Origin of the sequence: Bartonella sp. CL266QHHD (genome assembly GCF_042195355.1) — a bacterium.
In the GTDB taxonomy this organism is placed as follows: Bacteria; Pseudomonadota; Alphaproteobacteria; order Rhizobiales; family Rhizobiaceae; genus Bartonella.
The window spans coordinates 1-57,671 of record NZ_JBHIOD010000040.1; the positions used below are offsets into that span (position 1 = coordinate 1).

Genomic DNA, 57,671 nt, shown 5'->3' on the forward strand with positions numbered 1-57,671 from the left:
AGGTGGTCTGAAAATAGCTATTTAAAGAAAAAATCTATATATTTCAATATGTTAAAAACAAAAAGTGGTGCCCAGACGCGGATTCGAACCACGGACACGCGGATTTTCAGTCCGCTGCTCTACCAACTGAGCTATCTGGGCATGCTTCATAAAAAACATAAAGCGTTTGCGGTTATAACATTAAAATTTTCTCTGTCCAGTCATCAAAAGAAAAATAATTGATTTTTTAATAAGTTTATCTCCCTATTCTAGAGCGTTATCAATGAATCTTTATCATAAAATAAATTTGATAGGTATATTGGACACTTTAGTGTATTGTTATTAGAATGCTGTCTTATCGTGGTGGTGATACGAAAAAAATTAAAAGAATCAATCGAGAAGCATGATTAAGAAAGATTTTTTTATAAAGTTTCCGTGAATTTTAAGCATACGAAATAATAGACAACATTTTTGACTTTTTCTAAAAAGATTGTTGATTAGTCTTTATAATAATTTGTTTTTCTTTATAAAGAAAAAAACATCTAAAAGGGGAGAAATAATGATAATGTTACAAAAACCAAGTAGTCGTCCCAATAATACTAATTTTTCTTCAGGCCCTTGTAGTAAACGGCCTGGTTGGACTCTTGATGTTCTTAAAAATGCAGTAGTTGGGCGTTCACATAGATCTAGAGAAGCAGAATTAAAACTTGCTGAAGTTGTTAATTTAACCCGTGAGATTCTTGAGGTTCCTTCTGATCATCGTATAGGAATTATGCCCGGTTCAGATACCGGTGCTGTTGAGGCTGCTCTATGGTCTCTATTAGGTGAGCGTGGCATTGATATGGCGGCGTGGGAAAGTTTTGGATTTGGGTGGAATAAAGATGTTGTCGAGCAATTAAAGCTTTCTGATGTGCGTCGTTTTGAAGCTCCTTATGGTGAAATACCAGATTTAACACAACTTGACTTTGATCGGGATGTTGTTTTTACATGGAATGGGACAACTTCTGGTGTGCGTATTCCTAATGCGGATTTCATTCCGCATAAACGGGCTGGATTGACCATTTGTGATGCAACATCGGCAGCTTTTGCGCAATATCTTGATTTTTCAAAATTAGATGTTGTTACTTTTTCATGGCAGAAAGTTTTGGGAGGTGAGGCTGCACATGGTATGGTGATTTTAAGTCCTCGTGCTGTTGAGAGGCTTGAGAATCATGTTCCAGCTTGGCCTATGCCTCAACTTTTCTATATGACAAAAAATGGAAAATTGAACGAAGATATTTTTAAAGGAAAGATAATCAATACACCTTCTATGCTTTGTGTTGAGGATTTTCTTGATGGGTTGAAGTGGGCAAAGTCTCTAGGAGGTGCAGCGGCATTAAGAGCACGGGTTGAGAAAAACTTTTCTGTACTTGATGCTTTTGTTCGCAAAACGCCATGGTTAGAATATTTGGCAAAAGATCCTGAAGTGCGTTCTAACACCGCTATTTGTTTAGATATTGTGGATCCAGTGATTACTGCTTTGGATACGGAAAAGCGAGTATCTTTTATAAAAGCGGTTGTGAAACGTCTTGATGAAGAAGGGGTTGCTTATGATATCGGTTCGTATCGCGATGCTCCTCCTGGGCTTCGAATTTGGGCGGGTATAACAATTGAGGCTTCCGATCTTGAAATTTTGACACAATGGCTTGAGTGGGCGTTCCAAGTTGAAAAAGCACAGCTTTAAATAATTACTGGTGATTTTCACAACGTATTTTTAAACAAAAAAGGATACGAGAGATTATGATGATCTTTCGTATTCTTGTATCAGACAGACAGCATCTAAATATTACGTGAATTGTAAAAGATTAAGAGAGAGAATGAATGCTCTGTCAGGTGTTGGATACGCACAAATTAAAATCTCTATTTTTTTTACTTTGTTGTAGCAAAAATAACAGATTTAAAATATTTTGGTATTTGCTTATCTTTATTATCATAAATTTGAAAATTGAATCACTTGAAGATTGAGAAAAATCTGAAATGAGGAGTCGCACTTGCTCTAAGGTTTCGTTATAAAGAAGTGTTTGTTTTTGAATGCTGGTTTTTTTAACCAAACACGACGGAGAAAGTTATGGCCAATGTAGTTGTTGTCGGTACACAATGGGGTGATGAAGGCAAAGGTAAAATTGTAGATTGGTTATCTGAGCGAGCAGATATAGTGGTGAGGTATCAGGGGGGGCATAATGCTGGCCACACATTGGTTGTTGATGGAGTTAGTTATAAATTATCACTTTTACCGTCTGGTTTAGTGCGTGGCAAGTTATCAATTATAGGCAATGGTGTTGTTGTTGACCCTCATCATTTTGTTGCAGAAGTAAAAAAACTATGTGATCAGGGTGTAAAAATCACACCAGAAATTTTGCGTATTGCTGAAAATGCTCCTTTGATTCTTTCTTTGCATCGTGATCTTGATGCAATTCGAGAAAGCGGTTTATCTGGTTTAAAAATTGGTACAACAAAGCGTGGTATTGGACCGGCTTATGAAGATAAGGTGGGACGTCGTGCTATCCGAGTGATGGATTTAGCAGAAAAAGATACACTTATGGCTAAGATTGAGCGGCTTTTGAGGCATCATAATGCTTTGCGTCGTGGGATGGGTGTTGCAGAGATTGATTCTCGAGCACTTTATGATGAATTGATGCAAGTTGCGGATAAAATTTTGCCCTTTATGGATTGTACGTGGCGTCTTTTAGATGAAGGTTATCGAGGAGGGAAACACATTCTTTTTGAAGGTGCGCAAGGTGCTTTATTAGATAATGATTTTGGAACTTATCCTTATGTAACGTCATCTAATACAGTTGCTGGGCAAGCATGTACAGGTTCGGGGATGGGACCTGATGCAATTCATTATGTTTTGGGTATTGCAAAAGCTTATACTACACGCGTTGGAGAAGGGCCGTTCCCGACAGAGCAGATAAATGATATTGGTGAATTTCTGGGAGTGCGTGGACATGAATTTGGTGTTGTAACGGGTCGAAAGCGTCGATGTGGTTGGTTTGATGCTGTCTTAGTACGTCAGATGGTAACAATTTGCGGTGTTCAAGGTATAGCATTGACAAAACTTGATGTTTTAGATGGTTTGGATGAAATAAAAATTTGTATTGGTTATGAGCTTGATGGTAAAAGAATTGATTATTTACCTTCTTCCATGGGAGCTCAGGATCGGGTGAAGCCTGTTTATGCAACATTAGAAGGTTGGAAGGAAGAAACAGCACATGCATTGAGGTGGGAAGATTTACCAGTGCAGGCTATTAAATATATACGCTATATTGAAGAACTGATTAATACAAAAGTGGCTTTATTATCCACAAGTCCAGAGCGTGAAGATACTATTCTTATTACGGATCCCTTTGTTAATTGATTATTATTTTTAGATTTCTATATATGTTCTCTGTGCGTTTTTGTCTCTTTTTACAAAAAAAGTTTTTAAGAGCACGTGAGAGAAAGGTGCAAAATAGCATTGTTTATTTTTCATATTCATTTTACATTATTGCGATAGTTGTACCAATATTAAATGGCAATCAATTTAGAAGGCTAAAATAAAGTTTTTTGGCTTTACTATTGATTTTTTCTCAGTTTAAGAGAGATTATAGAGGAAATGGTAGATTTCGTTGGAATCTTAAAAAAGACAATTAATGCACAAAATAATATTACACCACAAGTGCGTAAGCGGATTTATAAGCGTGCTACCGAAACACTAGAACATCAATTTTTAACAGCAAAAATACCACAAGCAATAGCGGATGAACAGAGAAAGATTCTTCAAAGTTCTATTGCAACTGTTGAAGGAGAATATTTAGCAGTTGAAAAGAAGCGGCTTTCTTCAGTTATTGGGTGGAATCCCACAAATATAAATGAAGATAAGAAATATACAAAAAAAACTATATTACCAAAGAATAATGAATTTTCAGAGGTAAATATAAAAAGAAAACAGGATTTTGTTACGCGTTCAAAGGATAACAAGGTATTTGATGAGCTTTGTGTATCCGATATACCAGATGCAGAGCCTGTTAATATGGAGGCTGATGTGCCTTCTCAGCATGTTAATAGCAGTGTGTTAAAGATTTCTCCTTCGCAGGAAGATAATTCGCATATTGTTTCGCACATTTTTTCTCAGGCTTTACGTCGTGCTAATAAATCGTTAGTGCAAAGGCGTATTGTAATAAGTGCTGTTTCTGTTGTTAGTTTTGTTGTTTTAATTGTTGGTATTTTTTTTGTTGGTGAGCGTGTATTTGTATCAAATGATCATCAGTTTTTAGAAGAAAATCTTCAAGCTTCTCACAGAGTACCAAAGGCATTTCCAATTAAGAGAAAGTTAACACAACGCTTATTAGAGGATGGAAGTGAAATTGATGTTGGTTTAAAACAAGCGATAGATTCTTCGGATGAAGAAGTACTCTCAACAGTTGTTGATAGCAATTTGCAATCGCTTGAAAAATCAGGTGAAGCTGTTTTCTATCAAGCACGTACAAATTATGATGCAGAAAAGATAGCAACGGGAAGTGCTCGCTGGACGCTTATAAAAGAATCTCAAGTGAAGGGGGCTCCAGAAGAAACAACTATACAAGGTGATATAACAATTCCTGATGAAGGGGTATCATTACGGTTAATTTTACGTCGTAATACCGATCAGTCATTTCCTGCTGCATATATTATGGACCTTGTTTTTATTCTTTCTGATAAATTTTCAGGTAAAGCTATAAGCAATGTTCAAGCATTAACCTTTAAAGCAAGTGAACAATCCATTGGACAGGCTTTAACAAGAACCATTGCTGCAAAGATTAACGATGACTTTTTTCTTGTCGCATTGAGTGGTAATCATCCATTTCTTGATCGAAATTTACAATTGATGCGAGAATTAGATTGGATGCGTTTGGTGTTAACGGATAAAAACGGGCGTATAAGTGAATTAACCTTTGCAAAAGGACCAACAGGTAAGTCTATTTTTAATGAAGTTATTGGACAATGGCTTGCACAACAAGATAAGTTAACAGTTCTTGGTCAAAAAAATAAAACATAGATGCAAAAAAATAAACGGCTGTGAAGAATTTTCTACGACCGTCTTTATCAATTATATACCAAATATATTCAATAAAGCTTTACATATCAATAACTTAAAGAATTCGATAGGCTAATTTACAAGTATAAAGCCAAGGCATGCTTTTTTTCATTTTCACATTTAAAGAATGTGCAAACCATTGGCTTTATACTTAACTCTAGGTTTTATACTTGACTTTGAGATAAAGTAGAATCTTTGATAGAGTTTTGCACTTTTTCAAATGCACGCATTTCAATTTGTCTTACTCGTTCTCGACTAATATTAAATTCACCAGAGAGTTCTTCTAGGGTTAGTGGTACATCGTTTAAACGACGCGCTTTAAATATACGCTTTTCGCGTTCATTGAGATTGTCCATGGCATTTATGAGCATGGAACGGCGATTTTCTAATTCACTTTTTTCAATTAAAATTTGTTCTTGATCGTTAGATTCATCCACCAACCAATCTTGCAACTCACTGTTTTCCCCTTCTTTTGTTCGAATTGGTGCGTTGAGTGAAGTATCACCACCAAGCCTACGATTCATTGATACAACTTCATCTTCTGTGACATTCAACTGGATTGCAATTTTTTTCACTTGTTCTGCATTGAGATCGCCACTATCAAGTGCTTGAAGTTTACTTTTTAACTTACGAAGGTTGAAAAACAAACGCTTTTGATTAGCTGTTGTCCCCATTTTCACCAAACTCCAAGAGCGCAATACATATTCTTGGATTGATGCTTTAATCCACCATATTGCATAGGTTGCAAGACGAAAACCCCGCTCTGGTTCGAAACGTTTAACAGCTTGCATGAGTCCAACATTGCCTTCTGAAATGACTTCCCCAATGGGAAGTCCGTAGCCCCGATATCCCATCGCGATTTTAGCTACGAGACGCAAATGGCTGGTTACTAGCCTATGCGCAGCCTTTAGATCATTATGCTCACGGTAACGCTGAGCTAACATATATTCTTCTTTTGGCTCAAGCATTGGAAAACGACGCACTTCTTCCAAGTAACGGTTTAAACCACCATCACCTGTCATTACTGATAATAAATTCATATGGGCCATATAGCACCCTCCTTTTGTTTGAATTCCCTGATAAGGCAAATTCTATGTTTTAGATAGCTAACTATCCTCATAACCTCACTCTAGCATATTTTTCAATTTTGTTCAAAAAAAGATATTTTATTGTGAAATCTTGAGAAGGGGAAAAGTTTCAATTCATTTTTTTAAAAAGTTTAATAAGTTTAGCCATATCTTGAGGCAGTGGTGCGGAAAACGACATAACTTTACCGGTAGAAGGATGTTCAAAAGTAAGACTTGCAGCATGGAGTGCATGTCGGTTGAATTGATCGATTGCATTTCTAATAGTGGGGTTGAATGTGTTTGATTTTGTTTTAAAAGCGTTTCCATAAACTGTATCGCCTATGAGTGGATGCCCAATATGAGTCATATGAACACGGATTTGATGGGTGCGTCCAGTTTCCAAGCGACATTCCAGAAGGCTAGCAAAAGATGTTGAGTCTGCATGAGAGCCATATTTTTCAAGCAGAGAAACATGTGTAACAGCATGACGAGCATAAGGGTTTTGGTTATGGATGACAGCTTGCTTTGTCCGGTTATGGGGCGAACGGCCAAGTGATGCATCAATTGTCCAGACATTGCGCTGAGGTGTTCCCCAAATCAAGGCATGGTAGCGTCGATCTAATGCGCAGGTACGTCCATGATCAGAAAATTGAGCACTGAGACTTTTATGAGCTAGATCATTTTTTGCAACAACCATAACACCGCTTGTATTTTTATCAAGACGATGGACAATGCCAGGGCGTTTAACACCACCTATACCAGATAAACTATTCCCACAGTGGTAAATAAGGGCATTAACCAATGTACCGGTCCAATTGCCATTCCCAGGATGAACAACAAGACCAGCTGGTTTGTTAATAACAATGACATGATCATCTTCAAAAAGAATGTCCAATGCAATGGCTTCAGCGCTAGGTTCTGCATCACGAAGGTCAGGCATTTCCAATTCAATTATTTGGTTAGGTTTTAATTTTGTTTTTGGTTCCTTTATGAATTGACCATCAATTTTAAGACAGCCTTCACGGATGAGGGTTTGCAAACGCGAACGCGAGAGCACATCATGATATTGTTTTGCGAGCCACTGATCAAGACGTTGCCCAAGAGCACCTTCATCCGTTATTTTCTGTATTACCATACGATTCCTATTAAGTTTTTAATAAGATTTTACCAGTACGAAATTGCTTTACTATCGAGAAATTCTTTAATTCCCCAATGTCCTCCTTCACGAGCGCGCCCAGAAAATTTTACACCTCCAAAGTAGCTTCCACTGGGTAATCCATGTCCATTAACTTCTACCATACCAGAGCGTACTTGTGCCGCAATACGACGACATTTGTTGCGATCTTGCGATTGAATATAGTTTGTAAGACCATACTCAGTCTCATTCGCTAAAGCGACGGCTTCTTCTTCTGTACTAAAAGAAAGAATCGAGAGAACTGGACCAAAGATTTCTTCTTTAAAAATACGCATATGAGGTTTTACATCAGCAAAGACTGTTGGACGGACATAATAACCGCGTTCCATTCCTTTTGGTAAACCAGTCCCGCCTGCAACAAGAGTTGCACCTTCATCAATTCCCGATTGGATAAGATCTTGAATTTTATCATATTGTTTTTTTGAAACGACAGGTCCAATATGATTTCCTTCTTGGCAGTTTGGTCCTACTTTTGTTGTTTCTGCAATATCTTTGGCTATTTTTATGGCTTTGTCATAGATGCTCTGTTCCACAAGCATACGAGTCGGTGCATTACAACTTTGTCCACTATTATAAAAGCAATGTCGTGCACCACGTTGAATAGCATCTGAGTCGGCATCAGCAAAGATAATATTCGCTCCTTTTCCACCAAGTTCCAGACAGACTCTTTTTAAAGTAGCGCTGGCATTTTTAGAAATATCTTTTCCTGCTCTAGTTGAACCAGTAAAGCTGATCATTTCTAAATCTGGATGTGCAGAGAGGTAAGAGCCGACAGTCGCACCATCACCATTGATTAAATTAAAAACACCGGCTGGAAGTGCGGCTTCATCTAAAAATTCAGCAAAAAGCATAGCAGAAAGAGGCGCAATTTCAGAGGGCTTTAACACCATGGTACAGCCAGCCAAGAGAGCAGGAATAACTTTAAGAGTTACTTGATTCATGGGCCAATTCCATGGCGTAATTAATCCTACGACGCCGATAGGATCGTAGTGAAGGATTGCTTGCTCATTTCCCTTTATTAAAGTTTCTTGGAACGAAAACTCTTTATAAGCTTCGATAAAATTGCGAATATGGGAACTTCCGGTTGCAGTTTGCGCATTAAGCGCCATATCAATTGGTGCTCCCATTTCCATTGAAATGGTTTTTGCCATGTCTTTGGAACGTTTTTCGTAGATCTCTAGAATTTTTTCAACAAATCCAAGACGCTCATTTGGTGACGTTGTTTTCCATTTTTGAAACGCTTCTTTAGCCGCATTAATTGCTTTATCGGCATCTTTTGTACTTCCAAGGCTAATGACAGCACAAGCCTCCTCTGTTGATGGATTAATGACGTCAAAATCGTGAGGAATGCTTGGCTCATCCCATAGACCATTGATATAAAATTTCCGTTTATTAAACATAATTCACTCCCTTTTTTCTATTTGTATTTATGTAATTATGATTGTCTTAGTCTAAGCCTTTTTAAACGAGGATAACAAGGGTAATCTTATAAAAACGCGAGAAATTAGATTATATCGTGATAATTGAGCATGGAGAATTCAATAGAGCAATGCTCATTGTATTATTGAGACTAGGTATTATTGAGACTAGTTTCTCTTATGCAAAGGGAGAGAATAGAGAGGCATAGACAATTTTCTTGAAGATTTTTTATCATGAAGTTTTCTTCAAAACAAATGAAATACGAGTTCTATGACACCATAAACTGAGCAATTTATATCGTAAATATGCAAAAGGCAGATTATGAATATGCATTATGGCATTATTTTTTTCATTAAAAAGTAACCATCAGCAAAAGGTTATTAACCTTCGTATGATAGTTTCTACGAATTCTTTTTGAAAAGGTTATTTTTCTCATTGCTATAAATTTGTTGGGTGCCATGCATAATTCGAAAACAAAATCTATTTCTACGTCTTCTTTTTCTGATGATAGTACGGAAGGTGCATCAAGAGAAGATTTATCTGTTAAGATTACTGAGATATTTCCTTATCCGGAAGTGTGGAAAAAGGCATTTGCCCTCGGAAAAAACGTCCGTTTCACGAGAACCCCAGAAGTTGAGATTTTGCGTCGTCGTATAGAAACAGATCCAGTTTTTGCAAAACAGTTTAAAATTTTTACGAAGCAAGATCAAAAAAAAATTACAGATACAAATATTGTACGTTGTAACAAGAAAACAACCAATATTCTTTCGACAAAAAAAGTCATTAATCCTCAATCAATAGAGAATAAAACATCAGTTTGTCATTCAACGGTTCTGAAGCAGTTGTCACGACAAGCTATTCATATGCCGTCAGCAAATATTCCACTTGAGGAGGATGAACAAGAACGTAAATTACAAGTGGAAAATGTGCTACAAAAAATAAAACCTGCTTTGCATCTTTCCGATGATGCATTTTTTGAGTGTGAATCTTTGATATTTGAACATGTGGAGACTCAAACTTCAAAAGAGGATGGAATATCAATTGATACGACAAATGAAATTACACCGGATATTCCCACAGCCTTTGATGAGTCAATAACGGCTCTTTACCGTGTTCTTGAATACCGCTTTCCACAACTCTATGATTCAATTACATCAGAATCTCCAGCGGAAAGGATGCGAGGCGTTGAGAAAATTTCTGATTTAATGCATACAAATAATGATACTACTAAAGAGAGTCATTCTAAGCTTTCTGTTGAAGATTTTGCTCATACGTTAAGTAATACAGGGGCGTTAAGCGATGCAGGGGCGAGTATAGAGACTGAAAATAGCAATAATACTGTCGCCAATAATACTGTTGATTGTATAAACAAAGCCGTCACAAAGAATTCAAAAGATTTTTCTGTGATGCAAGCAAACAGTAAAACTAAAACATTACAATCTACTCGTATGCCATTAGGTAATTATGATTCTGCTTTTATGCAAAATATTCAATCTATTGACTGTGATGTTTATGAATTTCCTCCGATCAACTTATTACAGGAACCTGTTTTTCATGAAGGTACGATGATTCCTCAAGAAACATTAGAACGTGGTGCTGGACTTTTGGAAAGTGTTTTGGAAGATTTTGGCATTAAGGGTGAAGTTATCCATGTTCATCCAGGGCCAGTGGTAACAATGTATGAATTTGAACCCGCCGCGGGCGTAAAGTCATCGCGCGTTATTAATCTTTCTGATGATATTGCGCGTTCTATGTCTGCTATTTCTACACGCGTTGCTGTAATTCCTGGACGTAATGTTATCGGGATTGAGTTACCCAATGCGGTTCGTGAAACCGTTTATTTACGGGAATTAATCCAAACACGTTCTTTTCGTGAAAGTGAATTTAAACTTGCTCTTGCTTTGGGGAAGGGGATTAATGGTGAACCGGTCATTGCAGAATTAGCAAAAATGCCTCATTTATTGGTTGCAGGAACAACAGGATCAGGCAAGTCTGTTGCAATTAATACAATGATTTTGTCGATTCTTTATCGTATGACACCAAAGCAGTGTCGTTTGATCATGGTTGATCCTAAAATGTTAGAGCTTTCTGTTTATGATGGCATTCCACATCTTTTAACACCCGTTGTCACAGATCCCAAAAAAGCAGTAACAGCTTTAAAATGGGCGGTTCGTGAAATGGAAGAGCGTTATCGCAAAATGGCTAAGTTGGGTGTGCGTAATATTGATGGTTTTAATGCACGCGTTGCACTTGCAGCTCAAAAAGGCGAAACGATCATGTGTACTGTTCAGTCGGGTTTTGATAAGGAAACAGGGGAAATGCTTTATCATGAAGAAGCCATGGATCTCACGCAGCTTCCTTATATTGTTGTGATTGTTGATGAGATGGCTGATCTTATGATGGTGGCAGGGAAAGAGATAGAGAATGCCATTCAGCGCTTAGCGCAAATGGCGCGTGCGGCAGGTATTCATCTTATTATGGCAACGCAACGTCCTTCTGTTGATGTTATCACCGGTACAATTAAAGCAAACTTTCCTACCCGCATTTCTTTTCAAGTAACGTCAAAAATTGATAGTCGTACGATCTTGGGTGAACAAGGTGCTGAAACGCTTTTAGGTCAGGGGGATATGCTTCATATGGCTGGTGGTGGACGCATTGTGCGCGTTCATGGACCTTTTGTCTCAGATGAAGAAGTTGAATCCATCGTTGCACATCTTAAAATGCAAGGAAAACCTGATTATTTGGCAACGGTAACGGATAATGAAGACGATAACAAAGAGGATACTTCTGCTGATTCAGCGGCTGAAATTTCTGAGGAAGAAAATTTTGATGAAGAGGGTGAGGAACTTTATAACCAAGCTGTAAAAATTGTTATGCGTGATAAAAAATGTTCAACATCTTATATTCAGCGCCGACTTTCAATCGGCTATAATAAAGCAGCTTCTCTCGTCGAGCGGATGGAAGAAAAAGGCATTGTTGGAGCCGCTAATCATGTTGGAAAACGTGAAATTTTACTCAATGAAGGAAAATAAACAAACGCATTTAAAAATATGCAATTTTTTAAATATCTGACAGTTATTATTTAAATGTGCTTGTTTTATTTTTTTATATAATATTAAAAATTTAAATGGAGAGTAATAAAGCAAAAGCGATCTTTTGTATTAAGACTTCTGATGAGGTAAACAAGCTGATATCAAAGGAGATTATGAGATATTTTAACATTTCTAAATGATCTGGAATATAAAGAAATTAAACAAATCTTTATATGAAGAAAGATAATTTGTGTTCTCTTTTTTACAGAGAAAATTTTTAATAAAATAGTGCGGTGGTATATTTTTTCTTTTGTAGCGATTCTAATGAAAGAAAGATCTTTGTATGAATGCCTTCAAATGCCAAGAACTATTGGTAACATTAGGGGCTGAAATTAGTATAATGATGGTGCTAACCAGCTCTTTTATAAGTATAAAAATGGTAATGCACAATGCCTTGATATCCTCTATAGGGACTTTTACATTACACCATTTACAGATGACGTCGTAAAATAAGCTTGGGGATCTTGGGAGATATCTTTTCAAAAAAGGCGCATGAATGTGTAAAATAAGTGTATTCTTTTTGAGTACTATTTATGCGAGGGAGATGTTACCATTATTGTAACAAGATTTATTACATAATGGGTGAATAAGCAACAAGAGCTGGAAGCTTCTTTTTATTCTTGTTTTGTTGATGAAACAGTCAAAATTTTGCTACAGACAATTTATATGAGATATCAAGTTATTTTAACCAGAACAGATAATTGTAAACAAATTAGCATTATTCATTTGAGAGTAAATCCAACACTTTTTAGTTTTAGTTATGCCATTAAAAGCAGATGAGTTAAAGTTAAATACAAATGAATTAAAATCGCAGCAAGAAGCTTTTCGTTTTACACCAGAGCTTTTGCCACGGCCTTTTACGTGGGAAATCGATCACAATGGTTTGTTTTGTGAAGTCTCAAAAGAGCTAGCTGAAGTTGTTGGCCCTCTCTCTTCCTCTATTTTAGGGTGTAGTTTTCATGAACTTGCTCATCAATTTAATGATGATCGATATCTGGTTCTCAGTCGTTTTATTGAAACGGCTATGCCTTGGAGTAAAGAGATTGTTCAATGGCCTGTTGATGGTTGCTTACAATGGCTTGATGTTGAATTGTCGGCTTTGCCAATTTTTGATGTTACAAAGCAGCTTAAAGGGTTTCGTGGCTTTGGTGTTTTAAAAATACAAAAAAAAGTCCAAGAAAAAAGAAATGAAAAGCTAGCAACAGAAATACCATGTCTTACGGAGATAGAACGCTCAGCTTTTCATGAAATTGCAGAGCAATTGCGTGATGAATTGAATTCATCGGTAAAAGAAGAAAATTTAGTTGAAGAAACAGCTATTCAGTTACCATATGCACAAACATTGCCGGTAAATGCTATAGAACAAGCTCTCGTAAAAGAGCCCGCTGCAGTTTTATCATTGTTGGATACAGCAACAGATGGTGTTTTATGGTTGGATGAAGAAGGCTTTATTCAATCAGCGAGTAGGGCAGCCTTAGCATTAATGGGTTATGAAATAAATGAACTGCGAGGACAGCCACTCTCTTCATTATTTACTTTTCAAAGCCGACTTTTGGTTGAAAAATATTTTAAATCAATCCGCATGGAGGGAAAAAATCAGGTTTTAAATCGCAGAGAAACAGCTGATTTAATGACGAAAAATCATAAAAATATAACCGTTTTGATAACGATTGTATTTTTGGCAAAGCAAGGAAATTATGCTGTTATGTTGCGTGATAGGACACAAACAGTTCCATCAGGAGAAAAAAAAGCAGAAGAGGATAAAATCGTTGGAGTTGTTCATGAAATACGAACACCTTTGAATGCTCTTATTGGTTTTGCAGAAATTATGAGAGAAGGCCGTTTTGGTTCGATAGAAAATGAGCGCTATCATGGATATTTACGCGATATTATTTCCTCTGGAAAACATATATTATTGCTGATTAATCAATTACTAGAGTGCTCGAAGATAAATTATTCTGGTTCCGATAACCAGATTGATTCTTCCCTTATTTCTGAAACATTTGATGTGATATCTTGTTTACGTGCGACGATAGCTTTTCTTGAGACACAAGCCAATCAGAACGGCATTATCATGCGTATTGTTGCTCCACCTCATGTTCCATTTATTCCTGTATCACAACAAGTGTTTCGCCAGATTATATGGAATCTTCTTTCCAATGCTATTCGTTTTACACCTTTGGGTGGACAGATTATTGTTCACGTTTCTTATAGAAAAGAACGTGTAAAAATTTCAGTGAGTGATAATGGTATAGGGATGAACGAAGAAGAGATTATACAGGCACTGCAACCTTATGGTCAAGTAGAGCGCAAGGATGGCCGATCTGGTGATAGCGCTTTTATGGGAACAGGTTTAGGGCTCCCAATGTGTAAAGCAATGGTGGAAGAAAGAGGGGGACAATTTTTACTGTTCTCCAAACCCAATTACGGAACAACTGTGGAAATGTTTTTTCCTCGTGTTCCATGATGTAAATCTTGCATAAAATTATTTTTTCTTAGCCAAAAGATCTCTAATTTCTGTTAACAGTTGTTCTTCTGAAGACGTTTTTTGGGGGCTTTCTTCTTCTTTTCTACGGATTTTGTTCATAGCTTTAACGAATAAAAAAAGCACCCAAGCAATAATGAGAAAATTGATAAGTAAAGTAATAAAGTGTCCATAGCTAATGGTTGCTCCAGTTGCTTTGGCGGCACTCAATGTTGCTTGTTTTTCGCCAGCAAGTTGAATAAACATATTAGAAAAATCAATTCCACCTGTAATCAATCCAATGATTGGCATAAAAATATCATTGACAATTGAGTTGACCAAGCTACCAAAAGCACCCCCTATAATCACACCGATAGCAAGATCAATCATATTACCTTTTAGGGCAAATTCTTTGAATTCTTTAAGCATTGCATTTTCCCCTTTATGTAAGTGATATACGGTAATTTACTTACCGCTTTTGATGAAAAAGGAAAGGGCAGATTTTGTTTTTATGATTATATTACAATATTAATATTATTTTCAAAGACTTTATAAGGTTTAATAAAGAGCTTTAGGGTTCTATTTGGATTTTAGGGCTCTATTTGAATTTACATAGAACCTTTCCTAGAAAAAAGCTTTTTTAATAAAAACTATATCTGCTTTTTCAACAGAAAGTAGAAAACTGTAGCTTAATTTATATAATTGCCTCAAGATTTTTATGTTAACATTAAAAAGAGAGATTTTTACACAATACCACAGTAAAACTTATAATTTAATTCCTCTTAATTTAGTAAGCGATAATAGAAATTAGGAGGGCATTATGGCTTATCTAAAAGCTATTTGTACTGGGTTGCATGAGCTAAAATGGAGATAATTCCGATGGAAGAAACACATTTCATCTGCTGGAAGATTGTATCAGTTTATAAATAGCAGAGCTCTAGGGTTTGCAAGATCATTTTGGTTTGGAAGTCGTTGGTATGATAGGTGTGAGTTCAACAATCAACTGTCATTACTTAAAATATATGTTAGACAGAGTACTTAATAGATGCAAAATTGTATTTAACGCATCAGAAATGGCAAAGGAAACAACGCAGATTCTTCAAAATTCTATCAATAGAGTACAAATTGATTGAACATTCTGTTGCTAATAAATGGTGCAACAATAGTATGAATTTAGATGTTTTTATGAACCATGTATTCTATAAATGCTAGGAAAAAAATAGCTTGAGCAAGCTCTGTTTCTATTGGAAACAATATTACACAGAGGAACTTTGGGAATAGAGGGCATTTGCATGCATATTTAAGAGGATTATGAGCTTGCCTGCATAAGATGCCACAAAACCATGACTATGGTAAAGAGCCATTGATGTTTCAATTCATGCTGCATTTTATAAGATTAGGATTCATATTTTAATCTTTAAAAAATGTCGAAAAAGAGAAACGTTTTTTAAGAATAAAAAGTTCTTTACACAGTATATATCAATATAAACATGTATGGCTATTATATGATGATTTTTCTTCTAGAAGGGGAATATTATTTGGATAATATGCTTTCTTTGATTGGAAATCTTTTGTGTTAAAAGATATAGGTGAGGTGCGATGGATCATTTTTATGTTGTGGAGAAGGATTAATGAGTTTTTTTCGTTGTATTGGCCGTTCTGCCTTATTTATGGTGGATCCAGAGCAAGCACACGGTTTAGCGATTCTCGGGCTGAAAAGTGGATTAAATGGTTGTCAAAAGGTTATCGACAAACGTTTGTGTGTAACTGTTGCTGGTCTTGAGTTTGAAAATTTTATTGGTCTTGCAGCGGGGTTTGATAAAAATGCAGAGGTTGTAGATGGTATTTTTCGTTTAGGATTTGGTTTTACTGAAATTGGGACAGTGACACCAAAGCCTCAGATTGGAAATCCTAAACCACGGCTTTTCCGTTTAAAAGAAGATGAAGCGATTATTAATAGAATGGGCTTTAATAATGACGGACATCAAGTTGTTTACAATAGATTGCGTGCGTGTAAAAAAACTGGTGTTATAGGAGTCAACATTGGAGCCAATAAGGATACGGTCGATAAGATTGATGATTATACTGTTGGTATTGTTTATTTTTATGATGTTGCTGATTATTTTACGGTTAATATTTCTTCTCCTAATACACCAGGTTTACGTGATTTACAGGCCCGTGACAGTTTGCATCTTTTGTTGAGTGCAGTTTCGAAAGCGCGAAATGAGCAAGAGAACAAGCATGGATTCTCCATTCCTATTTTTTTAAAAATTGCTCCCGATTTATCAGAGAAAGAATTAGATGATGTTGCTGAAGAAATAAAACTTTCTGATTTTAATGGACTGATTGTTTCTAACACAACTCTTTCACGCCAGGGGCTTAGCAATAGTCACTTCAGTAATGAACAGGGTGGGCTTTCTGGACGTCCACTTTTTGAGCGTTCTACTATTGTGCTTGCAAAAATGCGTAAAAAATTAGGGAAGGAGATTGCAATTATTGGTGTTGGCGGTGTAAAGGACGCACAAACCGCTTTGGAAAAAGTAAAAGCTGGTGCAGATTTAATTCAATTATATAGTGGGATGGTTTATGAAGGTCCAGATCTTGTCATAACTATTCTGCAAGAGATTTTGCAGATGATGCAACAAGATGGAGTTGATAACATAAAAAGCTATCGTGATCATAGTCTTGAACATTGGGCAAAATTTCCTTTGTAAAAAAACGCTTTTTTCTTCACAAAAAATTGCGAGATTTTTTTAAAGGGGCTTGCAAACTTTGTTGATTTTCCTTATGTCACATAAGCGTAAGAATAAATGTTTACGAAATCGTGAACATTTATGATACATTTTCTTTTTATGCGGTTGTAGCTCAGTTGGTTAGAGCGCTGGTTTGTGGCACCAGAGGTCGTAGGTTCAAATCCCACCAACCGTACCAAGAGAGACGTCATTTCTGCACTAATCGGTGGATTTTGTGCTACTGGTCTCGCGCATATAGGAGCCTGCAAATATGCTGCCATGCGACTTTCTAGTGTCCTCCATGAGATTGAAATCGAGAATCTTGAGGTGGCGGTAACGCATTATTGCAAAGACAAACCCTGGCTAGGGTTTGGTCATCCGATTATGCAACGGGATGTCTGGGTTGATTTCTTTTTTTTTACGCTTTCAGGCGCCTATGCGCCCCTTCAGTTCGCTTGCGCGATCTATTTCGGACAATACAGGACAGCAACCCAATGTCGATTTTCTAATTGCAAGCATCATGAGCAAACATCGGGCTGCTCCTGAGCTGGGATTGTTGGCTTTTTTCGTTTGTCGTATGCCGATACTTCTCGCGCACTATCAAGCGCGGTTTAGCACTCATTCCTTCAGTTTATCATCAAAGGATTTAAGAGAAAAATATAAAAAGGTCTCCCAATTATGGCTATAAAGCATCACACCGAGCCAAATTTCTTGGGTATATGTCAGAGTATTACCTTAACCGCACCGATGCGTGCTTGCGGGCAAATCGATATTTCTCACTGGAATTTAGCCCATAACTATTTGAAACAGGGCTTGTTACTCGAAGCCTTGCATCAGTTTTCAGTTCGATTCGCCACCGTGGTGGCTAAAAACTCGGATCTCACTTATCGCTATCTCCCTGTTATGGTTGAACAGTTTTTCTCTACCACCCATTTTGATAGCGATCGGTTATGCGTTGAAGGACATATTGAACGCATTAATGAGGCCTACCGTATTCACTGTAAGTCCAGCCCATGCGACAATGGCAGGGCCGTTATTGCGCAGGCAATCATCATTGTCAGTAAGGTCTGCTTCCCTAGCTCGTGTTCTGAGAAAGCCGCTCTTCCATTACTAGGCGATTTATGTAAGATTTCCTCCGTAACCGGAGATTCTTGTACTTTTTCCTTTAATGCGCATCACCCGCTTTTTGAGGAACATTTCCCCTCCCGCGCCGTATGTCCTGGTTCACTATTGATTGAGATGGTTCTGGCTTTAGCCACGCAGGGTAGGACAAAAAATATCGCATCTGTTGCGCTGAAAAAAGTAAAGTTCATTGAAGCAGTTTATCCGGGAGATACCTATCAGTTGACCATTAAACAGGATACAGAGTATGAACCGGGTGGCGTTTTTTATATTCATACGGAAACTAAAAAACGAAGCACTTGCGGTAAGTTTTCTATCAAATATAAAAAGGAGGATGCGCCATGTTTAACATAATAATCTCTTTTATTCCGTGGAGTATTTACTCCTGGGTTATCAATGGAAACTTTTTAACTCTGGTCGAACGCTCTCTCATCTTAACTGTGATTTCATTGTTCATTATTGCTGTGAATATTAAAATTGTCCGGCAGGGAGAACCCGTGATGATTACTAACATTCTGACAGTTATTGTCCTGTTTGTTAATTATTTCGCTGGATGGTCTACACTTTTACTGAACTACCCCACAGTTTTTTGCTATCTGTCACTTGCTCTGGTTTCATTGATTAGCTTGCTGGTAAAGAAACCCTTTACCATTTTTTATGCCAGTGCTGGTGTTTCTGAAGAAAAACGCAAACATATCCTATTTTATCTCATCAATAAATATATTACATGGATTTGGGTAATCATCTTTTTTGCCAATGGCCTTCTAGTGGCTTTTTTTACATGGACCCCGCAGATTTGGTTGGTCACTATGGGTTTAATTTGTACTGGTATTCTTTTTTCTAAATATCTTCCTAACATCATGCAATATTTTTATCGCATCAAACATCATGGAGCATAATATGTCATTGTTTAACATTCTGACCGGAACCCCTTTATGGGCTTGGATTTTGCTTATTTTTCTCATTGCGAGGGGAATAATCGCATTGAAAGATAGGGAAACGAAGGTTTACCGCCTTTTTCTCTTGCCGTTAGTCTTTCTTTTTTTGGGCGCAAGCGATGTGATTAACCAGCTGGCCTTCCCACGCTGGGGAGCAATCGCAATGTTGGCAGGGCTGATGATCGGCTTTGGCGTTGGCTGGTTGCTCTGGCGTGCTACTGCGCGTTTAAAAATCAAAGAGGGAACGGATTTAATTATTCGGCATGGTACGCCGTTGACGCTGATATTTATTCTTATCGCTTTTGTCATCAAATTCACATTGATTGTTTTTCTCAAGATTGAACCTGATTTGAAATATGCATTTGATTTTAATCTTCTTTTTGGTCTTTTAAGTGGGTTCACTGATGGTGTGTTTTGGGGCGGCACATTAAATTTATATATAGCATTTCGAAAGAATCCAAATTAGTTCCTATATCCTTAGCTGTTGATGCTTCTGTCAAGTATTATGATACAGAAGCGTCCGCTATTTTACGTTGAAACTGCGGCTGCTATACGACTAAGTGGCCTTACGCCTGAGTATGCAAGAGCGGCAGAGTTTGTACAGTCTACGCCATAATATGTGGAGCACTCTTGCGGGAATGAGTGCATTATTATTGCGATATACATGTAACCCTCTAGCTAATATTATATTAGTAAGGCTGTTTTTTGAAGCCGCTTGTAATTACGGTGTGTTTTTAAAGAGAACGTTCGAACCGATGTATCGCTTGCAGTACCATTTCTCTTTATAAGACTATTATCATTTCTTTTAGAAATCTGCACTTCTCACCTTTTTTGCGTATGATCGATAACGTAGTTAAGATCCTTGAGATAGTGAATTTTTATCTCTTTTGCTAAAAATGCCCAAACCATCTTATTTAGTCGAGACTTTGTTTAAGAAGGGATCTTCTAAATTTATTTTTTCAATAGGATATAAATTTCTCGTTTTGGGTGCGCGGTAAACTTATAGCAGCAATAAGCTTAGGTTTATTGGTTCTAAGCGTGGAGGGAGTTGAGCTATCCAATGCAAAAGAATAAATTGCACTTTTGTCTGACTTTGTGAACACACACTATTTTCTGGACTAATCGAGGAAATAGAACATTCATGTGTTTGAGAGGATTAGACAATGAGTTGTAAACAATTAGAGCAAGAAATAGCCACAGTAAAGTATACGTCAATGTAGGAGCCCAAAGCCTTATGGCACACTTATTTCAGTGACGATTATTTAGGACAAACGCATCATGTGCTTGTGGTGCCAAAAGGCTATCAATGAGGGCAAGATTTACAAAAGCTTGAAAGTTATTGCCAAGCATATTACCGGCATCAATTGGAATAGCCATTTGTTTTTTGGCCTTGTAAGGCGGGGATGAGAGGATGACAGGGGACAAGAAAGGTGCTTAAACAAGCGATAAAACCAATACGCGGCGCTATATATAGACGTAAAACCGAAGAAGGTTTAAAGCAAGAGTTTAACTAACGGGACGACAAAAAGAAGCAGACGAAAGCTTTGTTAAAGCTTACCGTCATGAAGGTTGGCAATTAATACCAACGTTGCTGATAATGTAAAAATCATGCCGCAATATATTTAAGGAGCGAGTGCAAGAGATTAATACATTCCTATGGCAGATTGTAAAAGCATGGTTTATACATGAGCCTAATTATATGATTGATAAGGCAATACAAATCACTCAGGGACAAAATGATAAGAGCTATATTTTATTATGAATCTGACACACAGTATAAAACCTATAAAGGCAAAGCGTTTTATGGCATGGGAAGGATTTTCAGCCTACTGGTGGGCGTTTGAGGGTGTTTTTATTTTACCTTCCGTAAAAGGTATTTTAGCAAATCTTGCTTGTGCGGACAAGGGAAAACTAGAAGTGGATGCTGACATAATCCCTTGTGAAATGGTTTTTATTGCGTCGAAATAAATGATGAAGAAATTTATGTTTTCGTTGGCAGTGATAGTACTTGGATGTGCTTGTGCCAATTGATAAGCTTATTGATAATATTTGTAAGTGCCATAATAGCACACAAGAAAAAATATAAAATCGCTGTCTTTATTATGCCAAACAGCGGCTAATTTAGAGCGCGAAATTATTGCTTTTGCAAAGTAAATCAAAGAAAAGCAAAATGATCAAAATGTGGTAATGCGAATTTATTTAGCTGACTTGCGTAAGCAAAAAGAAATAAAACAAGCACAAGAAACTTTAAAAAATAAAGAGAACAGCTTATACGACATTTTTCATGAAAGTAAATTTGCAGAGGATATAGAAATAAATAGGATAAAAGGAATTGCGACGTACAAAAGAAATATTCATAGACATATTTTATACTAAGCGTAACGGAGAAGCGCAAAGATGAGTATAATAGCGGGTGAAGATAAAATAGAGGGCATGAGTCAAAGCCCTATTAATCCAGACATAGAAAAGTTAAAAGCAGTCTTTCCGCAATGTTTTGCTGAGGGAAAGCTGGATATAGATCAGCTTCTTAATCTATGCGGCGAATATATTGATAATGATTTTGAGAAGTTCAAATTTGAATGGAAGGGCAAAGGAGCAAGTTTAAAGCTTGCTCAAAAGCCTTCATTTGCGACATTGCGCCCGAAGCGCGAGGAGAGCGTAAACTTTGATAATACACATAATCTTTATATTAAGGGCGATAATCTTGAAGTGTTAAAACTTATCCAGCGGGCTTATTTTGGCCAAGTGAAGATGATCTATATAGACCCGCCCTATAATACGGGTAATGATTTTATCTATGATGATGATTTTAAAGACCCATTGGCGCGATATAAGGAAGTGACGAGCCAAACGACAAAATCGAACCCTGAGACAATGGGGCGGTTTCACACGGCTTGGCTCAATATGATTTATCCGCGCTTGCGTTTGGCACAGACCTTATTGCGTGACGATGGGGTGATTTTTATCTCAATAGATGATCATGAAGTTCATAATTTGCGCAAAGTATGTGATGAAGTGTTTGGCGAAGAGAATTTTGTTGCGCAGCTGGTGTGGAGGAAACGCACTGGTGCTAATGATGCGCAAAACAATGTAAGTACAGACCATGATTACATTTTGTGTTATAGTCGCAGGCACACTGTTTTTAGTGGAGTACAAAAGAGTTTTGCAAATTATACCAACCCCGATAATGACCCGCGCGGGCCTTGGATGGCTGATAATTTGACATGCAATAAAACAGCATCAGAGCGGCCAAATCTTAATTACCCGATTACTGATCCAAAAACGGGTGTAGTTTACCAGTGTAATCCCAATCGTGTATGGGCTTATGAAAAAGGACGAATGGCAAACATCATCAAAGAAGGCAAGGTGATCTTCCCAAAAAACGGACAAGGTACGCCTACTTATAAACGTCATCAAACAGAAGTTAAATCTCAAACTAAACCATTTAGTACAATGCTTGAAACAGATATGAATTTTATAGCGACCAAACAATTACGAGAACTTTTAGGCGGCCAATTTTTTGATCATCCCAAGGGTGTGAGTCTTATAAAGCAATTGATTGAACAGACGACCAGTGACAACGACATCATTTTCGATTTTTTTGCTGGTTCTAGTACAACGGCGCATGCAGTGATGGCTTTGAATGCTGAAGATGGTGGTAATCGAAAATTCATCATGGTGCAATTGCCTGAATTATGTGATGAAAAGAGCGAAGCCTATAAAACTGGTTATAAAACTATCTGCGATATAGGTATTGAACGTATTCGCCGCGCTGGTGCACAAATTAAGAAAAAGCATGAAGCAGAACTCACAAGTGAGCAGCCTCTAGACACCGGATTTCGCGTTCTAGAGCTCGATAGTTCCAACTTTTCCATATGGGACGATAGCCCGATTGATCCGAATGCACTTGATGTTAAAGAACAATTGCAAATGCGCTTGGATCATATTTTGCAGGGGGTGAATCCCGAGCGCTCTCATCAAGATATTATCTTCGAAATCATACTTAAATATGGTTGGCCACTGGATTTAAAAATTTACCCTTTACCAATCAATGGCAAAAAATTCTATTATATAGGCGAGAGCGAAGGCGATGTCTTGGTAATTATAGCCATAGACCCGCCCTTTGAACCCGAAGATGCGGAAGAGATGATAAAGTATTTGCCCGTAAAAATCGTAGCGCTTGATGCGGCCTTTAAAAGTGATGAGGCGCTTATTAATTGCGACTTTATCTTTAAAGACAATGAAGTAAGTTTTGATAAAATTTAAACTATAGAGAGACGATTGGGGCGGCGATATGAAACTTAAATTTAAACAACAAGAATTTCAAAATGATGCGGTTAAAAGCGTCATTGATTTATTTAAAGGCCAACCACGACGGAATTCTTCTATTTTCTTGCATTCAGAACAAGGACAATTAGCGTTAAATGAATTTGGTTATGGTAATCAATTATTGATCAGTGATGAAAGCATATTAGCAAATTTACAAGAGGTGCAACAGAACAATAAACTCTTGGCGAGTAAGACGCTAGAGCAAAAGCAGTTTTCTATTGAGATGGAAACGGGAACAGGCAAAACTTATGTCTATAGCAAGACGATTTTTGAGTTAAATCAACGCTATGGCTTTACCAAATTTATTATCGTCGTACCAAGTGTTGCTATTCGCGAAGGGGTGTATAAATCACTTCAGGTAACAAGGGAGCATTTTCAAGCAGAGTTTGATAATCTGCCCTATCGTTATTTTATTTATAATTCAAAAGATCTTTCGCAAATTCGCCAATTTGCAAGCTCAACCAATATTGAAATTATGATTATCAATATTGATGCATTTAAAAAAGCAGAAAATATTATCAACCTTCCGCAAGATAGACTGAATGGCGAAAGTGCTATGCGCTATATCCAAGATACAAATCCGATTGTGATCATAGATGAACCGCAATCGGTGGATAATACAGCAAAAGCGAAGGAGGCTATTGCGAGCCTTAATCCGCTTTGTGTTTTCCGCTATAGTGCCACGCATAAAGATGAGATTAATCTTTTATATCGTTTAACACCTGTTGATGCTTATAAAAAAGGACTGGTAAAGCAAATTTGTGTTTCTTCTAATCAGATAGAGCAAAATTTTAACCGTCCCTATATTGCCTTGAAATCCGTATCTCACAAACATGGCTTTAAGGCGCGCTTAGAGTTGGATATTGCGGGAAAGAATGGCACTGTGAGCCGCAAAACAGTTACAGTGAGACAAGGCGATGATCTGTATCGCGTTACGGGCGGGCGTGAGCTTTATAGGGGTTATATTGTTTCGGGTATCAATTGCATGGCGGGGGATGAAGCTGTTGAGTTTTCTGATACTGAAATTGTCAAATTTGGCCACGCCCTTGGTGATGTGAATACAATAGAGCTTAAACGCGCGCAAATTTATCGCACTATAGAAACACATTTAGATAAAGAATTGCGGCTTGCGCCTTTAGGGATTAAAGTTTTATCACTTTTTTTTATTGATGAGGTGGCTAAATATCGTAGCTCTGATGAAGAGCCAGCACTTTATGAGCGTATGTTTGAAGAATGTTATGAAGAGCTGTTGGCGAAAAAGAAATATGCCTCCTTGCGAACTAAGTTTGCACAAAATGTTCGGAACGTGCACGGCGGTTATTTCTCGCAAGACAAAAAAGGCGTCTATAAGGATACAAAGGGCGACAGCCAAGCTGATGATGACACTTATAACACGATTATGCGTGATAAGGAGTGGTTATTATCTTTTGCATGCCCCTTGCGTTTTATCTTTTCGCATTCGGCCTTGAGAGAAGGCTGGGATAATCCGAATGTGTTTCAAGTGTGTATGTTGATTGAGCAAAAATCGAATTTTACCGTACGGCAAAAGATTGGTCGCGGTTTGCGCTTGTGCGTAAACCAACACGGTGAACAGGTAGAAGATAAAGATATAAATGTGCTGCATGTCATGGTGAATGAAAGCTTTGCTGAGTTTGTGAGTACATTGCAAAAAGAATTAGAGGCGGATATTGGTTATAAACTTGGTACATTGCAGATGGAGCATTTGGTTGGCCGTATTTATGAAGATGTAAAATATGTGGCCGCTAAAGTGGAAGTATCGCAAGCACAAAAAATTGTTAAAATACTTGTTGCAAAAGATTTTATTGATGAGGCAGGTGTCGTTAAAGTAGATCAAGATTTAGTAGCGAGCGAATTTGATGCTATAGGGGTGGAGGAAATGCCACGCGAATTGCGTCAAGAAATTGTGAAAAAAACTGATGCGGGCGCGCTTATTAATGTTGAGACGCTGCAAGATCTGATTTATATGACAACTGTGACAGAAACAAAAATTCTGTCTTCGCAAGAGGCTGCTGATATATTGGTTGAGTTGCGTGAAAAAGCCTTGCTTACATCAGCAGGAAAAATCACAGATACATTAAAAGCGCAATGGGCGACTGGGACGTTAGATTTAAGTGAACGTTTTAGTAAAGGGCAGAAGCAGGCTGTGCTGCAGGCGCTAGAAGCGAGCCAAGCCATGCCGATTATTCGTAATGCTACGCGCGAGGTGCGGGTTAAGCTTAAAAAGCAAACAGTGGCTTCACCAGAGTTTTTGGCCTTGTGGGAAAAGATCAATAAAAAGACCACTTATCGTGCAAAGCTTGATCGCACAGAGTTTGTTGCCAAAGCAGTGGATGCAGTGGAAAAAATGGCGCCAGTTGCGCCCGCGCATTTGGTTTATCAGACAGCAGAGATAGAACTGGATAGTGCTGGTGTGACCTATGAAGAGCAGTTATTAAAGCAGAGTGCGCTTGATTATAGTTTTTGTGCACTGCCGAACATTGTACATTATTTGACCTTAAAGCTGAAATTAACCACAAAGACAATTATTGGTATTTTGACCAAGAGTGGCCGTGAGCATGAGTTCGTAAAAAATCCACAAGCTTTTTTAGAGCGCATAGAAGAAATACTCAATAAAACCCATGTTAATCTTACAATTGATGGCATTAAATATTTAAAGCTGGTCGGGCAAGAATATAGTGTGCAAGAGCTTTTTACCAGTGAAGAGCTTGTGGCAAATTTAGAGCGTACAGCTGTTGTGAGTGAGAAGAGTGTGTATGATCATGTGGTTTATGAAAGCAGTGTGGAGAAAGAGTTTGCACAAAGTCTTGAAAATGATCCTGAAGTCAGATTGTTTTTTAAACTACCAAGAAGTTTTAAAATAGCCACTCCCATTGGTTCTTATACGCCTGATTGGGCAGTTTTTTTAGAGCGAGATGGCGAACAAAAGCTTTACTTTGTGCTGGAGACAAAAGGGGCAAATAGCGAGTTTGATTTGCGACTTAAAGAAATACTGAAGATTAAATGCGGCAAAGCGCATTTTGCTGCACTGCAAACGAGCGTTGCGTTTAACGACCAGCCGGTGATAAATTGGCGTGAATATAAGCGTACTTTGCCCGAAGGGGCGCATGAGTTTCCAAGTGCTGCGGTGGTTGTTACAGAATGATTGGAGCATGAAATACTTAAGGGGGAGGGGAGAAAAGCTTTTTATATCAAAATAATAAATTGATAAAAGGTAGTTATAATGTACACTTCATGTTGAATTTAATTGTTTTCATTTAATACAGGAGGTAAAGTTATGAAAACTAAAGATATGTATAAACCCCTGAAAAAAAATTAAACGGGTTGATGTTGCTGCGCTCAAAGCCCGAGCAAGTGAGCAGAAAATGGCTGCTTGAGGCGCTTCTATGAATTGAAGTTTTAAAATATACAAAGCTGGCGGCAAAAAAGCTGCCAGCTTTATAGCTTTTGGATATATTAATGACGATAGATTATGAAGTTAAAAAGTTGCTCTATGGCTGTGGGGCAATGAGCGGGGTTCGGCTGATTACAGGTTCCTTCCATGCTTTTTTTTTCTTGTCTATGGGCGTTAGTATAGCACAGTTAGCCTTATTACAAATTGTATTTAGCGCGGCTATTTGTATTTTTGAAGTGCCTTGTGGAATTTTAGGAGATAAAATTGGCGTTAAAAAAAATGTTATCTTATCATGTTTCTTTTTTTCGCTCTTCTTCTTTTTATGTATTTACGCGCCTAATCTTTCTGTCTTAATTCCGGCAGAAATTATATATGCTTTAGGCTTTGCTTTATGTTCTGGCGCTGATAGTACATGGATTAAAGGCTTAATCGATAGCGGTGGTTACAAGGGTAGTTTGATCTACCACCAAGTAAACGTTTATAAGCGGGAACTGACGGCATTCATGAATATGGTTGCTGGTGCGCTAGGTGTTCTTATTGCTTTGTGTATGGATAATTATCAGTCGGCATATTATTTTTGTTCTTTCGGGTTTCTCGGGCTTGTATTCTTGTTTAGTCGGGTGACGGGGATAGGTATTGCATCCGCTTCGGATAGTCAGTCAATAGACTCGGGTTCTTTGTTGCATGCAACAGAAGCTTTTACTTATTTAGTTACCTCAAAAATCGGATTATATTATATATTGATATGTGGTTTTATTGTTGCTGCATTGCAGCCAATATTTCATTTTTGGCAACCTTTTATTTTGGGACAGACAGGAGTATTAGACAATGCGACAGGAAAGACTAAAATTCTTATTCTTGGCCTGTGCTTTGTGTCTTATACTCTCGTAAAATACTTATTTAATCGCTTTGTAATTAAATATCTTATGCAAAAATATGCTCCTATGGCGATAACTTTGTGCTCACTCGTCCTAAGTGCTGTTGTTATGCTTGCTCTGCTTCTCGTTGCAAACAGTTGGGCTCCTATTATTTTATTCACCGTATTTCACAGTTTTTTTTCTGTTCCTATGACGCAGTTTGAAGCAGAGTTTTTTAAACATATTCAACAAAAGAATGCAAATACGGTTTTATCCATGGTTAGTTTTCTTGCGCGTATTTTTGGTATTTTAGCGCTTGTGCTGATTGGTTGGTTGGCAAATAATGTTTGTATAGAAGCAGCTTTTTGTTTTGCCTTGGTTTGTATATGTTTAATTATCCCGCTTAATTTGGCTTGGCTTTATACTGATAAAAAGTTAATAAAAGACGAGGAGGTTTGAAAGTGAAGATACAGTTGAACAGGGACTTGCCTGTGACTTACATAAAGACACAGGAAAAAATAGTGTGTGGGTCATCTTATATGGATTGAGTCGAAATTAATAGCTGTCCATCGTTTTTAGTAGAGATGCTTACCGATTTGAATACATCAAATGATTGTGCGGCTATTAGCCAGAAATATCGCGAACGAGCATATCAAGAGGATATGATATTGATGTGTTGTTAAATGAATACTTCAGATTGGATTCGGAGGTGGACAAAATTATTATTTTTGGAGAGGGCAATCATTCATATGAAGTCTCTATAGTTTTGTGATGTGGACATGGTGCGTATAGTTATAGAATGCTCTCCTAGTGAGTGCTAGATGGTGCTTTTGCGTCCGTAAAATATTGTGCGTTGGTTGTTGAAATAAAGTTTCATAATTTTAGATCGTAAAGCGGTGGGGCATCGAGGTGCCTTATGTATCATAAATGCTCTTTTTTAATTGGTGTATAGGCACAATGGATTGTAAAAATGCTAATGCCTGTGTTTTTTGACAACTTGGTCGGCTTTGTTTTTTTACGTATGTAAGCAGCGAGTAAGCAAAGGTTAGCACAGGTGTATTACTTGCAGTACCAAAAAGTTTGATTAAAAATACTAAAAATGGATATACAAGACGAACAAACGGCTCGCTGAGGATCTTTTATCAATGACTGTAGTTGCTTGGGGGCATAGTATTGTACAAAAAAACGCATGGCATAAAGTCCAAAAAACCAATAAAGGTGCATTGCGCTTCTTTTTTAAGAACTGGGCATCTCCTCTTACCTTAATGCGTTCTCATTATGCATCCTTTACACAAGACTTGCGATGGAAAGACTTTACGGAAAAAATCAATGTGTTTTGTTTAAAAGATCCGAGCTTAATATGCCCTTCAATATGGAAAGATATTTCACAATGTTTGTTGTGATGAAGCAATTGCTCTCTCTTGGCATGCCACTGGCTATAGGGTTTATCTCTCAGATGATGATTTCCTTCACAGATGCAGCGCTTGTAGCGCATTTAGGCGTGCAAGCCTTGAGTGGTACAATGTTAGCTCTGAGTATATTTAGTTTTGTTATGTTGTTTGGGCTAGGTATTATTACCGCGGTTGCACCAAAACTTGCGGAAAGTTTTCGCAGACAAGATAGATATGCATTAAAGGCATGGTTTGATCAAGGAATATGGCTTTCCCTTGTGATTGGAATGATGAGTGCAATCATTTTACTCAATACGAGGAATATTTTGTGTCTTCTCGGCCAAGATGAGACAATTGCCAATATAGCACAGGAATATAATAGTGGCGCTGCTATAGGAGTGGTGTTTTTTTATCTTTATGTGAATAGCCGAGGATTGCTGTCAGCAATTGGTAATCCACAGCCCTTAACTTGGGTTATGCTTGCGGCTATCATCGTGAACTTTTTTATCTCTTGGCTGCTTATTTTTGGTATAGGTTCTGCAAGCGGATTAGGTGTCTTTGGTGCAGGAATTGCGAGCAGTTTGATCCGTATTTTAATTGTTATTGCAGCAGCAATAATTTTGTCCCGCAATTCTGCTTTTCATTCTTTTCGCTTTAATTATTTGAGACCAAAGTTAGAGATTTCACGAATAATAAAATTGCTGCGAGTAGGGCTACCTATTGGTATACGTATTCTTATTGCGGAGGGCTTTCCTTCGGTTATTGCATTCATGATTACGGCTTATGGGATCGAATCTTTGGCCGCACATACGATAGGGATGCGACTCGATATGCTTATTTCTGTGGTGGCTTTGGGGATTTCCAGCGCAGCCGCGACAATAGCAGCGTGGTATAGAGCAGATAGGAATAATATGGCTCTAAAACAGCTGCGTATGAGTGTCACAGTTTTTGCTGTAGCTTATGTCTTATTTTTATCAGGGATTGTTTATCTCTCTTATGAATTTATCCTTACAACCATCTTTAATATTTCTGAAGACAGCGTTGTTGTTTTCTCTTGGAAGTTGCTTCCGTTCATCTTATTGTCTTTTGCTTTTGGCACTTTAGGAGCTATGCTCAATGGCATACTTGTGGGTTTGCTTGATACGTTTTGGTCAACAATTGTTGTAGCAATAAGTTATTGGGGGTTAGGCCTATTTGGGGGAGCGCTAATGGCAAATTTTTTTGAATATGACTTTATTGGCTATTGGCTTGGCATGATTGGTGCAAGCTTAATCGTTTCTCTCTTTAATTATATGCGCGTGGGTTATTTAATAAAATGCAATCCTATGTTTGGGGCAGAGTGAGTGTTATAAAAGCGCTTGTAAAGCACTAGCTGTGAAGGCTTAGCTACTCACCATCCATAGAGGCTGTTTTTACTTCTATGGAGATAACAATATAGGTTACAAAACTTGCTTAATATTGAAAAGAAGTGTCTTTGATTGTAGCCTCAATATTATTTGTTGAGTTTTTAAAATAATATGGGTTTATTAAAATCATTTGGCTACAATTTAAGAGTAAGTTCGGTAGATTGGAAGAGTTTAATACCTTAAAAAATGACGAGAAAAAACGTGCTTATATTCATACGCCGTTGAGGAGGCATTTAAAAAAGTTGTTGTTTTTATAAGTCATTACCATTGTGATGCTAAAACGCATGCATTTGTCAAAACAATCGCAGACGCTAACGATGTTATTCTTGCAAGCCCTGTTTATCACGGGTCTTATTCAGGGGGATTGAAGAATGCTCTTGATAATTTAGAGTATAATGCTTTTGGGATAAAGTTTTTAGTCATCTCTCTCATGACAATATAACCCAAAATGCGCACTGCCCTGTGTATATTTGGTACCAATTGTGCATACGCTTTATGGACAGGCGCTGCAATATCAAGTTGCTTCGGCTAAAGATGATTTTGCGTTTGAGAATGAAAACCGTACACGGAGACTTAGCAGCGTAAATGTACGGGCTTGCTGCGCACATCTTGCTGATAAAATGTACAATAAGGGTGGAGGATATGATCAAAAATGATAGGAAATACCGTTATTTAGTCATTGGTGGTGCAGGAATATTGGCTCCCTTCGCCGGTTATTAGGGCTGAACAACGTGATTATCGCAGCGCGTTTTCGTTCTCATCAATCCAAAATTGAGTTATTTCAGACAAGGGCTAAATGTATATTTTGGAGATTATTATAAGCCATAGGCACAATTTTTAAAAGGGGTACCCCTATGGACGGGCTTGAAATATTGCATATTATGGGGGGCATTCGCTTGCACATGCATTTTCGTGTAGGTTGAGATTGAGCGGTTGGCCTTCTTACCGAAGCCTCTGCGTATTGTTCATGTTTTTGGTTCTAATGCAGAGGATAAAATAATCTCTGGATGTGCGCATCACAATGAGATTGATCCCATATCTGTAAAATTAGGTCGGAAAAGGCGATCATATGGCCGGCGGTGGTCAATGAGAAGAGTGTATATGATCATGTGGGGTTTATAAGAGTAATATTGAGAAAGAATTTGCGCAAAATTAATGATAATGCCTCCGAAGTAAAATTATTTTTTAAATTGCCAAGGAGCTTTAAAATCGTGGCGCTCATAGGCTCTTACACGCCGGATTGGGGGGGTGTTTTAGAGTGAGATGGCGCGCAAAAGCTTTATTTTGTACTGAAAACAAAAGGAACGAATAGCGAGTTTGATTTGCGCCTTAAAGAAATGCTGAAGATTAAATGCGGCAAGGCGCATTTTACCGCCCTTGAGACTGGTGTGGTGTTTAACGAGGCACCGGTGATGAGTTGGCGCGATTCTAAGCGGGGGATGGTGGTAGAGAGAGTTGGGGGGCTGTGGTAGGAGTGGGGGGCACGAATGACGCTGTCTTTAGTTGCGTACCGCCAAGCTAATTTTGTGCTTTGCGAAATTAGCCAAGGCTTTTGGACGTACCGCGTAAAATCTTATGAATATCATGCAGAAGGCGCGCAGAAATGGGGGATTGCGTGTCTAGCTTCCCAATGCCGTAATTAAGTACAGCCACATAATGAGATAGCTCTTCAATATCATCAGTCGCACTAATACTTTTTCTTTATTTTCAAACAATAATAGGTCAGATGGTAACGATTATGTCCTTTCTATCTGAGAAAAGAGTAGCACCGCTTGCGTATATGCACGAGTAAAAGTCAATCAACATTGGTCTGAGGTAAAAACAGCCAATTATTTCTAATACACCTAAGGATTTCATAGCTTGCTCTAACGGTTTATATAAATCCGCCCTTTTAAAAGGTGGATTGGGTGGAAAATTTATTGGGATATAGGCTTTATGAATCTCTCGAACTAAGCTTCCTACTATGCAGGCCCTAAGGCGTGATTGCATATATGGTCGCATCTGTTGCTCGTTGTGTAGGCAGAGATCCTAAATTAGGAAAGGAGGGCTGGTCTTTTAATTACAAAGGAAGAATACGGCGCGTAAGTGCAACAAAATGTATTTTGAGGAGCAGTAAAGGGGTGAGGCATTTGATGTCCAGCGGATGACGGATTAACTGGAGTATAAGTAGGCATTGCTAGGGCGGAGTTTTTAGTTAAGAATTGCGCTCTGTGCGCTATAAGCTCTCTGCATCCTTCATATAGGCGTTGAGATCATCGCCCAATGCAACGTAAAGGGGCTGTTTTGTCTTTAGCGCTTGTTTGGCTGCTTCTATAGTGCCGCTGGCTCTATCAGCCATTATGGTTATAATTTCCTCGTCCAAAGAACAGATCAATCGATTGCGTAATAGGGTATGTGTGCCTTTTTTGACCGTGTCTTTTTTAAAAAGCAGCTGTTACCTCGTGGCAGGATTGGGTGTGTTTATATGATCAGCCTGCCAAAGAAATGGAAGCGTTATCGCGATAGCCACCAATAGTAGTCCAGCGATAAAGGCGTCAGCAAACTGCAATGATATAAAAGAACCAAGGACGCCGACCAAAAAGCTTCCGACCGGCATTCCAGCATAGCCTATCACCCGAAAAGCAGAATTAGCTCGCCCGAGAAGTTGCTTTGGTGTGAGGCGCTGCCTGAAGGCGGTAACACCAATAAACCATAAGCTTGCTCCAACGCCAGCGATAAAGGTGACGCCCCATACGACGACAGCACTTTTTGAAAAGGCTGGAATCAGCAGCAAGACAACCGTTCCTAAACCGTCAGTGAGAACAGCTAGGCGCACCGGTGCATAACGTATACGCGGCGCAAATAGGGCACCTGCCATTGTTCCAAGCGCGTAGGCCGCAAACATGACGCCATATTGGCTGCTATGTAGGCCCAGATACCGACTGTCGGTAACGAAGAAGATGAACGAGGTTAGGAATGCTCCAAATACCACCGATAGAAAGAATGTGAGTAATGTAAGGGAGGTAAGATGCCGATTTGAAAAAATGAAACGAAAGCCGGCAATAATATAACGGAAAGTGATGTTTTCTTTATCAAGTGTTGGCGATGTCGGAACAGCACGGCGAGCGGTAAAAATCAATGTGATAAAAAGCACGATTAACAAGCCAAGAAATAGCAGTGTGCCATGCCCTAAAATGCTGCTTGTTATGACAGGGGCAAGAAAATAGGAGACCCCGAAATCTAAAAACAAGACAATTGAGTAGAAGGTCATCAATCGCTCTCCCTCCATGATAAGTGGTGGAATCGTCATTATATAAGCTTCGGCAGAAACGACGATGAATCCAGCAATGGTTGCATAGAAGAAAATTTGTTCGGCTGGAGCAATCTGTATCATGAGCAGTACGAACAGGACAATATGCAGTAGCATGAAGATGAGGAGAGCTGTGGTGGCAAGTTTTATTTTGTCGCAGCGATCAAGTAAAGCGCCTGCAAGGATGCCGAAAATTGGCCACGCTAATGAGAAGAGACCTTGCGACCAACTTACTCCGACTACGCCATATCCAGATTGTCTTGCTAATAGCGGGATGGCAGTGCGCAAAGCACCGCTGAGTAAGGCGAGCAGACTAACGGTTAGGCAAAAATAGCGTATGTTCCTGTTGGCAAAAAGCGTGAACATTCTTTTCTCCTTAAGATGCCATACAGGTTTCCGCTGTTCCATCAAGTACGGCGGTTGTATTCAGCATGTTTGCGACATAGCCGTCCAAGATATTCCTATCTGCCTGAGGTAGAAGAAAATACATAAGGTTGGAATACCATTGCCAACCACGCTGAGTCAGCTGGAGATCGTTATCACTTTCTACGATGAGACCTGCACCTATGAGCTGTTGTAGGTTATTGTATACGAAAGAGGGGAGTGCGGTCCAGTCAATTCTTTCTTTTTTGGCATAGCCGTTATAAGGTAGCCGCATACACAAAGCTTTGGAGGCTTGTTGCTCCGCTGATACCCAATTGTAGTATACTTTGGATTTGCCTTTAAGTTGTATGTCGGTAATGTATCCGCTTCGACTGGGATTGGCTCGTGTGACGAGTGAGCCGAGAATCGACAGTGCTGACGCCCCGAAGCCAACCACATAATCGTCATGATAACCATACAAATATTTGTGATAGCGGAAATAATTAGCTGAACTCGTTTTAGCGAGCGTTAGAGGAGTGTTATTGGCAATTTTGATATAGGAATGCCCATTACACGGCGCATAGCCGCAGCTGCGCATAACGATATCGCTAAATAATCGAAGCATTTGTCGATGCTGTAGGCTGGACGGTTTTAGCCCTTTTTGTGCGTAAGACTTATGCAGTTGCGACGTGATAGCCAGATTGTTGATTGCATAAAGGTTGATGGTTTCAGGATGAAGCTCGCTGGCTTGCTTCAAATCGTATAATAGTTCTTCGGCTTGCTGGCTGTGCTGCCATATAGTAGGTCGAAACCGACATGTCCCAATTATCTCTTGTGACCAAGCCATGGTATTGTTGATTTGTTCACGTGTTGAGGTGAGGTTAAACAATGATCGGAAACGCTCAATGAAACTCTGTATACCGAAGCTGATCCGGTTAACGCCGATCTCACGGGCAGCATAAAGTTTATCACGTGTGACGCTCTTCGGTTTGCTTTCCAGTGTAAATTCGGCTAAGGAAGAGAGCTCAAATTCAGCATGCAATACTTTTCCGATGTGGCGGATATTATCTGCGGACAAGAGTGACGGTGTGCCGCCCCCTATATAGATGCTGCGGATGGGCCCTCTAAGCGAGCGAATGAAATTTCCTTTGGCTCTGATCTCTGTGGTAAGCGCTGACATATAAGATTCGATTTGCTTAACGTGCTTGTAGGCTCCTTTCTGAAAGGGACAGAAGGAACAGATGGTTTCGCAAAAGGGAATATGCAAATAAAGAGAAATGGTACGCGCTTGTGGAATTTGCTTACTGTGCGCTAGTTTATTAAAGTCTAGGTAATCGTAAAATTCATTTGAAATAGTGCGAAATAACGGATATGTGAAGTTGTAAATCGTCTTGAGTTGGTCGAACTTCACAAAAGGATGATCCACGAGTTGCATAACTTACCTCCCCCAATTTCTTAACTCGCACTATATTATTGACGGGCGACTGGTGACCCAATCACCCGAGTGTATTACCAAAGATTTTCACGGAACATAATGAATCCTCCTTTTGTAGAAGTTATATGTATTATACATATAACTTCTTATATGAACAGGCGAGCTTGTTTAAGAGGCAATGTAAAGATAAAAATATAAAAGAACTTTCTCTTGCAGCCTTATGGTCTGATATTGTAATTGGTATCCTGTTTTACGTGGTCGGGCTATGAATGCCTAGGGCGAGAAAAAGCAGGGTATTTTAATGGACGTGCGGGGCATCATTGTTATGTTGCTGGGACTTGGAATTTGCGTCTGGTTATGAAATATCATTAGTGCAAAAAGATGATTTTAAAGGTAGATATATATTTTTTGATATCCCTGTAAAACTTCGAGAAGAGATAGAATTATCTATTAGAAAACATATAAATGTCCAGTGTGATAATATTATCGAATTACATGACATCATCGCTCTTGCCCGCCATTTTGACATATTGCCTAAAATCTCATTGAGATTGTGCCATGTACTGGCAAACGGGGATAGATTGCGTTTTGGTATGACTGCGGCGGAGTTACGTGCCGCATTATCTTTGCTAGAATCCAATAGGATTAGGCTTAATGGGGCGCCTTTGCATGTGGGCTCTAATTTGAATTCGACTGAGTTAATAGTATCCACCTTAACTAAGGCTGGAAAGGATATTTACGCATTGAAGGATCAAAAAAGTTTTATCAGTCTAGGCGGGGGATATCCGACTTCCACAGCATTCTGCGATGCCGTGACGATCAATGACGAATACTCTCGTAAAATTTATGAGGCATTAAATTTATGAGGCATTATCACAATTGGGTTGTGATTTACATAAGCTTACGGTAATTATTGAATCTAGGCATATTATATCTGAAGATTATGGTTATTTATTTTCTATAAAAGAGCAGAGTGGTACGAACTTAATTACAATCTGGGCTCTGGGGATGTGTACTCAATCTGCACAGTATCACTAGGTCATAAGTCAAAGTATGTGAAAGCAACTGATACAAAAAAGATTTTACGATGGTGGAAGATCGACGATGAAGGACTTTAGTTCAAAGGAAATTGATATTATTGTGTTCTCATATCCTGATTTTTTGGCTTTTTAGATATAAATAACACACCTCCTAGTGGGCTGGAGACTATCAAATGTTGGATCACGCATGGCGCAATTAGCAAAAATTCCTATCTATTGGATTTGGTATGCTCTACTGGATTCTCAGCTCTAAATATTGTGTGCGAAGTGCAATGTCAAGCGGTGGAAATTGATATAAGTGCAGAGTTTGTACCATTCGCTCAGAACAAGGTTGATAGCTCTGTTATACAGGCGATGGTTAAGTTTCATGTCGGAAATGCTGAGCGTATGTCTTATCCTGAAAATACATTTACGCATATTATGGCGGGGTGAGTGTTTGTAAGCACTAGCTGTAAAGGCTACTCACCATCCTAGGGTGTTTACTTCTATGTGGATAACAATAGAGTTACAAAACTTGCTTCATATTAAAAGAAAAGTTTCCTTTCTTTTAATTAAGCATTGCGACAACCAAAAGGAAATTAAATATCTCGCCTTTATTATTCTCGCCAATGTTTGCTTATATATGATTATTTGAATCGGAATTAGGTTACGTACAATATGGTATTTCTCGCTGTTTTATATAAGGAGAAGGTTCGCACCGATGTATCGCGTGCAATATCAATTTTTTCACTATGGTGATAGGATAGCTTGTTGAGCGTAAAGTTCTTTTACCTTGATGGATCTTATAGTATTATTCAAAATATCAGTTGATAAATTTTTTTCGTGTCGTTTATGCATGGGCTGATACAATAAGAATAGGACTTGATTGTTTTTAAAGTTGGTATGTTATGGATGTAAAAAATGGTAAACAAACGAAAAGTAAGAATTTTAAACCTGTTTCTCGTTTTCTCAAAAGTTTACGTGGTGTGCACAATTGGGAACAAGTTTCACAATGGCTTGCTTTCCGTAAGGTAGAGGATATTGAATGTATTACGCCTGATCAAGCAGGGGTACCACGGGGCAAGATGATGCTTTCTAAAAAATTTACATCGGAAACATCATTGGCATTGCCTTCAGCAGTTTTTATGGCAACAATTTCAGGGGATTATCCGGAAGATGGTCATGGTTTTGAATATCCTAAAGCAGATGGTGATTTACGCCTTGAGCCTGATCTTTCTACGTTAAGCATTGTTCCATGGGAAGATGCTCCTACGGCACAGGTGATTTGTGATCTTGTGTATCAAAATGGTCAGGTTGTGGATTACACACCACGCAATGTTTTACGAACGGTGGTTCACTTTTACACAAAAATGGGTTTAAGCCCTGTTGTTTCACCAGAAATTGAGTTTTATTTGGTACAAAAAAATCCCGATCCTGATTATCCGTTAGTTCCACCGGTTGGTCGTTCTGGACGTTCAATTGGTGGTGGACAGGGGTATTCCATTGCTGGTGTGAATGAATTTGATGATTTGATTGATGATATTTATCAATTTTCAGAGGCACAAGGATTGGAAATTGATACCCTCATTCATGAAGAAGGAGCAGGACAGTTTGAAATCAATTTACGTCATGGTGATCCTATTGAATTAGCGGATCAAGTTTTTATGTTTAAACGAACAATTCGTGAAGCAGCACTAAAACATAATATGTATGCAACTTTTATGGCAAAACCCATTCAAGGGCAGCCGGGTTCTGCTATGCATATTCACCAATCGGTTGTTGATAAGAAAACCGGTATGAATATTTTTACACAGGAAAATGGTGAAGAAAGTATCTGTTTTCGCCATTTTATTGGTGGATTGCAAAAACATATGCCAGGGGTACTTGTGATGCTTGCACCTTATGTGAATTCTTATCGACGTCTTGTTCCTGATAATTCGGCTCCTGTTAATTTGCGATGGGGATATGATAATCGTACTACAGCTTTTCGAGTTCCTCGTTCTGCTCCTCAAGCGCGGCGTGTTGAGAATAGACTTCCTTCATCAGATGCGAATCCTTATTTAGCCCTTGCAGCTTCTTTAGCGTGTGGTCTTATTGGTTTGCAACAAAAAATTGAGCCGGATGAGCCAGCGACAAATAATGTAAACGCTGATAATATTGAGTTGCCGCGTGGACTCATTGAGGCAGTCAATTTGTTTGAACAAGATACAGTGATACGTGCTATTTTAGGGGATGTGTTTGTCAGTACTTATGCTGCAATCAAACGCCAAGAGTTTGAAACTTTTATGGAAGTAATCAGTCCGTGGGAGCGTGAATATCTCCTGCTGAATGTTTAAATTTTATGACGATGATTGATTATAATTCAATTTCTCCAGGAATTTCTTGGTATGAAGATGCTTTAAGAGAACGTCCATCGTATCCTTCTTTTTGTGAAAACAGACAGTGTGATGTGGTCATTATTGGAGGCGGATTTACGGGTCTTTCGGCTGCTTATCATTTAGCCAAAGCTGGAGTAGATGTTGTTTTATTTGAAGCATCACGTTTTGGTGATGGTGCTTCAGGGCGCAATGGTGGACAGCTGGGAACAGGGCAACGGCAATGGGTAGAAACATTAGAAAAAAAGTATGGTTTTGAGCGAAGTAAGGCTCTGTTTGATTTGGCAGAAGAAGCTAAAAGAGATATTTTAGCTTTATGCGCAATGCCTAATTGTCCGTGTGATTTGATAGGAGGACAGCTTTCTGTAACTCATAAAAGGCGTGAGCTTCTCTCTTATCAACGGCATATTGAGGCGATGCAGCGTTATGGCTATCACGCGCTTACTTTTATGGATAAGGCTGAAACATTTGAGCGACTTGGATCAACTTTTTATTGTGGTGGTATTTATGATGCGGATACCGGTCATATAAATCCCTTAAAATTGATTATTGGGTTGGCAAAAAGAGCACAAGATGCTGGTGCTAAGCTTTATGAGAAGTCACAAGTAACGACCGTAAGGCGCAAGGGAGCACATTGGAAAGTAATAACAGAAAAAGGCAGTGTAACAGCAGAGCATGTTTTACTTGCAACAAATGGGTATAAACTTGGTCTGGAGCGTTTTATTGAAAAAAATATTGTTTCTATTCGCTCTTATATTGGAGCAACGGACCCATTACCAAAGCATAGTTCAATTCTTATAGGGGGGGAATCGGTTGATGATTCCCGTTTTATGGTTCGCTATTTTCGCAAAAGCATTGATAATCGTCTCTTATTTGGTGGTGTAGAAAGTTATGATAATAAGCATCCTCTAAATTTAGATGAACGTATAAAACGGCAAATTGTTGAAATTTATCCTCAATTACATTCTATCAATTTAAGCCATCGGTGGGGAGCAACGGTTGCCATCACAGTTGAACGCATGCCTTATGTTCGCCAAATTTTTTCAAGGATGACTTATTGTGGTGGTTATTCAGGGCATGGCGTTATGCTGGCTCCTTTCGTGGGAAAATTATACGCAGAATGGTTAACTGGAAAATATGAACGTTTTTCCTATTTCCAAGACTTAAAGATTTCATCTTTTCCGGGGGGAAGAGTTTTGCGTTATCCGCTTATATTTTTAGCAATGCGTTGGTTTTCTTTATTGGATCGCCTTTAATGGAAACATTGCTTGAAATGAAGAAAATTAATGGCTTATTTAGTATCTGTCTGCTTTAATGATGAAAGCTTTTATAAGTGATATGGGATTTCATAATCGAATAGAAAAATAAACAAGTTCATGGTGCGTAAAATTATTCCAGTTTCTTCCTTTGATTGTATTGTTTTTGGTGGCAATGGTGATCTGGCGTTGCGCAAGCTTTTGCCGGCTTTGTATCATTGTCAGTGTGCTGGGCAATTCAGTGAGCCAACACGTATTATTGGGGTTTCGCGCACTTCCTTAAGTCGTGAAGAATATCAAAATTCTATCCGTCTTTCTTTAGAAAAACATATCCATCCAAAAGATCTAAATTCAACAGAACTCAATCGTTTTCTTGCACGTTTAACTTACGTTTCTGTTGATGTTTCCTCAAATCGAGGGTGGGAGGATTTAGCCCTCCTTCTGTCACAAGATTCAGCGGATATTCGAGCTTTTTATTTGGCTGTTGGTTCGTCACTTTTTGCTGATATTGCGATGAAGTTGGAAAAAAATGATTTGGTGACACCACAAACACGGATTATCATTGAAAAACCAATTGGTTGCGATGTAAAAACAGCGGTTTCACTTAATGATGTATTTGCAAGCGCCTTTAATGAAGAGCAGATCTTTCGTATTGATCATTATCTTGGGAAGGAAACTGTTCAAAATTTAATGGCATTGCGGTTTGTTAATACACTTTATGAACCGCTATGGAACTCCAATTATATTGATCATGTTCAAATAACCGTTGCTGAATCTTTAGGGTTAGAAGGGCGTACAGAATATTATGAAAGCACTGGTGCTTTACGCGATATGGTTCAAAACCATATGCTACAATTACTTTGTTTGGTTGCGATGGAAATACCATTTACCAACAGTGCTAATGCTGTGCGTGACGAAAAACTTAAAGTTTTACATTCTTTAACACCGCTTGATGTCCATAATGTAGGGCAGCATACTGTACGTGGGCAGTATCTTTCTGGTTTATCAAATGGTATATCTGTAGAGTCTTATTTTGATGATTTGGGAAGAGTGAGTAAGAGCGAAACATTTGTAGCCCTTAAGGTTAAGATTGATAACTGGCGTTGGGCTAATACGCCTTTTTATTTACGAACAGGTAAGCGCATGTTCACGAGAATGTCTGAAATTGTTGTGGTTTTTAAACCTATTCCTCATAATATTTTTAATGTGGATTTAGATGAAATTTTTTCTAATCGGCTTGTAATTCGTCTCCAACCTGATGAAGGTGTAAAACAATGGTTGATGATTAAGGATCCAAGTTATGGCGGTATGCGGTTTCGTCACATTCCATTAGACATGAGTTTTGCTTCCGCATTTTCTGAACGTAATCCTGATGCTTATGAACGTTTATTAATGGATGTTATTCGTGGAGATCAAACACTGTTTATGCGTCGTGATGAAGTTGAGGCTGCTTGGCGTTGGATTGATCCAATCATTGAGGGGTGGGAAGCAATAAAACAGCCTGTTCACAGTTATAATGCTGGTTCGTGGGGGCCGTCTGCTTCGATGAGCCTCATGGAACGTGATGGGCGTATATGGAACAATTTAGTTTAGAGCAATAAGTATGTATAGAATGAATATTGACCGTTTAGATTTTGAAACCCCTCAGACTTTAGCCTTGGCATTGGCAGATCGAGTAGCCGCAGAGCTTAGTGTATCTGTTCTTGAGCGCAAGAGAGCAGTTTTAGCGGTGTCTGGTGGTAAAACACCAGCATTGTTTTTTCATTATTTGTCAAAAGCGGATATTGATTGGCAAAATATTATTATCACTTTGGTCGATGAACGTTTTGTCCCTACACACGATGAACGTTCAAATGAACATATGGTACGGTGTCATTTGTTACAAAATTTTGCCGAAAAAGCACGTTTTGTAGGGCTTTATCATAAAGCAATTACTGCTGAACTTGCTGCTTTTTCAGCGGCGAGTCGTGTTAATACTTTGCCTAAACCCTTTGATGTTGTTGTTTTAGGAATGGGGCAGGATGGACATACGGCTTCTTTTTTTCCTGATGCTGATCGTTTAAAGCAAGCGCTTGATTTACGAACACAAGCACTTGTTTTACCCCTTCATGCTAAGAGTGCTGTTGAGCCAAGACTCTCACTAACTTTGCCAGTTATTATGCAATCTCGTTGTATTATTCTCCATTTTGAAGGTTTTCAGAAACGCGATTGTTTTGAAGAGGCTTGTCAAGACGGGTCTGAAATAGAAATGCCTATTCGGGCAATTTTGCGTAATTCCCCTCATCTCGTTCAGGTTTATTGGTCGCCTGCAGAAAATGAAATAAGTGAATCAAAATATGCGACACAAGGTGAATAAAAACGTAATCTCTCTCAATGAATGAGGGGCAGCAACAATGAAAGGGGGAGAGAAATATGGCACTTTCCAAGACAATTGCCACAGTTACACGAAGGATTTATGAACGGTCTCAATCAACACGAGAAATTTACTTAGATCGTATTGCAAAAGCACAAGTTCATCGCCCCAAACGAAGTTTTTTAGGATGTGCCAATCAGGCGCATGGCTTTGCTGCTTGTGGTGCAATAGATAAAGAGCGTTTGAAGGGAAATATTGTTGGGAATATTGGCATTATCACGGCATATAACGATATACTTTCAGCGCATCAACCTTTTGAAAAATTTCCTCACTTAATTAAAGAGTCGGCCCGTATGGTTGGTGGTGTTGCACAGGTTGCAGGTGGTGTTCCCGCGATGTGCGATGGTGTTACGCAGGGAAATGCGGGGATGGAGCTTTCCCTTTTTTCGCGTGAAGTAATTGCAATGGCGACAGCTATAAGCTTATCACACGATGTCTTTGATGCAGCATTGTATCTTGGGGTGTGTGATAAAATTGTACCAGGTTTATTGATTGGTGCACTAACATTTGGTCATTTACCAGGAATTTTTATAGCAGCTGGTCCCATGACGAGTGGTCAAGGTAATGATGAAAAAGCGAAGATACGTCAACTTTACGCGGAAAATAAAATAGATCGCCAAACACTTCTAGCATCAGAAGCACGTTCTTATCATGGGCCAGGAACATGTACATTTTATGGAACAGCTAACTCTAATCAGGTGATACTGGAGATGATGGGGCTTCATATGCCTGGAGCTTCTTTTATTAATGCTAATACACCGTTGCGTGATGCTTTAACAAAAGAAGCTACGAAACGTGTACTTGAAATGACAGATCTTGGTGATCATTATAGTCCACTTGGTATGATCATTGATGAGCGTTCTTTTGTGAATGCCATTGTAGGATTAAATGCAACAGGAGGTTCTACCAATCATGCGATTCATTTGATTGCTATGGCTGCTGTTTGCGGTATTAAATTGACATGGCATGATATTGCAGAAATTTCATCCGTTGTGCCTCTTTTAGCGCGCATTTATCCTAACGGTTTAGCAGATATTAACCATTTTTATGCTGCGGGGGGAATGGGATTTATTATTCGCGAGCTTATCGAGGCAGGCTTGGTCCATGAAGATGTTTCTACGGTTTTTGGTAAAGATCTCAATGCTTATGCAATTGAAGCAAAGCTTTCTGCTGATGGTCATGTGGTGCGTGAAGCGGCTCTTAAGGAAAGTGGTGATCATAAGGTGTTAGCAGGGTGGAGAAAGCCATTTCAGTCTGATGGTGGTCTTCGTGTTTTATCAGGAGATTTGGGAACAGCTATTATAAAAGTTTCCTCTGTTAAACCAGAGTATTGGCAGATTAAAGCACCAGTCTTTGTTTTTAATGATCAAGAGGAACTACAAAAATCTTTTAAATCTGGAGTGTTGCATAATAAAGACTTTATCGCTGTTATTCGCTATCAAGGACCAAAAGCCAATGGTATGCCAGAGCTTCATAAATTAACGACCATTTTAGGCGTTTTACAAGATCGCGGTCAAAAGGTAGCATTGATAACCGATGGGCGTATGTCAGGAGCGTCAGGAAAAATTCCTGCTGCCCTCCATGTGACACCAGAAGCAGTGGATAATGGCCCCATTGCACGTTTGCAGGATGGTGATATTGTTTTTCTTGATGCTCATGAGGGTAAATTAACTCTTTTGGAGGATTTAGCAAAATTTAACGCGCGAAAAATCATACCTCCAGATCTTTCAAAAAACGAACATGGTGTTGGACGCGAACTTTTTCATGTTTTTCGTCAATCCGTTAATCGTGCAGATCAAGGGGCATCTGTTTTTATGACATGAAAAATGCAAAAATAATAAGCTGAATCATATACAATGAAACCATATACAAGGAATTGTTACAATTCTTAGAATTTTGGTATAGGCAGATTGTGTGATCGCGCAGCAGCTTTGAGTGTATTAACCATAAGCATGGCAATTGTCATTGGTCCAACGCCTCCTGGAACAGGGGTAATCGCAGCAGCTTTTTCTTTTACGTTTTCAAAATCGACATCACCAACAAGACGTGTTTTCCCTATACCTTTTTCTGGTGCAGCAACGCGGTTAATACCGACATCAATAACAATTGCACCATCTTTTATCCAGTCTTTTTTAATCATTTGTGGACGGCCTACAGCTGCTACTAGAATATCAGCGCTTCGACACACATCATCAAGGTCACGGGTACGACTATGGGCAATTGTCACAGTAGCATTTGCTGCTGTTAAAAGGGCAGCCATAGGTTTTCCAACAATATTAGAGCGTCCAACAACGACAGCATCAAGTCCAGATAAATCTTGCCCACAATGTTGTTCAATCATCATCATGGCACCAGCTGGAGTGCAGGGAATAATTGCATCTTCAAGTGCATTTGCCGCGAGTTTTCCTACATTAATATAATGAAAACCATCAACATCTTTTTGGAAAGCAACGGCTTGTGTTATGCGATTTGTATTCATATGAGCAGGGAGAGGCAGCTGTACCAAAATACCATGAATTTTGGGATCAGAATTTAATGTTGCAATAAGTTGAAGGAGTTCTTTTTCTTGTGTTTCTTTGGAAACGGCATGTTTGATTGAAAGAAACCCACATTCTTCGGCTTTTTTATTTTTTGAGGCGACATATACTTGACTTGCAGGATCATCTCCAACGATAATAACAGCGATACTAGGTTGTATATTATAGTGATGGCGGAGCTTTGCTGTTTCGGCCTTAACTTTCACAATAATCTCTTCAGCAAGTTTTTTTCCGTCGATAATATTATTCATTCAGAGATCCTTTCGGTAAGGCTGTTTTTTTTTTTGTAAAGCATTTTCTAATAATACGATAGAGTTTTATAGCAATATTCATATGAGAACAGTAAGAATGGTTTTATAATGTTGTGGATTTATAGTTTTGAAGACTTTTAAATAATTGCTTTATAAAGAAGCAGCAACATTGCTGTTTGAATAAATTTTGGATAAAGAACAAAAATAATGAAGATACAAAGTGGATATAGTGAATTATAGGGTTATAAAAACTTTTTATGATCATTTAAGTTTGTTTTTAATCTGTTATAGGGGGATAAGTATAGAGGGATATTGTGCGCATCAGAATAATAAAACTTTTGAGCGGAATTTTTATTACAATTATCTTTTTATTGGGAGTGGGGATTCTCGTTTTACCTTATCTTATCTCTACAGATGCGATTCGTATTCGTTTAGCGCAGGATTTGAGTGCATGGACGGGTTACAATGTGCAATTGCGTGATCCACCGCGATTACATCTTTTTCCTTATCCTAAAGCATTTCTTTCTGGCGTTACTTTAACATCAAAAATGGATGATGTTGCGCCATTAATGGAAGCTGAATCAATAGAAGTTGATCTTTCTGTCGTCGATCTTCTTTGGGGACATATTTCTTTTTCAGAGACGCGGATTATGCGTCCTCAATTTGTTATGGAAAAGCCTGTTAAAACAATAGCAGATTTTTTTGATCGGTTTTCTCGCTCACAAGGTGCATTAGGGTTGGCAATACGTAATACGCGTGAAATATTAAAACATAATCCTGAACATCCAGAGATAGAGCAACTTTTAAAACAACCTTTTGGGCGGATTGTCATTAAAAATGGTGTTCTTGTGTATCACGATAGTTTTTCAGGAGCAGCAGAAAAAATAACAGGATTAAATGCAACTTTAGATTGTCCGAAATCAACTCAGGAAGTACGGTTACGCGCAGATGCGCGTTGGCGTGGAGAATTTACAAAGTTATCAATTGATGCTTCTCAAGCATTGTTGCTTCTTGCAGGAGGCAAAAGTCATATTAGGGCAAGTCTCAATTCTGTACGTGGGGGAATAACTTTTACAGGAAAGGCTCGGTTATCTGAATATTATATTTTTGACGGAAAAGTATCGATGCGTTCTCCTGGATGGAATCAGACATTGTCTTGGGTTGGTGGAAATCAGTTTTGGGGACATAAATTAAAAATACCCATTGTATGGGAATCTCATTTTTTAGCGCAGCCAATGCATATCCAAATGAACAATGTTACATTTACGATGGGAAAAGCCAATGCGCGAGGAGCTTTAAAACTCGATTTTCAAGATTATGTACCAAATGTCATGGGCTCTTTAGCTTTTGATAACCTAGACCTTAGCCTCTTGAGTTCAATATTTTTTTCAGGCAAAAAGAAAAATGCCTGCTTTGACATGAGAACTTTTGATCGTATTGGCGTGGATATACGACTTTCTGCGCCACAAGCTAAAATAGGAAATATTTCACTCACAAATTTAGCTGCTGCAATACAAATAAGAGATGGGCATGGTATTTTTGATCTTGGACATGCTAATATTTTTGGTGGATCCGTGCAAAGTAATATTGAAGTTACGTCAGCTGGACAGAGAGTGCGTATTGGAGGAAATATTTCAGGCGCTTCTATTGATATGCAGGAGACTTTAGAAACCTTGGGATTTATTCCATTTATACAAAGCAAAACGAATTTTACTGCAACGGTACGAACACTTGCTGATTCTTGGCCAGAAATTTTCACGAAAATGCAGGGTGAATTAACACTGAAGATGTCTTCTGGTCGGCTATTAGGGTATGATCTGAATGAATTACAAACAAGACTTTCAAATAAACAACAATTTCTTTTAATGAATAATGATACTTTTTCAACAACATTTGATCACTGGGATATTCAGACAAGCTTTTCAGAAGGTATGATGAAGGTGACAGAGTCATTAATGCGTACAGCAGACTTGAGCTTATCCATTCAAGGAACCATTGCAGCTGCTATTGCGCAAGGGAAGCAAAATGAACTGATATTACAGGCACAACTAGACAAAAACTATAGATCAGAAACTTTATGTAAAGACGTCCAATGTCTTGCTAATAGCCTTGCATGGCCTTTTACATTTTCTCTAAGCTCTAAAGGACAAAATCATGGTAATTTTTGGGTTACAAAAGACATTGACGCAGATTGAGTATCGTTTTTCATCTGTATAATATTCTATCCTATAATGGTAATTCGTTTTTTTGCAACTTAAAATTGTCTTTTAAATTTAAATCAGAACTCCCATTATCGAAAGATTCTCTCATTTTAAGTCCGTTCGTCGTGAAGCAGTAAAAACCGTCCTCTCCGTCATAATAAGTGTGGTTGATATAGATAAATGACTGAAGAGAAGAATAAAAATCCTTCTTATGGAATCTCTCAAATACAAGAGATTCATAATATTGATGCAAATCTTAGAAAAGTTGCTAAAAAACATTAAAATTTTAAGGAGGATGTTGGCCAGTGCTTATTGAATCGCAGAAGAAATACCATAGCCATCTTTGGTAATTGTATGCTTCCCGTCTGCTCCAACAGAACCAATTCCCACTGTAATCAAAATAAAGGCTAAGAGGGTTGTAATCGTAATAATTGTAGCTTTTTTAGCAGACATATTTTTCCTCCACGGATGCATCAATGACTGAATGCAAAGATGAATGGTGCATTATTTAAACTTTTATGAAAGCAGAATCACTTAAGGATCTATAAGTTCCTATTATTATCTCATAAAGCTAAAAAAACTCTATAATTCTTTAATATATTATAGTTCTATAGATATAATTTTTTCTTTTTGCTATATATTTTTCTTCATTTTCTCGATGACGATAGTGAGCTTTGGCAAAATTTTTATGCGCATAAATTATAAACTTAAAAGATTATTTATCAGACAGACATTGGCTTTGAATGAAGAAATAAAGATAGAGGGGGCACAAGCTTCTTATCTTGTGCATGTTTTGCGTATGAAAGAAGGAGCAGGAATTTTACTTTTTAATGGACAGGATGGTGAGTGGCTTGCTAAACTTATCGCTATTAAGAAAAAATTTGTTGTGGTTCAGCTTATCCATCAAGAAAGATTACAAACGACGCATTCCAATCTTATTTATTGCTTTTCTCCACTCAAAAACGCGCGGTTGGATTATATGGTGCAGAAAGCTGTTGAAATGGGGGTGTCGATTTTGCAGCCTGTTATGACGCATCATACGCAGGTTACGCGTATCAATATGGCGCGTATGGAAGCCAATGTTATTGAAGCTTCTGAACAGTGTGGAATTTTATCTCTTCCTGAATGCGTCTCTGCTCTATCATTAGCAGAACTTTTAGCACGGTGGGATAAGACACAGCCTTTATTCTTTTGTGATGAAGAGCATAAATCGCATAATCCATTAGCTTCTTTTAAAAAGCGTGACGTTACAACACCTGGTATTCTTATTGGACCGGAAGGTGGCTTTAGTGAAGAAGAGCGGAGCTTTTTAAAAAAACATCCTTTTGTGGTTCCAATATCATTAGGTCCGCGTATTTTACGCGCTGACACTGCCGCTGTTGCTGCTTTGGCTCTTCTTAATGCTACCGTGGGGGATTGGGCAATGGATTGAGAAATCTGTAAAATCATTCTAAACAATTCATTTAAGATGATGATACCAATTATAGGATACGATGAGTTATGGCGCTTGATATAACTGATGAAAGTGAAATTTATAACTTAGATTCTTTGGTTAGCTATTTCCAAGGGGGGTATAAAGCAGAAGATGATTGGCGCATTGGTACAGAACATGAAAAATTTCCGTTTTATAGAGATGGTTTTCACCCTGTTCCTTATGAAGGAGAGAGGGGAATCCGAGCGCTTTTAGAGAGGATGCAAAGCGCCTTAGGATGGAAACCTATTTTAGATGAAGAGAATATTATTGGGCTCGTAGGATCCGTTGATCAGGGAGCCATTTCTTTGGAACCTGGGGGACAATTTGAATTATCTGGTGCACCATTAAAATCAGTAGGCCATACATATTACGAGTTGATGGAGCATTTAACTCTTCTCAAAAAAATTGCAGAACCATTGGGTATAGGTTTTCTAGGTCTTGGAGCTAGTCCAAAGTGGACTTTAGCTGAAACGCCGCGAATGCCTAAATCACGTTATCAGATTATGACTGATTATATGCCTAAAGTGGGGTATAATGGTCTTAATATGATGTATCGCACATCAACAGTTCAGGTTAATCTTGATTTTTCATCTGAAAGTGATATGCGGCGAAAAATGCAAGTGTCCATGAAGCTACAGTCCATTGCAACAGCATTATTTGCAAGTTCACCTTTTACAGAAGGGCGCCCAAATGGCTTTTTGTCGTGGCGTTCTGAAATTTGGCGTAATACGGATAATCAGAGGACAGGCGTTCTTCCCTTTATATTTTCTGAGCGTTTTGGTTTTGTTGATTATGTTGAATGGGCCCTTGATGTTCCAATGTATTTTGTTGTGCGTGATGGTCGTTACTATGATTGTACACACATAACGTTTCGTCAGTTTATGAATGGAGCATTAAAAGGACAAGTTGCAAATTCAATTCCAAACATGGGAGATTGGATTAATCACTTATCAACGTTATTTCCTGAAGTCCGCTTAAAAAGATTTTTAGAAATGAGGGGAGCTGATTGCGGTTCTTGGAAGCGCATTTGTGCGTTGTCGGCTTTTTGGGTTGGGCTTCTTTATGATAGGGAAGCACTTAATGAGGCAGAGGCTTTGACAAAAGATTGGTGTTTTGAAGAAGTTTTAGAGTTGCGCCAACGCGTTCCTAAAGAAGGGTTAAAAACTCCTTTTCGTCAAACTATTCTTTTAGAGTTAGCACGTCAATCTCTCGCTATTGCTCGCAAAGGCTTAAAAAATCGCAAACAGTATGATACGAATGGTTTTGATGAAACAAATTTTCTTAATCCTCTAGAAGAGGTTGTTGCAATGGGACAAACAGATGCTGAAAAATTTTTGTCCCATTACTATTCTATTTGGAATGAGTCGGTAGAACCTTTATTTTTAGAATGTGCCTATTAAATTTGAAGCAAAGATACTTCCTACTTTTTTAAAAATGCATATAACCGTGGTGGTTCATTCACTCATTTGCTCTAGAGAGCATATCCTACCTTGCTTTTAACATTTCTCATAACGGAAAGGATACAATACAAAAATCTCTTGGGCAGTGTGATTTTATACCCAATAATATCACGATATTTCCGTAATCGTAATGTTGTCCCTTTGTACTAAAGATAGTTCATAAGAGATAAAGCTTATTATCAAACATTTTTTATTCACTTGGCTCATCTACTTATGAATAGGTCTGAAAATAATATTTTTCACTTTTAAAAGGGATAAAAAAATATAATTTGCGGTTAATAGTCAATTATTATAATTCAATATACGATGCTTATATGAAAGAGCATTTTATTATACAAAAATTATGATATCAATCTTTCAGTGCGCTAAAAAGACAGTAGAAAAAATACCGATAGATCTATGTATGTATAACTCAAGCTTATTTTTATAGAAAAAAGAAATATATTATGTAAATAGATAGCAATAAAGATGATAATATATAGAATGAATGTGTTAATTACATCATTAAATATTAATAAATAAAAATATTATATTCATAGGGTTATGTGAAATTATAAGCTATTCATAGATAAGAAATAACTATTTGTATGCAAAGGGGTTATTATATTAAAATACTATTATTCTTGATAAAGATGAAAGAGATAAAGAGATTGAGCTTGTAACGAATGAGTGTTTGAATACGCATAAAAATTCAAAAAAGAACAACATTTCTATAGCAGAATAATTTTTATCAGTATGAGCGCAATTTATTATAGACGATTAATTATCTCCCATATATTGTAAATTTACTTTAAAGCTTCTTTTAATGCTTTATAACTGTACTATTCATAAAATTTATAATATTTGTAGGCTTAAAGCCTCTCATTTTAATCATATACCCTCAGTCTTTTCCATTGTTTTCATTATCTAGAAATTTGTAACCGCCTTTGTTATGCTCTCACTAGGATAAGCAGCTTTAAAGTGCATCCGTAATGGCATCACGCCTCTGTAAACCAGCTGTTGTGTTTTCTTCTGTAGAATTCGTAAATAAAAGGGAATGTTTCTCATCACGATCAGTTACAGAGATTCAACGTTTTTATAAAGATACCGTGGAAAGCATTGACCTGTATCTATTGCATCTAGATTAGGCAAATTCTTAGCTCTCAACACAGAAAAAACGCTTCGTGCTCCTATGCCTATAATTTGTATTACTCTATTTTCTACTACTGGCACCATAGGGAATATATGTGGTATCTGATAAACTCCATCATTGAAGATACAACTATAATAAAGCCATTGTCGTGTAAAAGGGCGATACGAACTTTGCGTGAGGCATGCCTCTTCAAATTCAAAAACCTTCCTCTTATTAGTCCTTGCTTAACATTATAACTCCAACTTATCTTTTTTGTATCTAAAATGACAAAATTATCTACAGCACGTGCACGTGTTGTTCGATCAGCATATGAATAGGTATCGTTAAAAGTTTTACTGCGCTATTATAAAAAGCAATCATATTATTTATATTTGCTGCTCAAGCTCCGCCCTTCAATGTTTCGACAACTCTTGCATTAAGACGTTTCATAAGAGGTATTTCTACTCCTTTCTCATACATTTTTATCCACATATCTGCCCTGCTTGTGACGTGCAAGCAAATGATTTTGATTGATTCAAGATAAACAGGTTTGAAATGAGAGAATCTTATGTGATTCGGGACTCTCATTTAATATGCAAACAGTAAATTATGACTATAAATCAACATGTTGTCTTTCAAAACCTTTTTATGACTATAAAAAGAATTTTGAAAAATAAAAAAGCTTTCATTGAGAGCAAAGAAAGAATGTATAAAAGGTATTTTCAATAAAATAATTATACTTGAAGTGCTGATCAAAGCTATTGAGAGTGCAGTCCATAAAATGAACAGAAGTAGCTTGTTGGTGTATTTTCTAGAAAAATCATGAATGTTCGATTGTTAATTCATCTTTTCTTGGAAAGCTCGCTTCAGTTCAAATAGCAAAAGAGAGTGGTAAGGACATTTATAGGATAAGATACGCTGGAATTATTCAGTATTAAGATGCAATGAATGTTGTTTATATTTTTCTTATTTAACTATTTTATAAGAGCATAAATTTAAAGAATAAGAAAATAATTTTATTTATTTTCTTTAAACAGTTATTAGTAGATAAAAAATTCTCTTTTAATCTATAAATTAAAAAAATAATGATTTTGTAAAAGCCTTGTAAGCTTTATAGGTTAATTTTAAATATCATGCATTGATTTTGAATTATGCAGATTATTTATGTCAACCATAATAATAGTGAGCATAGACAATGACATTTAATTTTTTCGTCAATTTATTTCTATTTGTTATTTTTTTATTATTGGTTTCTCAAAGTAAGAAAATGCAATGGAGTCTTTCACTACGTGTTATGCTATGGCTTATCCTTGGCTTGATTTTTGGAAGTGTTTTGCAGTTTATTTATGGAGAGGGTGAAAGCACTTTATTGAAATCCGTTGAATGGTTTAACATTGTCGGTGAAGGCTATATTTTATTGTTGCAAATGATTGTTATGCCACTGGTTTTTATTTCTATCGTTTCAGCAGTTGCTCATTTACATTCTGTTTATGCTGTTGGAAAGATGAGTATAATAACAATTTCAATATTGCTTTTTACAACGGCTCTTTCAGCATTGGTTGGTGTGCTTGTGGTTAATTTTTTTGGATTAACAACCGAGGGTTTGGTGCATGAAGGGCAAAATGTTTCTGCTCTTCTTGAAGGTCATATTTCTAAACTTGGAGATATGAATATACCAAAGATGATTTTGTCTATGATTCCTAAAAATCCATTTGCTGAGTTGAGTGGCGCTAAACGTACGTCAATTATCAGTGTTGTTATTTTTGCGTCATTTTTAGGTGCATCGGTTCTCCTTTTAAAGAAAGATGAGCCAGAAAAAGGAGAAAAAGCGCTTTTATTTATTCAAGTGGCACAAGCTTGGATTATGCGGTTAGTCCGTATTGTGATTGCTTTGACGCCTTATGGTATTTTTGCACTTATGACGAAAGTAGGAGCAATATCGCGTATTACAGATATTTTAAATTTACTGGTTTTTATCATTGCTTCTTATGTCGGTATTATTTTAATTTTTGGAATTCATGGTGTATTGCTTGGTATTTCTGGGATTAATCCCTTTCGTTTTTTCAAAAAGGTTTTACCAGTTTTAACATTTGCTTTTAGCAGTCGTTCAAGTGCTGCAAGTATTCCTTTGAATATTGAAGCGCAAACACAGTGGATAGGTGTACCACAATCCATTGCGAGTTTTGCAGCTTCTTTTGGGGCAACAATTGGACAAAATGGTTGTGCTGGTCTTTATCCAGCGATGCTTGCGACCATGATTGCACCCTCTATGGGTATTAATCCTCTTGATCCTACTTGGATTGCTACGCTTATTGGTGTTGTAACATTGAGTTCTATTGGTGTTGCTGGTGTGGGGGGAGGTGCTATTTTCGCTGCATTGATTGTGTTACCAATTATGGGGCTTCCTGTTACTTTGGTTGCTGTACTTATCTCTATTGAACCGCTAATTGATATGGGACGGACTGCTCTAAACGTGAGCGATTCAATGATAGCTGGAACGGTCACTAGTCAAATATTACGGACAACAGATAAAAGTATTTTAAAAAAATAATTTTAGGTTATATTTTTTTTGGCTGTAAAACATCTGTAAGAGATATTTGCGCTGAACCAGGTTGTAGGGGTTTTTGTTGGTTGGGATGAGGAGCCCAACCAGAGAGCCAGATGAAAGAAAAATGTGCACGAATACGTCCATCAGGATCACTAAATTGTTGTGCATAGATTTCAGCTGCGCGGAGAAAAAAACGTTTGGATACAGGGCGTCGTGAACGATTGATGAGTGCATTTTGCATTCCCATAGCTTTAAGATCGTGCATAAGGTCAAACATTGTATTATAACGTATTGTGATATCTTCAACGTCTGCTACAGGCAGGGCAAAGCCAACACGCTGTAAAAGAGCGCCTGCATCACGAATGTCGGCAAAAGGGTAGATCCTAGGGCTTGCTCCACCATAAATTTCACTTTCAGCTTGCAGCAGGCTTTCCCGCAATTCTCTTAATGTACCAGCTCCTGCCATAACAGCAAGAAATAAGCCATCTGGTTTAAGGGTATTTTTTATCTGGCTTAGAACACCAGGGGTATCATTGGTCAATTGTAATGAAAGAAGTGAAACAATAAGGTCACAGTAACTTTGAGGTAAATCAAGAAATTCTCGATGACGTAAATAGAATTTTTTATCATGGCTTTGATAAAGCGTATCGGTTTCAATGCGTTCTATGGAACAAACTTTTCCAGATTTCATTAAAGCTTGCGCAGCAAGGTCTGTATGGCTGTGTAAATCAAGAGCTAATGTAAAGAGGCGATCAACAGTGCTAAGGCGTTTATAGAGATCTTCTGCCATGTGAGAGAGTAAAAAGTCACATCCTTTTTTTGCTTTTTGAAAGGCACGTTTTCGGAATTGTTCAATGCGGTTATGATCAAAAATTAAAGGATGCGACATATTGTGGAACACTTTCGATCTATGAAAGAATATATTTTGAAAAGGTTCATTATTTGTGCAAGCTCTGTCAAGTTTATAATATGAAAGAAAATAAATTTATAGAAGGTAAGAGTTTTTAAAGGAATTAAAATTATAAATTGAGGAAATACAAAGGAACTTTTGTTCTGAGGGAAACTTGTAAAAGCCTAAATTTATAATGTTGTATTTTCGAGAAGCGGCGTTAAATAGCGGGGATATACTAAGTAAGTTCGTTGAACGCTTGAAAACGATGCTTTATCCACCAATTTGTCCTGGATGTAAGCAAAATGTTTCTACTTATGGTACGATTTGCTCCGAATGTTGGAAAGACCTTCAATTTATCACGAAACCTTATTGTCCTGTTATGGGGACTCCTTTTGTTTGTGATATGGGGGATGGTTTTCTTAGTGGTGAAGCACTCCGTAATACTCATCCTTTTTCACGTGTTCGCTCAGTCATTGTTCATAAAGGGCTTGCACGAACTTTAGTAACGCGCTTAAAATATGGTGATCATATAGAATTGGCATCATTTATGGCCAATTGGATGATGTTTGCTGGACGCGAGGTTATTGATGATTGTGATGTTATTATTCCCATTCCATTGCATTTTCGTCGTTTTTGGGAGAGGCGTTATAATCAATCTGCTGAGCTTGCACGTTATATTGCAGCATCACAAAAAAAGCTTTTAAAACCGAGTTGGCTTGTTCGTTGTCGGCATACCCGTCCGCAGGTTAGTCTTTCTTCAAGAGAGAGAAAACTTAACGTAAAAAATGCTTTTAAGGTTTCGCATAAAGTTAAAAAATATCTCAAAGGATGTTCTGTTTTGCTGATTGATGATGTATTTACAACGGGTGCAACAGTTACAGCAGCAGCTGCTGCATTAAAAGATGCAGGTGCACGACAGGTTGATGTGCTAACATTTTCGCGTGTTCTCAAAGAAGATTCTATTTTTCCCTCTTCTTAAGAGGAATTTAAAATGAATATTATTAAAAAATATTGGAGGATAATACTATGAAAGAGATAATAATTTATACACGCCCTAACTGTCCTTATTGTACAAAAGCACGTGATTTGCTTAATAAAAAAGGCGTAAAGTATACAGATATTGATGCTTCCACATCCCTTCGCCAAGAAATGGTACAGCGTGCAAATGGACGTAATACATTTCCACAAATTTTCATAGGTGATTATCACGTTGGCGGTTGTGATGATCTTTATGCTTTAGAGGCTGAGGGAAAGCTGAATTCTTTATTACAAGGCATATAATATTTGTAAATTACATATCCTTACGACCTTTTTGCGAGAAGGAGATAGTTAACACCCATGTCTTTTGAGCGATTCCAGCTGTCGTTTAAAGGGTTATAAGTAATACCTATCTCATCAATGACAGTCAGAGCGTTTTTTGATAAGAAATTTTTAAGTTCTAGAGGTTTTAGGAATTTTTTATAATCGTGGGTTCCTTTAGGAAGCCAACGTAGAATATATTCAGCGCCTACAATAGCAAGCCCCCATGCTTTCCATGTGCGGTTGAGTGTTGAGACAAACATCAACCCTTGTGGTTTCAACATTTTTGCTGTAGCTGCTATGAAGAGATTAACGTCAGCGACATGTTCAACAACTTCCATATTAAGGATAATATCAAATTTTTCTCCTTCATTGGCAAGTACTTCTGCTGTCGTCGTGCGGTAATCAATGGAAAGGTCATTTTGAGCAGCATGGGTTTTTGCGACTTCAATATTTGTTTGTGCAGCATCAACGCCTACAACCATAGCACCAAGACGTGCCATTGGTTCAGATAACAAGCCTCCTCCACAGCCAATATCAAGAATTTTCAAATTGTGAAAGGGCGTAAGTGAAGAAGGGTCACGATTAAACTCTAAACAGATTTTTTCTCTGATGTAAGCAAGGCGTGTTGGGTTAAATTGGTGAAGAGGTCGAAATTTTCCTTGTGGATTCCACCATTCTGTAGCAATACGTGAAAAGTGATCAATTTCACTTTGATCAATAGTTGTTTGTGTTTCATCGATCATGTTGCCTTCCTTTTATTTTTAATGATCAGGTCAAGTAGATTTTATACAAAGTCAAGAGAAATTAATATAATCATAATGAAACTTGCACAAATGATAGATATTCGCTATGTCGAGAAAATGGTTAGTTGATACAGCATCTAATTCTCATTACTGTTTGAGATAAGAGATGTAAAGGTAAGAGTGTTATTAATGGCGCGCATTGTCATGAAATTTGGTGGAACATCTGTAGCAAACATTGAATGTATTCATAATGTTGCACGGCATGTCAAAAGAGAGGTTGATGCAGGCAATGAGGTTGCCGTTGTCGTATCTGCGATGGCTGGTAAAACAAATGAACTTGTTCAGTGGACGAGTGATGCTTCCTCCATGCATAGAGATGCTCGTGAATATGATGTTGTGGTTGCTTCTGGTGAACAGGTTACTTCAGGATTGTTGGCTTTGACACTTCAAGAAATGGGGGTGAATGCACGTTCATGGCTTGGTTGGCAAATTCCTATTCATACA

The 57,671-nt window shown here is 37.9% G+C and carries 44 protein-coding genes, 2 tRNA genes and 2 pseudogenes (1 of these 48 running past the window's edge); 35 read left to right on the plus strand and 13 right to left on the minus strand.

Annotated features, from left to right (window positions below; all coding sequences use genetic code 11):
* Nucleotides 1–65: 65 nt before the first annotated feature.
* Nucleotides 66–141: transfer RNA gene (locus ACFIK7_RS04645), tRNA-Phe, on the minus strand.
* A 397-nt stretch (nucleotides 142–538) separates the two neighbouring features.
* On the opposite strand from ACFIK7_RS04645, the gene ACFIK7_RS04650 reads away from it, so the two are divergent.
* The 3 genes from ACFIK7_RS04650 to ACFIK7_RS04660 all read left to right on the plus strand — a co-directional run bounded on the left by ACFIK7_RS04650 (nucleotide 539) and on the right by ACFIK7_RS04660 (nucleotide 5,035).
* Nucleotides 539–1,702 (plus strand): phosphoserine transaminase, encoded by a 1,164-nt coding sequence (locus tag ACFIK7_RS04650; RefSeq protein WP_273790352.1) that lies wholly within the window; start codon nucleotides 539–541, stop codon nucleotides 1,700–1,702.
* Between the two features lie 384 nt (nucleotides 1,703–2,086).
* Nucleotides 2,087–3,376 (plus strand): adenylosuccinate synthase, encoded by a 1,290-nt coding sequence (locus ACFIK7_RS04655; protein ID WP_273790353.1) that lies wholly within the window; start codon nucleotides 2,087–2,089, stop codon nucleotides 3,374–3,376.
* A 237-nt stretch (nucleotides 3,377–3,613) separates the two neighbouring features.
* Nucleotides 3,614–5,035 carry a hypothetical protein gene (locus tag ACFIK7_RS04660; protein WP_375637534.1) on the plus strand — a complete coding sequence of 474 codons (1,422 nt, stop codon included), beginning with the start codon at nucleotides 3,614–3,616 and terminating at the stop codon, nucleotides 5,033–5,035.
* A 203-nt stretch (nucleotides 5,036–5,238) separates the two neighbouring features.
* Here ACFIK7_RS04660 and rpoH read toward each other — a convergent pair whose 3' ends face one another.
* From rpoH to ACFIK7_RS04675, 3 genes are all read right to left on the minus strand, one after another.
* The gene (gene rpoH / locus ACFIK7_RS04665; RefSeq protein WP_273790355.1) at nucleotides 5,239–6,123 is read right to left on the minus strand and encodes an RNA polymerase sigma factor RpoH; all 885 of its coding nucleotides are present in this window, start codon (nucleotides 6,121–6,123) and stop codon (nucleotides 5,239–5,241) included.
* 148 nt (nucleotides 6,124–6,271) lie between these two features.
* Nucleotides 6,272–7,276 carry an RluA family pseudouridine synthase gene (locus tag ACFIK7_RS04670; protein WP_273790356.1) on the minus strand — a complete coding sequence of 335 codons (1,005 nt, stop codon included), beginning with the start codon at nucleotides 7,274–7,276 and terminating at the stop codon, nucleotides 6,272–6,274.
* Nucleotides 7,277–7,305: 29 nt separating this feature from the next.
* Nucleotides 7,306–8,736: an aldehyde dehydrogenase family protein gene (locus ACFIK7_RS04675; protein ID WP_273790357.1), complete on the minus strand. Its 1,431-nt coding sequence runs from the start codon at nucleotides 8,734–8,736 to the stop codon at nucleotides 7,306–7,308.
* 477 nt (nucleotides 8,737–9,213) lie between these two features.
* Here ACFIK7_RS04675 and ACFIK7_RS04680 point away from each other — a divergent pair, with 477 nt between their 5' ends.
* Together ACFIK7_RS04680 and ACFIK7_RS04685 are read left to right on the plus strand one after the other, a co-directional pair.
* Complete coding sequence (locus tag ACFIK7_RS04680; RefSeq protein WP_375663014.1) at nucleotides 9,214–11,787, plus strand: DNA translocase FtsK; 2,574 nt, start codon at nucleotides 9,214–9,216, stop codon at nucleotides 11,785–11,787.
* Between the two features lie 820 nt (nucleotides 11,788–12,607).
* A complete protein-coding gene (locus ACFIK7_RS04685; protein ID WP_375660724.1) occupies nucleotides 12,608–14,314 on the plus strand; it encodes an ATP-binding protein in 1,707 nt (568 codons plus the stop codon).
* An 18-nt stretch (nucleotides 14,315–14,332) separates the two neighbouring features.
* On the opposite strand, the gene mscL is transcribed toward ACFIK7_RS04685, so the two are convergent.
* Nucleotides 14,333–14,740: a large conductance mechanosensitive channel protein MscL gene (mscL, locus tag ACFIK7_RS04690; protein ID WP_273790360.1), complete on the minus strand. Its 408-nt coding sequence runs from the start codon at nucleotides 14,738–14,740 to the stop codon at nucleotides 14,333–14,335.
* Between the two features lie 1,202 nt (nucleotides 14,741–15,942).
* Here mscL and ACFIK7_RS04695 point away from each other — a divergent pair.
* The 16 genes and pseudogenes from ACFIK7_RS04695 (at nucleotide 15,943) to ACFIK7_RS04770 (ending at nucleotide 32,141) form a co-directional block, all read left to right on the plus strand.
* The gene (locus ACFIK7_RS04695) at nucleotides 15,943–17,025 is read left to right on the plus strand and encodes a quinone-dependent dihydroorotate dehydrogenase (RefSeq protein WP_375663015.1); all 1,083 of its coding nucleotides are present in this window, start codon (nucleotides 15,943–15,945) and stop codon (nucleotides 17,023–17,025) included.
* A 140-nt stretch (nucleotides 17,026–17,165) separates the two neighbouring features.
* Nucleotides 17,166–17,242, plus strand: a tRNA-His gene (locus ACFIK7_RS04700).
* A 195-nt stretch (nucleotides 17,243–17,437) separates the two neighbouring features.
* Nucleotides 17,438–17,731, plus strand: a complete 294-nt coding sequence (locus ACFIK7_RS04705) for a hypothetical protein (RefSeq protein ID WP_375630989.1) — start codon at nucleotides 17,438–17,440, stop codon at nucleotides 17,729–17,731.
* Nucleotides 17,722–18,519 carry a beta-hydroxyacyl-ACP dehydratase gene (locus ACFIK7_RS04710; RefSeq protein ID WP_375643326.1) on the plus strand — a complete coding sequence of 266 codons (798 nt, stop codon included), beginning with the start codon at nucleotides 17,722–17,724 and terminating at the stop codon, nucleotides 18,517–18,519. The genes ACFIK7_RS04705 and ACFIK7_RS04710 overlap by 10 nt, the downstream gene beginning before the upstream one ends.
* Nucleotides 18,507–19,064, plus strand: a complete 558-nt coding sequence (locus ACFIK7_RS04715) for a hypothetical protein (protein WP_375637529.1) — start codon at nucleotides 18,507–18,509, stop codon at nucleotides 19,062–19,064. The genes ACFIK7_RS04710 and ACFIK7_RS04715 overlap by 13 nt, the downstream gene beginning before the upstream one ends.
* Before the next feature lies 1 nt (nucleotide 19,065).
* Nucleotides 19,066–19,569, plus strand: a complete 504-nt coding sequence (locus ACFIK7_RS04720; RefSeq protein ID WP_375630992.1) for a hypothetical protein — start codon at nucleotides 19,066–19,068, stop codon at nucleotides 19,567–19,569.
* An 812-nt stretch (nucleotides 19,570–20,381) separates the two neighbouring features.
* Nucleotides 20,382–20,510: a DUF2924 domain-containing protein gene (locus ACFIK7_RS04725; protein ID WP_375630993.1), complete on the plus strand. Its 129-nt coding sequence runs from the start codon at nucleotides 20,382–20,384 to the stop codon at nucleotides 20,508–20,510.
* A 351-nt stretch (nucleotides 20,511–20,861) separates the two neighbouring features.
* Complete coding sequence (locus tag ACFIK7_RS04730; protein WP_375630994.1) at nucleotides 20,862–21,071, plus strand: hypothetical protein; 210 nt, start codon at nucleotides 20,862–20,864, stop codon at nucleotides 21,069–21,071.
* A 429-nt stretch (nucleotides 21,072–21,500) separates the two neighbouring features.
* Nucleotides 21,501–23,369, plus strand: a complete 1,869-nt coding sequence (locus tag ACFIK7_RS04735) for a site-specific DNA-methyltransferase (protein ID WP_375630995.1) — start codon at nucleotides 21,501–21,503, stop codon at nucleotides 23,367–23,369.
* A 28-nt stretch (nucleotides 23,370–23,397) separates the two neighbouring features.
* Nucleotides 23,398–26,595 carry a DEAD/DEAH box helicase family protein gene (locus ACFIK7_RS04740; RefSeq protein ID WP_375663016.1) on the plus strand — a complete coding sequence of 1,066 codons (3,198 nt, stop codon included), beginning with the start codon at nucleotides 23,398–23,400 and terminating at the stop codon, nucleotides 26,593–26,595.
* Nucleotides 26,596–26,909: 314 nt separating this feature from the next.
* A complete protein-coding gene (locus ACFIK7_RS04745; RefSeq protein ID WP_375663017.1) occupies nucleotides 26,910–28,160 on the plus strand; it encodes an MFS transporter in 1,251 nt (416 codons plus the stop codon).
* Nucleotides 28,161–29,091: 931 nt separating this feature from the next.
* Complete coding sequence (locus ACFIK7_RS04750; RefSeq protein WP_375663018.1) at nucleotides 29,092–30,435, plus strand: MATE family efflux transporter; 1,344 nt, start codon at nucleotides 29,092–29,094, stop codon at nucleotides 30,433–30,435.
* Between the two features lie 316 nt (nucleotides 30,436–30,751).
* Nucleotides 30,752–30,940 carry an NADPH-dependent FMN reductase gene (locus tag ACFIK7_RS04755; RefSeq protein WP_375612108.1) on the plus strand — a complete coding sequence of 63 codons (189 nt, stop codon included), beginning with the start codon at nucleotides 30,752–30,754 and terminating at the stop codon, nucleotides 30,938–30,940.
* 40 nt (nucleotides 30,941–30,980) lie between these two features.
* The gene (locus tag ACFIK7_RS04760) at nucleotides 30,981–31,154 is read left to right on the plus strand and encodes a hypothetical protein (RefSeq protein WP_273790372.1); all 174 of its coding nucleotides are present in this window, start codon (nucleotides 30,981–30,983) and stop codon (nucleotides 31,152–31,154) included.
* Between the two features lie 423 nt (nucleotides 31,155–31,577).
* Nucleotides 31,578–31,970: pseudogene (locus ACFIK7_RS04765) on the plus strand (hypothetical protein).
* 15 nt (nucleotides 31,971–31,985) lie between these two features.
* Nucleotides 31,986–32,141, plus strand: a complete 156-nt coding sequence (locus tag ACFIK7_RS04770; protein ID WP_375663019.1) for a hypothetical protein — start codon at nucleotides 31,986–31,988, stop codon at nucleotides 32,139–32,141.
* A gap of 572 nt (nucleotides 32,142–32,713) precedes the next feature.
* Here ACFIK7_RS04770 and ACFIK7_RS04775 read toward each other — a convergent pair.
* The 3 genes from ACFIK7_RS04775 to ACFIK7_RS04785 form a co-directional block, all read right to left on the minus strand.
* Complete coding sequence (locus ACFIK7_RS04775; protein ID WP_375631524.1) at nucleotides 32,714–32,836, minus strand: hypothetical protein; 123 nt, start codon at nucleotides 32,834–32,836, stop codon at nucleotides 32,714–32,716.
* A 96-nt stretch (nucleotides 32,837–32,932) separates the two neighbouring features.
* The gene (locus ACFIK7_RS04780; protein ID WP_375663020.1) at nucleotides 32,933–34,153 is read right to left on the minus strand and encodes an MFS transporter; all 1,221 of its coding nucleotides are present in this window, start codon (nucleotides 34,151–34,153) and stop codon (nucleotides 32,933–32,935) included.
* A gap of 10 nt (nucleotides 34,154–34,163) precedes the next feature.
* Entirely contained in the window at nucleotides 34,164–35,585 is a 1,422-nt protein-coding gene (locus ACFIK7_RS04785) for a coproporphyrinogen-III oxidase family protein (protein WP_375658109.1), read from the minus strand.
* 338 nt (nucleotides 35,586–35,923) lie between these two features.
* Here ACFIK7_RS04785 and ACFIK7_RS04790 point away from each other — a divergent pair, with 338 nt between their 5' ends.
* The 7 genes from ACFIK7_RS04790 to edd all read left to right on the plus strand — a co-directional run bounded on the left by ACFIK7_RS04790 (nucleotide 35,924) and on the right by edd (nucleotide 44,471).
* A complete protein-coding gene (locus tag ACFIK7_RS04790; RefSeq protein WP_375663021.1) occupies nucleotides 35,924–36,451 on the plus strand; it encodes a hypothetical protein in 528 nt (175 codons plus the stop codon).
* Between the two features lie 369 nt (nucleotides 36,452–36,820).
* Nucleotides 36,821–37,057: a class I SAM-dependent methyltransferase gene (locus ACFIK7_RS04795; RefSeq protein ID WP_375663040.1), complete on the plus strand. Its 237-nt coding sequence runs from the start codon at nucleotides 36,821–36,823 to the stop codon at nucleotides 37,055–37,057.
* Between the two features lie 455 nt (nucleotides 37,058–37,512).
* Complete coding sequence (locus ACFIK7_RS04800) at nucleotides 37,513–38,940, plus strand: glutamine synthetase family protein (RefSeq protein ID WP_273790377.1); 1,428 nt, start codon at nucleotides 37,513–37,515, stop codon at nucleotides 38,938–38,940.
* A gap of 11 nt (nucleotides 38,941–38,951) precedes the next feature.
* A complete protein-coding gene (locus ACFIK7_RS04805; RefSeq protein WP_375637536.1) occupies nucleotides 38,952–40,235 on the plus strand; it encodes an NAD(P)/FAD-dependent oxidoreductase in 1,284 nt (427 codons plus the stop codon).
* A 120-nt stretch (nucleotides 40,236–40,355) separates the two neighbouring features.
* Nucleotides 40,356–41,828, plus strand: a complete 1,473-nt coding sequence (zwf, locus tag ACFIK7_RS04810; RefSeq protein ID WP_375663022.1) for a glucose-6-phosphate dehydrogenase — start codon at nucleotides 40,356–40,358, stop codon at nucleotides 41,826–41,828.
* Between the two features lie 10 nt (nucleotides 41,829–41,838).
* A complete protein-coding gene (gene pgl / locus ACFIK7_RS04815; RefSeq protein WP_273790379.1) occupies nucleotides 41,839–42,591 on the plus strand; it encodes a 6-phosphogluconolactonase in 753 nt (250 codons plus the stop codon).
* Nucleotides 42,592–42,647: 56 nt separating this feature from the next.
* Entirely contained in the window at nucleotides 42,648–44,471 is a 1,824-nt protein-coding gene (gene edd, locus ACFIK7_RS04820; protein ID WP_375658105.1) for a phosphogluconate dehydratase, read from the plus strand.
* A gap of 65 nt (nucleotides 44,472–44,536) precedes the next feature.
* Here the strand turns inward: edd and folD are convergent, their stop codons facing one another.
* Nucleotides 44,537–45,436, minus strand: a complete 900-nt coding sequence (folD, locus tag ACFIK7_RS04825) for a bifunctional methylenetetrahydrofolate dehydrogenase/methenyltetrahydrofolate cyclohydrolase FolD (RefSeq protein ID WP_273790381.1) — start codon at nucleotides 45,434–45,436, stop codon at nucleotides 44,537–44,539.
* Between the two features lie 314 nt (nucleotides 45,437–45,750).
* On the opposite strand from folD, the gene ACFIK7_RS04830 reads away from it, so the two are divergent.
* Nucleotides 45,751–47,631 (plus strand): AsmA family protein, encoded by a 1,881-nt coding sequence (locus ACFIK7_RS04830; RefSeq protein ID WP_375637517.1) that lies wholly within the window; start codon nucleotides 45,751–45,753, stop codon nucleotides 47,629–47,631.
* 315 nt (nucleotides 47,632–47,946) lie between these two features.
* On the opposite strand, the gene ACFIK7_RS04835 is transcribed toward ACFIK7_RS04830, so the two are convergent.
* The gene (locus tag ACFIK7_RS04835; protein WP_273790383.1) at nucleotides 47,947–48,090 is read right to left on the minus strand and encodes a hypothetical protein; all 144 of its coding nucleotides are present in this window, start codon (nucleotides 48,088–48,090) and stop codon (nucleotides 47,947–47,949) included.
* A 235-nt stretch (nucleotides 48,091–48,325) separates the two neighbouring features.
* Between ACFIK7_RS04835 and ACFIK7_RS04840 the strand changes: the two genes are divergently transcribed.
* On the plus strand, nucleotides 48,326–49,069 hold the full coding sequence (locus ACFIK7_RS04840; RefSeq protein WP_375663023.1) for a 16S rRNA (uracil(1498)-N(3))-methyltransferase: 744 nt from the start codon (nucleotides 48,326–48,328) through the stop codon (nucleotides 49,067–49,069).
* Nucleotides 49,070–49,137: 68 nt separating this feature from the next.
* Nucleotides 49,138–50,511 carry a glutamate--cysteine ligase gene (locus ACFIK7_RS04845; RefSeq protein WP_375637516.1) on the plus strand — a complete coding sequence of 458 codons (1,374 nt, stop codon included), beginning with the start codon at nucleotides 49,138–49,140 and terminating at the stop codon, nucleotides 50,509–50,511.
* 984 nt (nucleotides 50,512–51,495) lie between these two features.
* On the opposite strand, the pseudogene ACFIK7_RS04850 reads toward ACFIK7_RS04845, so the two are convergent.
* Nucleotides 51,496–52,081: pseudogene (locus tag ACFIK7_RS04850) on the minus strand (type ISP restriction/modification enzyme); the annotation flags it as partial.
* Nucleotides 52,082–52,877: 796 nt separating this feature from the next.
* Between ACFIK7_RS04850 and ACFIK7_RS04855 the strand changes: the two are divergent.
* Complete coding sequence (locus ACFIK7_RS04855; RefSeq protein WP_375660049.1) at nucleotides 52,878–54,233, plus strand: L-cystine transporter; 1,356 nt, start codon at nucleotides 52,878–52,880, stop codon at nucleotides 54,231–54,233.
* Nucleotides 54,234–54,240: 7 nt separating this feature from the next.
* On the opposite strand, the gene ACFIK7_RS04860 is transcribed toward ACFIK7_RS04855, so the two are convergent.
* Nucleotides 54,241–55,119, minus strand: coding sequence for a methyltransferase (locus tag ACFIK7_RS04860; RefSeq protein ID WP_375631010.1), 879 nt, complete (start codon nucleotides 55,117–55,119; stop codon nucleotides 54,241–54,243).
* 196 nt (nucleotides 55,120–55,315) lie between these two features.
* Between ACFIK7_RS04860 and ACFIK7_RS04865 the strand changes: the two genes are divergently transcribed.
* Together ACFIK7_RS04865 and grxC are read left to right on the plus strand one after the other, a co-directional pair.
* Entirely contained in the window at nucleotides 55,316–56,101 is a 786-nt protein-coding gene (locus tag ACFIK7_RS04865; RefSeq protein WP_273790388.1) for a ComF family protein, read from the plus strand.
* A gap of 47 nt (nucleotides 56,102–56,148) precedes the next feature.
* Complete coding sequence (grxC, locus tag ACFIK7_RS04870) at nucleotides 56,149–56,403, plus strand: glutaredoxin 3 (RefSeq protein WP_375631011.1); 255 nt, start codon at nucleotides 56,149–56,151, stop codon at nucleotides 56,401–56,403.
* Between the two features lie 20 nt (nucleotides 56,404–56,423).
* Here grxC and ubiG read toward each other — a convergent pair whose 3' ends face one another.
* Entirely contained in the window at nucleotides 56,424–57,167 is a 744-nt protein-coding gene (ubiG, locus tag ACFIK7_RS04875; RefSeq protein ID WP_273790390.1) for a bifunctional 2-polyprenyl-6-hydroxyphenol methylase/3-demethylubiquinol 3-O-methyltransferase UbiG, read from the minus strand.
* Between the two features lie 189 nt (nucleotides 57,168–57,356).
* On the opposite strand from ubiG, the gene ACFIK7_RS04880 reads away from it, so the two are divergent.
* Nucleotides 57,357–57,671: the beginning of an aspartate kinase gene (locus ACFIK7_RS04880; RefSeq protein ID WP_375631013.1), read on the plus strand. The gene runs 942 nt beyond the window's last position; the window shows 315 of its 1,257 coding nt (coding positions 1–315); the start codon lies at nucleotides 57,357–57,359; its stop codon lies off the right edge, out of view.

Excerpts from the sequence above, each read along its gene's own strand:
- mscL (WP_273790360.1), bottom strand. The coding sequence starts at position 14,740 with ATGCTTAAAGAATTCAAAGAATTTGCCCTAAAAGGTAATATGATTGAT.
- ACFIK7_RS04735 (WP_375630995.1), top strand. The coding sequence starts at position 21,501 with ATGAGTATAATAGCGGGTGAAGATAAAATAGAGGGCATGAGTCAAAGC.
- ACFIK7_RS04725 (WP_375630993.1), top strand. The coding sequence starts at position 20,382 with ATGTGCTTGTGGTGCCAAAAGGCTATCAATGAGGGCAAGATTTACAAA.
- ACFIK7_RS04775 (WP_375631524.1), bottom strand. The coding sequence starts at position 32,836 with ATGGCTGATAGAGCCAGCGGCACTATAGAAGCAGCCAAACAAGCGCTA.
- ACFIK7_RS04710 (WP_375643326.1), top strand. The coding sequence starts at position 17,722 with ATGGCTATAAAGCATCACACCGAGCCAAATTTCTTGGGTATATGTCAG.
- ACFIK7_RS04805 (WP_375637536.1), top strand. The coding sequence starts at position 38,952 with ATGATTGATTATAATTCAATTTCTCCAGGAATTTCTTGGTATGAAGAT.
- ACFIK7_RS04770 (WP_375663019.1), top strand. The coding sequence starts at position 31,986 with ATGACGCTGTCTTTAGTTGCGTACCGCCAAGCTAATTTTGTGCTTTGC.
- ACFIK7_RS04745 (WP_375663017.1), top strand. The coding sequence starts at position 26,910 with ATGACGATAGATTATGAAGTTAAAAAGTTGCTCTATGGCTGTGGGGCA.
- ACFIK7_RS04715 (WP_375637529.1), top strand. The coding sequence starts at position 18,507 with ATGTTTAACATAATAATCTCTTTTATTCCGTGGAGTATTTACTCCTGG.
- ACFIK7_RS04835 (WP_273790383.1), bottom strand. The coding sequence starts at position 48,090 with ATGTCTGCTAAAAAAGCTACAATTATTACGATTACAACCCTCTTAGCC.
- ACFIK7_RS04650 (WP_273790352.1), top strand. The coding sequence starts at position 539 with ATGATAATGTTACAAAAACCAAGTAGTCGTCCCAATAATACTAATTTT.
- ACFIK7_RS04655 (WP_273790353.1), top strand. The coding sequence starts at position 2,087 with ATGGCCAATGTAGTTGTTGTCGGTACACAATGGGGTGATGAAGGCAAA.
- ACFIK7_RS04720 (WP_375630992.1), top strand. The coding sequence starts at position 19,066 with ATGTCATTGTTTAACATTCTGACCGGAACCCCTTTATGGGCTTGGATT.
- ACFIK7_RS04750 (WP_375663018.1), top strand. The coding sequence starts at position 29,092 with ATGTTTGTTGTGATGAAGCAATTGCTCTCTCTTGGCATGCCACTGGCT.
- ACFIK7_RS04780 (WP_375663020.1), bottom strand. The coding sequence starts at position 34,153 with ATGTTCACGCTTTTTGCCAACAGGAACATACGCTATTTTTGCCTAACC.
- grxC (WP_375631011.1), top strand. The coding sequence starts at position 56,149 with ATGAAAGAGATAATAATTTATACACGCCCTAACTGTCCTTATTGTACA.
- ACFIK7_RS04855 (WP_375660049.1), top strand. The coding sequence starts at position 52,878 with ATGACATTTAATTTTTTCGTCAATTTATTTCTATTTGTTATTTTTTTA.
- ACFIK7_RS04730 (WP_375630994.1), top strand. The coding sequence starts at position 20,862 with ATGAATCTGACACACAGTATAAAACCTATAAAGGCAAAGCGTTTTATG.
- rpoH (WP_273790355.1), bottom strand. The coding sequence starts at position 6,123 with ATGGCCCATATGAATTTATTATCAGTAATGACAGGTGATGGTGGTTTA.
- ACFIK7_RS04865 (WP_273790388.1), top strand. The coding sequence starts at position 55,316 with ATGTTGTATTTTCGAGAAGCGGCGTTAAATAGCGGGGATATACTAAGT.
- ACFIK7_RS04680 (WP_375663014.1), top strand. The coding sequence starts at position 9,214 with ATGCATAATTCGAAAACAAAATCTATTTCTACGTCTTCTTTTTCTGAT.
- ACFIK7_RS04860 (WP_375631010.1), bottom strand. The coding sequence starts at position 55,119 with ATGTCGCATCCTTTAATTTTTGATCATAACCGCATTGAACAATTCCGA.
- ACFIK7_RS04800 (WP_273790377.1), top strand. The coding sequence starts at position 37,513 with ATGGATGTAAAAAATGGTAAACAAACGAAAAGTAAGAATTTTAAACCT.
- ACFIK7_RS04740 (WP_375663016.1), top strand. The coding sequence starts at position 23,398 with ATGAAACTTAAATTTAAACAACAAGAATTTCAAAATGATGCGGTTAAA.
- edd (WP_375658105.1), top strand. The coding sequence starts at position 42,648 with ATGGCACTTTCCAAGACAATTGCCACAGTTACACGAAGGATTTATGAA.
- ACFIK7_RS04675 (WP_273790357.1), bottom strand. The coding sequence starts at position 8,736 with ATGTTTAATAAACGGAAATTTTATATCAATGGTCTATGGGATGAGCCA.
- ACFIK7_RS04840 (WP_375663023.1), top strand. The coding sequence starts at position 48,326 with ATGCGCATAAATTATAAACTTAAAAGATTATTTATCAGACAGACATTG.
- folD (WP_273790381.1), bottom strand. The coding sequence starts at position 45,436 with ATGAATAATATTATCGACGGAAAAAAACTTGCTGAAGAGATTATTGTG.
- ACFIK7_RS04660 (WP_375637534.1), top strand. The coding sequence starts at position 3,614 with ATGGTAGATTTCGTTGGAATCTTAAAAAAGACAATTAATGCACAAAAT.
- ACFIK7_RS04695 (WP_375663015.1), top strand. The coding sequence starts at position 15,943 with ATGAGTTTTTTTCGTTGTATTGGCCGTTCTGCCTTATTTATGGTGGAT.
- pgl (WP_273790379.1), top strand. The coding sequence starts at position 41,839 with ATGTATAGAATGAATATTGACCGTTTAGATTTTGAAACCCCTCAGACT.
- ACFIK7_RS04705 (WP_375630989.1), top strand. The coding sequence starts at position 17,438 with ATGTCTGGGTTGATTTCTTTTTTTTTACGCTTTCAGGCGCCTATGCGC.
- ACFIK7_RS04685 (WP_375660724.1), top strand. The coding sequence starts at position 12,608 with ATGCCATTAAAAGCAGATGAGTTAAAGTTAAATACAAATGAATTAAAA.
- ACFIK7_RS04670 (WP_273790356.1), bottom strand. The coding sequence starts at position 7,276 with ATGGTAATACAGAAAATAACGGATGAAGGTGCTCTTGGGCAACGTCTT.
- ubiG (WP_273790390.1), bottom strand. The coding sequence starts at position 57,167 with ATGATCGATGAAACACAAACAACTATTGATCAAAGTGAAATTGATCAC.
- ACFIK7_RS04845 (WP_375637516.1), top strand. The coding sequence starts at position 49,138 with ATGGCGCTTGATATAACTGATGAAAGTGAAATTTATAACTTAGATTCT.
- zwf (WP_375663022.1), top strand. The coding sequence starts at position 40,356 with ATGGTGCGTAAAATTATTCCAGTTTCTTCCTTTGATTGTATTGTTTTT.
- ACFIK7_RS04785 (WP_375658109.1), bottom strand. The coding sequence starts at position 35,585 with ATGCAACTCGTGGATCATCCTTTTGTGAAGTTCGACCAACTCAAGACG.